Genomic DNA, 55,435 nt, shown 5'->3' with positions numbered 1-55,435 from the left:
CAGGATCTGCGAGCCGGTACCGATGGTGAGGTAATTGCCGGCACCATCGGAGTCGCTGGTGCGCGGCAGACGCCGGCGCTCCAGGAAGACGTCGAACTGATCGCGAAAGTCCTGGTGCGGGCGGCCATCGTCGAGCAGCACGAAAACGCCATGCTCGACTCGAGCGATCTCTTCCAGCGCGCTGTGGGTCGTCCAGTTGCGGCTCTCGCTCTTCTGCAGCCCCAGCAAGTCGCGCATGGTATCGGCCAGGTGCACCCGTACCGTGGTCAGGGTTTCCGGCGTCGGATGCCCCTTCACCAGCGCCACGTGGTGCGCGTTCTGGATGCGGTCGTGGAAGACATGCAGGGTCAACTTGCCCACCGCCGTGTCGACCAGGGTGGACTCCACCGGCTCCACGGTCTGTTCATTGTGTATACGGTAGTGGATCAGATCGGCAATGGTGCCCATCTTGATGCCGTGCTCGGCGGCGAAGCGCTCCAGTTCCGGACGCCGCGCCATGCTGCCGTCGTCGTTCATGATCTCGCAGATCACGCCGCTGGGATCGCAGCCGGCCAGGGCGGCGAGGTCGCAGGCCGCTTCGGTATGACCGGCACGGCGCAGCACGCCACCGGGCTCGGCCATCAGCGGGAAGATGTGGCCGGGCTGCACGATATCCTCGGCACGGGCATTGCGCGCGGCGGCCACTTGCACGGTGCGCGCGCGGTCGGCAGCGGAGATACCGGTGGTGACGCCTTCCGCGGCCTCGATGGAGAGCGTGAACTTGGTACCGAAACCGGAGCCGTTGTCGCTCACCATCAGCGGCAGCTTGAGCCGCTCGCAGCGTTCACGGGTCATAGGCATGCAGATCAGGCCGCGCGCATGGCGCGCCATGAAGTTGATATGCTCGGCCTCGACCTTCTCCGCGGCCATGATGATATCGCCTTCATTCTCGCGATCCTCATCATCCATGAGGATCACCATCTTGCCCTGACGAATGTCCTCGATCAGGTCTTCGATGGGAGCCAGGCCCGTATGGGAAGATTGCACGCTGGAATCTCCGAATGTTCGAACGACTTCATGGGCGATACTGCACCGCAACAGAACATTGCCGTCAAATCGCACCACGTTGAATGGGCGTCAGAGTACATTGGCGCGGCTTCGGGCGCCAGTAGTGAGCACATTGGCGCGGCTCTGGGCGCCAGTAGTGAGCACATTGGCGCGGCTTCGGGCGCCAGTAGTGAGCACATTGGCGCCCCCCACATGTGGACAGCTCCGGGACGAGGCCGCCGGGGAGGCGCTGTGAATCCTTCCCTGGACGCTATTTTTTCCATCCATGGAAAAAAACCTCCCCTGCGCCCTGCCCCGAAGCTGATGATGCAGAAGCTGCTCCTCAGTCTTGCCTGCGCTCCGGCCGCGCAGTGATCCGCCAATCGCGGCCCACAGCGCGCATGTCGAGAATCTCCAGCGGACGCTGCTGGGCCATGCGCGTCAATCCCGGCAAAGCGAACAGCGGACGCGCCTCGCCGCCCAGCAGGGTCGGCGCGACGAACAGCTGCATCTCGTCGACCAGGCCGGCATCGAGCATGGCGCCGGCGAGCGTGGCTCCGGTTTCCAACAGCAGCTCGTTGACCAGCTCCTGCTCGGACAGGTAGCGCAGCAACGCAGCCAGATCGACACGACCGTCGTCACCGGTAGGCAACACCAGCACTTCGGCGCCGGCCGCCTCGAGCCGCGAGCGGCGCTCGGGATCATATCCCGATACGGTAGCCACCAGGGTGCGTCCCGGCTCACGCAGGCAGGCGGCTGCCTGGGGCAGCCGCAGTTGGGTATCGACCACCACGCGCAGTGGCTGACGTTCGGCGATGACCTCGGCATCGTCGAGGCCGAGCTGCGCCGCCCGCACCGTGAGCCGCGAATTGTCGAAGATGATCGAGTCGACGCCGGTCATGATCGCGCTGGCGCTGGCCCGCAGCCGCTGCACTTCAGCTCGCGCGTGGGGGCCGGTGATCCACTGGGACTCTCCCGACTGCATGGCGGTGCGGCCATCCAGGCTCATGGCCATCTTCAGACGCACGAAGGGCCGCCGACGGGTCATGCGTGAGATGAAGCCGGGGTTGAGCGCTTGCGCTTCCGCTTCGAGCAGACCCACCGTCACCTCGATGCCCGCCTCGCGCAGCATGGCGATACCCCGCCCCGCCACTTCGGGATTGGGGTCCTGCATGGCCACCACCACCCGCTTGACGCCGGCCTCGGTCAGTGCCACGGCACAGGGGCCGGTTCGGCCATGATGGGAGCAAGGTTCCAGAGTCACGTAGGCGGTGGCACCGCGAGCGGCCGCCTGTGCCATGTTCAGCGCATGCACCTCGGCATGAGGTTCCCCGGCACGCTCGTGCCAGCCCTCACCGACCATCTTCCTGTTCTTGACCAGAACGCAGCCCACCCGCGGGTTGGGGTGGGTGGTGTAGCGTCCGCGGCGGGCGAGTTGCAGCGCTCGTGCCATCCATGCGGCATCGGTCGGCTTGGCCATGCTCTCCTCGTTCAACTGGGCAGGTTGGCTATGCTCGGCGGCAGGCAGCTTGGAGATAAAGCCTATTCTTCGGCGGTACCCGGCGGAAACCCCGGCTCCTGGGCCAGCCGATCGATCTCGGCCCGAAATTCGTCGATATCCTGGAAGCGACGGTAGACCGAGGCGAAACGAATGTAGGCGACCTGATCGAGGCGCTTGAGCGCCTGCATTACGGCCTCGCCGATGTCGCGGGCCTGGATCTCGCGCTCGCCGCTCGCCCTCAGCCGATGGCGTATGCGCTCGACGGCGGCCTCGATGGCCTCGGCGCTGACGGGGCGCTTCTCCAGCGCACGCAGCATGCCGGCGCGCAGCTTGTGCTCGTCGAAGGTCTCGCGGGAACCGTCGGATTTCACCACCCGAGGCATGACCAGCTCAGCGGTCTCATAGGTGGTGAAGCGCTCACCACAGTCGGTGCACTGGCGGCGACGGCGCACCTGGTCGCCGTCCGCCACCAGGCGGGAGTCGGTCACGCGGGTATCATGGGCGCCGCAGAAAGGGCAATGCATGGTATCGATCCGAACGTGAAGCGGGGCGACACGAGGTCGCGCGTGAGTCACAAATGTGAGCCAATTGACCCGATATTGTACCCACTCCCCCGCTGATCGCCCAGCACACAGGTCAAGCCGGCATGCCGGGCGCTCGATTCGGCGTCAGTGACGGTGCCCTTCTCCATGATCATGATCATGGTCGTGGTCATGGTCGTGGTCGTGGTCGTGGTCGTGAGCATCACCATGGCCGTGATGCCCCTCAGCACTCACCTCGATACGCTTGACGGGCGCCGTGATCTGCTGGGACTCACCCGTGTCGAAGCGCAGCTCGATCTCGACGGGCTCCCCCTCCACCAGCGGAGCAGTCAGCCCGATCAGCATCAGGTGCAAGCCACCGGGTGCCAGCGCGACCGACTCGCCTGCAGGCACGACGATCTCGGTGACCTTGCGCATCTGCATCACACCATCGACGTCTTCGTGGTTGTGCAGTTCCATGACCTCGGCAGCGGGCGAGTCTGCCTCGACCAGGGTCACGTCCTGCTCCCCTGGGTTACGCAGCGTCATGAAGGCAGCCGAGGCCTGCGAGCCGGGGGGCACGGCGCGTACCTGGGCCTCTTCGACGAGCAGCGACTCGGCAAGGGCCGTCAATGACACCAGCGACAGGCCGGCAGTGAGCAAGAGTGAACGGACCAGCACCATAATGAAACTCCTTGTTGTATCGTTGGCGTGCGCCAGGGAATCAGGCAAACAGCTTACTACGATGTCGTGCGTCAGGAGACCGGATGCGTCAACCCGACACGCTCGGCTTCCCAGCGGCAAGATGAACCTGCGCTCGTTGCGGGAGTCCATCGCAGAGACGCTTCATCCGAAGTAAATCCACCCAAGGAACCCCACATGGCACTTCGCTTCACGCTGCTCATGGCCACCCTGGCCCCCCTGGCTGTCGTCTCGGCGGTGCATGCCGACGAATGGCCTGGCCCGGTTCAGGCCTTGGTCGAGGAAGGACTCGAGATTCACGGCGAATTCGAGGCGCCCGGCGGACTAGCCGGCTATGCCGCCAGCCATCAGGGTCGCGAGATGACCGTATACGTCACGGCCGATGGCCAACATGCCATCGTCGGTACCATGATCGATGCCGAGGGCAACGATCTCTCCGAGGCTCCCCTAGACGAGCTGGTCAGAGCCCCTCAGGAGGGCCAGGTCTGGCAGCAGCTGGAGCAGAGCCACTGGATTCAGGACGGTCAGGAAGACGCGCCTCGCGTGCTGTACACCTTCACCGACCCCAACTGTCCCTACTGCCGACAGTTCTGGGAGCAGGCCCGCCCCTGGGTCGAGGCCGGTGAGGTTCAGCTGCGCCACGTCATGGTGGGTATCATGCAACCGGACAGCCCGGCCAAGGCTTCCGCCCTGCTGGGCGCCGAGGATCCCGAGGCCGCCTTGCACGACCACAGCGGCGGCGACAGCGTGGCTCCCTCGGCCCAGCCCCGCCATATCGAGGATAAGGTGTATCGCAACAATCAGCTGTTCGACGAGCTCGGGCTTTATGCCACCCCGACCACGGTCTATCGCCACGAGGGGCGGCTGCAGCGTGTAGACGGCATGCCGAATGAGGCGAGGTTGCACGAGATGATGGGCGGCGAGGCCCCCTGAACCATTGCGACGACAGGACGACCCCGCTGACGCAGCGCGGGGTCGCCACTTGAATCACCCTCGAGCGGGTAGCGCCCGGGCCAGGAACCAGCCCGCTACCATGGCCACGAGCATGGCGAACAGCGGCGCGGTGAGCCCGGCAATGGCGGCGATGGCCGGTCCGGGGCAGTAGCCGGAAAGCCCCCAGCCGACGCCGAACAGGGCGGCACCACCGATCAGCCGTGTGTCCAGGTCCTGGCGGGTCGGCAACTGGAAGGTCTCGCCGAGCATCGGCCGCTCCCGGCGAAATACCAGCCGGTAACCAACGAAGGTCGTCACCACGGCGCCCCCCAGCACGAACATCAGCGTGGGGTCCCAGGCACCGAAGATATCGAGAAAGCCGAGCACGCGGGCGGGATCGGTCATGCCGGCAAGTGCCAGGCCCAGGCCGAACATCAGCCCGGCGATATAACCCATGAGCGTCTTCATGCGCCACCTCCGAGCACGTGCCGTACGACATAGACGGTGACGATGGCGCAGATCAGGAAGGTCAGCGTGGCCACCAGCGAGCGCGGCGACAGCCGAGCCAGGCCACAAACACCGTGACCGCTGGTGCAGCCACTGCCCAGACCGGTGCCCACGCCCACCAGCAGCCCCGCCACCAGCATCAGCCCCACCCCACCGGCGGGCGGACCGACCACTTCTCCGGGCGCACCGGCCACATTGCCCAGCCCACCGCCCGACAGCATGAGCAGCAGCGGGCCGCTGACCAGGCCTAGCATGAAGGCCACGCGCCAGGCGCTATCCCCCTTAGGCAGCGTCGTCACCAGGCTCCCGACGATGCCGCTGATGCCGGCGATGCGGCCCAGCGTTGCCATCAGCCATACGGCCGATAGGCCGATCAGCACACCCCCTGCCAGCCCCTGCAGACCTGCCGTCCAATCCATCTCTAGCTCCTTCGTGTGTCGTCGTTGATCAATGGCTTGGGTTGTCCTGCGCTCACCGGACCGACGCTGCCACAGGAGAGCCCCGGCACAGCGTCTTCACCACGCAGCGAGCGCCAGGCGTCAAAAGTGCTCAGGTAAACCTGACCGGTCAGCTCACGACAGAAGCGGGTATGCTGCAGTCGATCCATCACCGGCCCCTTCACCTCCGCCAGATGCAGCCTGACCTCGGCATCGCGCAGGCGGGCATTGATCACCTCGAGACTTTCCAGGGCCGAGGCGTCGATGACGTTCACTGCCTGACAGGTCAGCACGATATGCCGCAGCCCAGGCTGACGTGCAGCCAGCGCCATGACCGTGTCCTCGAGGTAGCGCGAGTTGGCGAAATAGAGACTCTCGTCGACCCGCAGAATGGCCAACTCAGCGTCGGTTTCGACCTGATGCCGTTCCACGTTGCGGAAGTGCTCGGTACCCGGAACGCGTCCTACCACGGCACTGTGAGGACGGCTCGTATAGTAGAGATGCAGCGCCAGCGAGAGCCCCACGCCTGCCAGGATGCCTGTCTCGACCCCCACACCGAGCGTCAAGCCGATGGTGACGAGCATGGCCATGGCATCGCAGCGGGAATACTCCCAGTTCCTGCGAATGGCGGCAACATCCACCAGAGACAGCACTGCCACGATGATGGTAGCCGCCAGGGTCGCAATCGGCAGATGAGCGATCAGCGGCGTCAACAGCAATGCCGCCGCGGCGATGCCTAACGCCGTGAAAGCGCCTGCCGCGGGCGTCTGGGCGCCGGCGTCGAAATTCACGACCGAACGGGCGAAGCCGCCGGTAACAGGCATACCGCCGGTGAAGGAAGCGGCGATGTTCGAGGTTCCCAACCCGATGAGCTCCTGGTCGGGGTCGATACGCTGCCGCCGCTTGGCGGCAAGGGTCTGACCCACCGATACCGACTCGACGAAGCCGATGATGCTGATCAACAGCGCCGCCACCCACAACTGACTCCACAGACCGCTATCGAAAGCCGGCAGGGTCAGCGGCGGCAGGCCCGCAGGTACCGTGCCCACCACGGCAACGCCCTTGGCATTCAGCCCCAGCCACCAGCTCGCCAGTGTCGTTACCGCCACGGCGATGATTGGCGCGGCCTTGGTCAACGTCTCCGCCGGTCGCGGCGGCATGCCTGCACGCTCGAGGCCCGGCTTGAGCCAACGCCTGGCGGCATATAGGAATACCAGCACGGAAAAGCCGACTGTCAGCGTTGGCAGGTGTAGGTCGCCGAGACCAACGGCCAGGCTGTTCAGCCAGTCGAGCAGATTGTGTCCTTTGGCCGCCACGCCCAGCACGTGCCCCAGCTGACTGGCCGCAATGAGCAGACCGGTGGCGGTGATGAACCCCGAGATCACAGGGTGGCTCAAGAAGTTGGCCAGAAAGCCTAACCTGGCCACGCCCATCAGGGTCAGGACGAGCCCCGACATCAGTGCCAGCACCAGAGCAGCACCGAGATACTCCGGCGTGCCCTGGGGGGCCACCTGCCCCACCGCCGCTGCCGTCATCAGCGACACCACCGCTACCGGCCCCACCGCCAGGGTGCGGCTGGTGCCGAAGACGGCGTAGATCACCAGCGGCGCGATGCTGGCATAGAGCCCCACCTCCGGCGGCAGTCCGGCCAGCATGGCGTAGGCCAGCGACTGCGGGATCAACATGACGGTGACGATCACCGCCGCCAGCAGGTCGCTGCCCAAGGTCGCCCGACCGTAGCCGGGCAACCACTGCAGGATGGGAAGGTAGCGCTTGGGATTCACGCGACGCGCCTCAGAACTTGTCGATCGGCACCTTGAGATAGACCTGGCCGTTGTCCTCCGGGGGCGGCATGTGACCGGCACGCATGTTGACCTGAACCGAGGGTAGGATCAGGCGCGGCATGTCGAGGGTGGCGTCACGCTCGGTGCGCATGTGGACGAACGCTTCCTCGCTGATCCCCTCACGCACGTGAACGTTATGCGCACGCTGCTCGGCCACCGTGGTCTCGTGCTGATACTGCTCGCGATCCGGCGTCTTGTAGTCATGGCAGAGAAAGAGGCGCGTTTCGTCCGGCAGCGCCAGCACCTTCTGGATCGAGCGATAAAGGGTGCGGGCATCGCCACCGGGAAAGTCACAGCGGGCGGTGCCATAGTCGGGCATGAACAGGGTGTCGCCGACGAAGGCGGCATCGCCGATCACATAGGTGAGGCAAGCCGGCGTATGGCCCGGCGTATGCAGCACCCGTCCTTCCATATTGCCGATGGCGAAGGTATCACCTTCCTCGAAGAGGCAGTCGAACTGACTGCCGTCGCGGGCGAACTCGGTGCCGGCGTTGAAGACCTTGCCGAAGACCTCCTGCACCACGGTGATCCTGGCACCGATACCGGTCCTGCCGCCCAGTTTCTCGTGCAGGTAGGGAGCGGCAGAGAGGTGATCGGCGTGGACGTGGGTCTCGAGGATCCATTCCACGTTCAGCCCTTCCCGGCAGATGAATGCAATGATGGCATCCGCCGAGCGGGTGTCGGTGCGTCCCGCGGCGTAATCGAAGTCGAGCACCGAATCGATGATGGCACAGGCGCTGCTGCCTGGCTCCCTCACCACATAGCTGAAAGTGTTGGTGGGCTCGTCGAAGAAGTGGGTCACGATCGGCTTGGACATGGGGCCATTCCTCCGCTGTACGTCATTGCCGGGTATGATGACAGCATACATCAAATCTAGTTATATTATTAGGCTTTTTTGTTATATAAAGCCTGCGACACAAAATCCATGACGATCAGCGATGCAGACACCCAAGCGAGGCCAAACGCTGACGCGATGGACCTCGCCATGAGCGTGTCGATGGCGTCACTTCTTCAGCTTGCAGGTATTGATGCCAAGCAGTTGGTAGGCCGGGCAGAAATTGAACAACCCGGTTGCCAACGGCACCACGCCAATCCAACCCCAGGCGCCGATGCTCCCGGTCAAGGCCAGACCGATCAGCACCGCACCGACGACGATGCGCGCCACCTTGTCGATACCGCCAACGTTGCTCTTCATGTCTTCACCTCACTGTCATGGTTCAGAAGCTGAATACCGGAATACTCAAGTCACGCATCATTTCGGCAATGCGGCCTGGAGCCGCCACGCCGATGCCTTCGCGCAGGTCGCTTTGGGCATAGTCGCTGTTGGGCAGGTAGATGGCGCATACATCGACCTGGGCCCCCTGATTGACCAGCATTTGCAGAATCCCCTCCGGGGTCACCTGTCCCGCCGGGTTCTCTGGTGGGGTATTGATCGGCGCGGAGCTGGCGTAGCTCCTGGCCGCAAGGTCGCCGGCAGCATCGCAGAGCAGAAGCGACAACTCGGTGCCTTGCTGCTGCATGGCATTGGCAAGAATCATTGCCATGCCTTGGGTTTGCAGGGACTCGCTGGTAAGGATCACCAAGGCTCGATCGGCGGCAGCACCATGCTCAGCGTCAGCCCCGCTGGAACCGTCGGCCGACACTGCACCAGACAACCCGATCAAGGCTCCTGCGGCCAGGAAGAAGCTCGTTCTGATCATCGCTCGCCTCAAATTTTTAATAACAAAATGGAATATTTTAATAACCAAGATTCAATCAAAGCGTAGCCTAAATAGCTTCATCTCTTAAGAGGAAAGAGAGGGATAATTGACCCATATCAATTTTTTACTGACTCCCGGCCTTGCCATGCCGTACTGACAGCGCCTTCAGCAGAACGAAAAAAGGCCGCACGCAGCGGCCTGGTAATGGAAATATGCAGTGAACTGGGAAAGCGCTTTCCTAGAGCTGAATACGGTCGCCGTAGCCCGGCACTTGCGCTTCGATACCGCTCTCCTCCAAGGCGTGCTTGAGCACCTGCTGGGTTTCAGGCTCGCCATGCACCAGGTAGAAACGTGGCTTGTCGCGGAAGGCACCGGCCCAGCCGATCAGTTGGCTCTGCCCAGCATGGGCGGAGAAGCCGCCAATGGTGTGCACCTTCGCCTTCACCGCAAGCTCCTGCCCGAGAACACGCACCTTCTCGGCTCCGTCTACGAGCTGGCGCCCCAGCGTGCCGGCCGCCTGGAAGCCGACGATCACCAGGCGGGTGTTGGGTTTTTCGAGGTTGTAGCGGAAATGATGAACGATACGTCCACCGGTGCACATGCCCGCCCCGGCAATGATGATCGCCCCGCCGTGAATGCGGTTGATCGCCATGGACTCCTCCACCGTGCGCGTCATGCGTAGGATCGGCAGGTAACGGCCAGTATCGCCGCTGGCTGCGATGTTGAGCACCTTGAGGTCTTCGGCATCAAGACTCTTGCGGGCACGGTGGTAGAGTTCGGTGACCTTGATCGCCATGGGGCTATCGAGGAACACCATCTGCTGACGCAATCGGCCCGCGTGGTAGAGCACACTGAGGTGATAGAGGATCTCCTGGGTTCGGCCCACGGCGAAAGCGGGAATGAGTACGTTACCTCCGCTGGCGTGGGCCTCCTCCAGCACTTGGGCAAACTCTTCGAGCGTCTCTTCCAGGGGGCGGTGGTCGCGATCGCCGTAGGTGCTCTCCATCAGCACCACATCGGCTTCGAAGAGCTTTTCCGGCTCCTTCATGAGTACCGAGCTCGGGTTTCCCAGGTCGCCGGAAAAGACGATCCGCTTGGTCTGCCCGCCGGATGGCACCGCCAGCTCGACGATCGCCGAACCGAGGATATGACCGGCATCGCGAAATATCAGCGTCGCTCCACCCGGCAACGGGATGGGCTGGCCATACCCATGAGACTTGCACTGCTGCAGTGTGCGCTCCACGTCCGCCAACTCGTACAGCGGCTCGAGCAGCGGCTTGTCGTTGCGCTTACGCCACTTGTTTTCCCACTCGACGTCCTTGGCCATGATGAAGGCGGCATCCTCGAGCATGATCTCGAGCAGGTCCCGCGTACCGCGTGTGCAGTGAATAGGGCCGCTGTAGCCTTCCCGCACCAGTTTGGGCAGCAGCCCAGCATGATCCAGATGGCCGTGGGACAGGACCACGGCATCGAGCTGCCTCGCCAGGCTGCCGAATGGCTTGGCATTGGCCTCGTCGGCACTCTTGCCGCCCTGGTGCAGCCCACACTCCAGCAACACACGATAGGAACGGTCGGTCCCTTCCATCTCGATGAGATACCGGGAACCGGTGACTTCACCGACAGCCCCTTGAAACGTCAACGTCGACATAAGCGTATGGTCCACCAAAGTTCATTGCTTGCTTCAAGCATAACGGAAGGCGAGCCCGCCGGCTGAGCCGAAACACCGGCACGGGTCAAGATTAGCGCAGCCAGCGCAGCACAAACGCAGAGCCCCGCGCCGTCTTGGACGGCGCGGGGCTCTACTATCCGAAAAGGTCGTTCAGCGTATCAGCGATAGACCGGGAAGCGCGCGCAGACGGCCTCCACCTTGCCCTTCACCTCGCCTTCGATGGCGGCAGTATCCTCACCCTTGGCCATGACGTCGAGGATGTCGCAGATCCAGCCGGCCAGCTCGCGGCATTCACCTTCACCGAAGCCGCGGGTGGTCACGGCCGGGGTGCCGATGCGCAGACCGGAGGTCACGAACGGGCTCTGCGGATCGCCAGGCACCGCATTCTTGTTGACGGTGATGTGGGCGCGGCCCAGGGCAGCGTCAGCATCCTTGCCGGTCAGGCCCTGCTTGATAAGCGAGAGCAGGAACAGGTGATCCTCGGTGCCACCGGAAACGATGTCGTAGCCGCGCTCGATAAACACACCGGCCATGGTCTGGGCGTTCTTGACCACCTGCTGCTGATAGCTCTTGAAGCCGGGCTCCATGGCCTCCTTGAAACACACCGCCTTGGCGGCGATGACGTGCTCCAGCGGGCCACCCTGACCGCCGGGGAACACGGCCGACTGCAGCTTCTTCTCGATCTCTTCGTTGCCTTCGGCGGAAAGGATCAGGCCACCGCGCGGGCCGCGCAGGGTCTTGTGGGTGGTGGTAGTGACCACATGGGCGTGGGGCAGCGGGCTCGGATAGACCCCGGCCGCCACCAGGCCGGCGATGTGGGCCATGTCGACCAGAAGGAAGGCGCCCACTTCATCGGCAATCTCGCGGAACTTGGCCCAGTCGATGATCTGGGAGTAGGCGGAGAAGCCGGCGATGATCATCTTGGGCTGGTGCTCACGGGCCAGACGCGCCACTTCCTCGTAATCGATGCGGCCGCTGCCGTCGATGCCGTACTGCACGGCGTTGTAGTGCTTGCCGGAGAAATTCGGCTTGGCGCCGTGGGTCAGGTGACCGCCGGCATCGAGGCTCATGCCCAGTACGGTGTCGCCCGGCTTGACCAGCGCCTGGAACACGGCGCTGTTGGCTTGGGAGCCGGAGTGGGGCTGAACGTTGGCGTAGCTGGCAGCGAACAGCTGCTTGGCGTAGTCGATGGCCAGTTGCTCGACGATGTCGACGTACTCGCAGCCGCCGTAGTAGCGCTTGCCGGGGTAGCCTTCCGCGTACTTGTTGGTCAGCTGGCTGCCCTGGGCTTCCAGAACGCGCGGGCTGGCGTAGTTCTCGGAGGCGATCAGCTCGATGTGTGCTTCCTGGCGTGCGACCTCCTTCTGCATCGCATCGAACAGGGCATCATCGAAACCGGCAATCGTCATGTCACGGCTGAACATCGGCGGCAAACCTCGCATGGGGAAATCGGGATGCGCCATGATACCCCAGCCCATGGCGGCTTTCACTTGAAAGGCCGTCATGAGCTGGTGCAGAAATTCTCATGCTTCCTTTAGCTCTAGTAAGGGAACGCTAGTCAAATCGACGAGCGAGATGAAGCGTAAGGCGCACGGAGCACAGTACCGAGCGAAGCGACAAACAGCCGAAGGCTGGCCCCGAAGGGGCGAGAAGCCGAAGGCTGCGAGTCGACCGGAGCCTATGGGGTATAGGTGAGGATTTCGACGGTCCGACGCTTCGGCACCGCGCAACGCAGCGATTCGCTCGCGCAGGCATTTGTTAGCGTTTCCTCAGCGAGTTTCGACCTTAACACTGAGCTTCCCCGGCACCCCCAACGGGTCGCTCATATAGCTGGTCACGGTGCTTTGTGCCGGCAGGGTCACACGCACGTCGAGGTGCTGCGCACTGCCCTCCAGCAGGTCGACCAATCCCACCAGGATGGCCTGGATCTCGGGGCCGAACATCATGCCGAAGCCCTGGGCCTGGGTGCGCACCTGCTCGACGTACAGCGCCTCGGTCACGCCCTCCATGGCCGCCCCCAGCGTGGCCAGGCGCGAGAACAGGCCCTGGTTGGCCAGGCTCAGGTGAATGTTACCGCCCAGCAGGGTGGCGTCTTCGAGCCACTCCATGTTGCTGAAGGCATCGCTGGGTGTCACCTCGTGCGGTAGCAGCAGCGGCAGATTGATGTCGAGCAGCAGGCTCAAGGCATCGTGTATGTCGATCTGGCTGTCGCTGATCAGCACGCTGTGTTCATCCTTCTCCTGCCAGCTGCCAAGCAAGGCGGCATCGAGGCGCAGCTCGCCGCTGCCGCCGGTCAGTACGTTGCTGACCATGCGCAGTTGGGTGCGCTCATCCTCGGGAGCGAGCTCGATCATGCGCGCCAGATCCATGTGCAACCCCTCGAGACGCACTCCACCCTTGCCGTCGTCGAAGTTGCCGTCGAGATCGAACAGGGCCAGACGAGCGACCAGCTCGGGAGACTCCACGGCCAGATCACGCAGCACCAGCGAGGCCAATTTCTCCTCGCCCTCTTTATCGATCCCGGTCAGCCCCTCCAGGCGCAGCGAACGCAGCGTGAACGACCCGGAGCCGAGCTCTTCCAGTTCATCGAAAACGCCAGCCATGCCGGAGATCTCCAGCATGCCGATCGCCTCATGGGAGAGCGACTCGCCGCGCAGCTTGTCGATGGTCATGCGACCATGGCCGCTGCTGAGCGGCGTGTCGAAGAAGATCTCCTCGGCAAGCTCCGAGGCAAGCTCGATCACGATGCCGTCGATGGCAAGGCTACCCAGGCGCACCTGCTCGGGCGTCAGCGCATCATCATGCAGCGGAAACACCGCCTGCGACGGCTCACCGAGCACGATGCGCTCGACACTCATCAGGGTCAGTTCGGTGAGGCTGTCCTCGATACGCAGGCCTTCGAGCGTGACATCGGTGGGGGCGTCGTAGTCCCCACTGACGATATAACGGTCGATCAGCAGCCGCTCGCCCTCCTCGGCCTCGAACACGATATCCTCGGCGGTGAGCCGTGAACGCAGCATGGCGCTCGAGACATCGCCGATGGAAAGCGTTCCGCCTTCGCTGAACAGCGCGCGCAGGTCGGCTTCGAAGCGCTCTGCGTCCGCCATCGCGACACCATGGGCGCCGAAGAGCGCAACGAAGACAAGGGCCTGCTTCAGGCCGATCGATCGGGGTCGGTAAAGCTTCATCGATGCCACCTCCTGTGCACTGCATCGGTCGGATAGGAAGGTGGCAAGGCACGCCGCACCACATTCGCGTTTACATAGTGTAACCGCATTCATGCAGTGCAGCGCTCAAACATCGCCGCGGGCGTTTCAACGTCGCGGCGGAGGCATCAGGCCTCTCCCAGCGGCCCCAGGCTTGCCGCCGGGGCCTGCTTGCGCAGGCCCCGCGACAGGACATGCCCGATGGCACCGATCAGCGCCGCGCCACCCAAGGGCAGCACGATCCAAAGCCATAGGTGAAGGCGCGGTGCCAGATCGAACCAGGCGATATAGATGCCGGCAGTAGCCAGCTCGGCCAGCAGCGCGCCCATCAGCCCGCTGGCCAAGCCGAGAATGGCGAACTCGGCTCCCTGCACACGGGAAATCAGGCTCTGGCCGGCGCCGAACACCCGCAGCAGGCCGCTTTCGTGAGCCCGCGCCGGACGACTGGCCGTCAAGGAGGCGTAGAGCACGCTCACCCCGGCCAGCAGCACGAAGGCCAGCACCAGCTCCACCGCCCGGGTCACCTGGGCAACGACGTCACGCACCTGGGCCAGGATGGCGTCGATGTTGAGCAGCGACACTCCGGGGAAGCGCTGCACCAGTTGGCGCAGCGTCTCGCCCTGCCCCGCCTCCAGATGGAATGCGGTGATGAAGCTGTGGCCGAAGCGCTCCAGCACCCCGGGTGGGAAGATGACGAAGAAGTTGGGCCGGAAGCTGTCCCAGTCCAGGTTGCGCAGGCTCGCCACCTCACCGACGATCTCCTCGCCGCCGATGGTGAAGGTCAGGCGATCGCCCAGCGACAGGCCCAGGCGCTCGGCCAGCCCATCCTCCAGCGAGATCGGCACCACGCTCTGCGCCGGCTCGGCATCCACCTCGCCCAGCCAGCCGTTGGGTGAGGCCTCCGCAAGCGTATCGAACCACTGGCCGGCTACCATCCGGTTGCCCTCGGGCAGCTCGGCCTGCCAGGTGAGATTGAGTTCACGACGCAGCGAGCCGTCACCGCGGGACTCCACCGGCACGGCGTCACGGGCCGACTCACCGTTGATCTCGGTAAGCCGCCCACGCACCATCGGGTAGAGCGCGGTGCGGTCGTCGGCGTTGGCCTCAAGGGCCTCGATGAATGCCTCGCGCTCGGCGGGCTGGATGTTGATGGCGAAGTAGTTGGGTGCATCCTCGGGCAACTGGTCCTGCCAGGTGGTGAGCAGGTCGCCCCGCACCATGGCGATCATGGCCATGGCGAAGAAGGTCACCGAGAAGGCGAGCAGTTGCCCCAGGCTGGCGGAACGCCGCCGCGCCAGCTGGCGCCCGCCCAGGCGCAGGGCCTGGCTCAACTCCGCTCCCTTGCCGCCCCCCTGGGGCAGACGTGCGGCAACGCGCAGTACCAGGCCGAGCAACAGACCGCCCAGACTCCACAGCACCACCAGCATGACCAGCCCGCCGACCAGCAGCGAAGCCGCCAGGCCGAAGTCGCCGGAGTAGAGCCACAGCAGACCGCCGAACACCAGGCTGGCCACCAGCACCACCAGCCAGGCTGCGGCCGGCAGCGGGTCGAGCTCGCGGCGCAGCACCTTGAGCGCGCTGACCCGTTTCAAGCGCAGCAGCGTGGGGCCGGCAAAGCCGACCAGCACCGCCAGCGCCGTCAGCACACCGAGCCACAGCGGCAGCCAGCCCGGCGGCGGCAGAGTCAGCGGCAGGAAGGCCGTGAGCAGCGCCAGCAGCGCGGCCTGACCGACCAGGCCCAGCAGCGCCCCGAGCAGCGATGCCGCCAGCGCCAGCCACAGCAGCTGCAGGGCGAAGAGCCAGGTGAGATCGCGCTGAGTGGCCCCGAAGCAGCGCAGCAGCGCCGCGGTATCCAGATGCCGCTCCACATAGCGGCGCGTGGCCATGGCCACCGCCACCCCGGCCAGCAGCACCGCGGCAAGACCGGCCAGGCTCAGGTAGCGCTCGGCACGCTCCAGGGCGTTGCCGAGGCCCGGTCGGTCGCGGCGCACGTCGCGCACCTCGACGCCGTCACGACGCAGGCGCTCGAGCAGCGGCGCCAGTTGATCCAGCGCCTGGGGCAGGCCGGCGGCAAGCAGCTCGAATTCCACCCGCGCTCCCGGCTGCACCAGGTTGGTGGCCTCGAGGTCGTCGAGATGGACCATCAACCGCGGGTTGAAGTTGCCGAAGCCGGCGGACTGGTCCGGCTCGCGCTCGACCAGTCCGGTCAACGTCAGCTCGCCCTCGCCCACTTGAATGCGGTCGCCCAGCTCCGCCTCCAGCAGCAGCGCCAGGCGCGGCGCCACCCAGGCTTCCCCCGGAGCGGGGCCGTGGCCGACCGTCTCGAGACCCTCGCCGCGGTCGACGTAGACCTCGCCGTAGTGGGGGTAGATGCTGTCCACGGCCTTGAGACTGGCCGGCTGGAAGGCGTCGCCGAAGCTGACCATGGTCACCATGTCGACCTGGTCGCTCAGCGTCATGCCGGCCTCTTCCAGGGTCTGGCGCAGCTCCTGGCTGAAGGGGCGGCCCTGCTCGAGTACCAGATCGCCGCCCAGCAGCTGACCGGCCTGACGGGTCAAACCACGGTCGAGGCGGTCGAGAAAGAAGCCGATCATGGTCGAGGCGGCCACCGCCAGCGCCAGAGCGACGAACAGCGCACGCACGTCGCTGGCGCGCAGATCGCGCAGCAGGCCGCGGGCGGAGAGGCGCAGCAGGTTGGCGCCCTCGGCCTGGGTAGAGGCTCGGCTCATGCGCCCACCTCTTCATCGCGCAATAGTTCGATCAGCTGCCCCTCCTCCAGACGCAGGCTACGATCGCAGCGCGCCGCCAGCGCATGGTCGTGAGTCACCAGTACCAGGGTGGTGCCGGCTTCGCGGTTGAGCTGGAACAGCAGGTCGATGATGCGCGCCCCGGTGGCTTGATCCAGGTTGCCCGTGGGTTCGTCGGCGAACACCAGCTCGGCGCCGGTGACAAAGGCCCGGGCCAGCGCAACCCGCTGCTGTTCGCCGCCGGAAAGCTGCTTGGGCAGATGCTCCATGCGCTCACCCAGACCGACGCGGGTGAGCCAATCGCGGGCCCGGGCCCCGGCGTCGGGAAGCGGCGAGAGCTCCAATGGCAGCAGCACGTTCTCCAGCGCCGTCAAGGTCGGCAGCAGCTGGAAGTTCTGGAACACGAAGCCGACCCGGCCGGCACGCAGCCGGGCGCGGCCATCTTCATCGAGCTTGCCGAGCGTCTCGCCGAATAGTTCGAGCTCGCCGCCGCTCGGCTCGTCCAACCCCGCCAGCAGGCCAAGCAGGGTCGACTTGCCTGCGCCACTCTGGCCGAGGATCGCCACGCTCTCGCCGGGGAACACTTCGAGCTCCAGACCACTCAGAATGGTGAGCCGCCGTTCGCCACTCGTCACCTGCTTGCTCAGCTGACGAGCATGTAGAATCGGTTTGGCGTCACGCCCGGAAGCGGCGGCAAGCGAAACAGCATCTCGAGTCAAGGAGTCGGTCATGGTGAAAGTCTTTCCCTTTGGTCTGGTAGGCGTCTGGCTGGCGCGCTGGCGTTCCTGCGGCGCTGGCCTTGCCGGTAGCGCGCTGTTCGCCCTGGCACTGGTCACTGCTCCGGCCCTGGCAGCCGAGCGTCCGGTCCTGCTGGTAATAGGTGACAGCCTGAGCACAGCCTATGGCTTCGAGCAGGAGGCCGGCTGGGTCACCCTGCTCGAGGAGCGGCTCGACGGCAGCGCGCGGGTCGTCAATGCCAGCATCAGCGGAGAGACCAGCGGCGGCGGTGCCAGCCGGCTCCCCGAGCTACTCGGACAGCACGACCCGGACATCGTTCTGCTCGAGCTGGGCGGCAACGACGGTCTGCGCGGCCTGCCGCCGACCCAGATGGAGGCCAATCTGGCCGGCATGATCGAGGCCAGCCAGGCCGCCGGCGCCGAAGTGCTGCTGCTCGGCATCGACATTCCGCCCAACTACGGGCAGGCCTACCGCCGCGCCTTCACCGACGTCTTCAGCCGTCTGGCCGATACCTACGATACCCCACTGGTGCCTTTCCTGCTGGAAGGCGTGGCGCTGGAAGATGGCCTGATGCAGAGCGACGGCATCCACCCCACCGCCGAGGCCCAACCCATCATACTCGACAACGTCTGGCCCGCCCTCGAACCGATGCTGGAAAACAACGGCGTGCAGCTGGCCGAAGTGGCAGCGGAATGAGCGACTAGCCGGCGGTCCATTTGCGGACTATTCTTGGACCACCATCATGTTATCAGGAGTGCACTCATGCGCACCGAGACCATCAGCTACCTCAAGCAGAATGCGGCCACACTCGACGTGGAGGAGCCCTTGGTCATCACGCAAAAGGGCAAGCCTACCTACGTGGTGGAGTCCTACGCCGCCCACGAGCGCCGCGAGCAGGCTATTGCCTTGCTCAAGCTGCTGAGCCTGGGCGAGAAGAGCCGTGAGGAAGGCAAGACCATGAGCGCCGAGGAGTTCATGGCGCGGCTCGAGACCAGGCACGAGGCACGCCGTGGCGAATCATTATGACAACGCCGCTGCGAGTGGTCTTCGAAGCCACGGCAGAACTCAGCCTGGAAACCTGCGAGAACTTCCTGCTCGACAAACTCGAGCTCCCGTTGCCGCGTGTCGAGACAATTTCACGAAACCTCGTCACGACCTGTCTCGAACGGCTCTCGACCCATCCCCATACCTATCCTGTCTGCTGCCTGGCCCTGGAGCTGGGCATCGGCCACTACCGTGAGCTGCTGATCGACGGCTACCGGGTCATCTATCGCTTCTGGCCCGAGCAGGAGCAGGTGTCAGTCTATCTCTTCGCCCATCAGCGCCAGGACTTCAAGCAACTGCTGTTCGAATATCAGCTGCTCTCCTGAGCCGCTGCCCGCGGTGCCTTCTGCCATTGCTGTAACCCCAGGCCACCAAGGATCAGCACCAGCCCGACCAGAGTGGAGAGCAGGATCGGCTCGCCCACCACCAAATAGAGCAGCAGCAGAGAGACCGGCGGCGACAGGAAGATCAGGTTGGAGACCCGCGCCGTACGCGACACCCGATGCATGGCCAGCTGCCACAGCACGAAGGCGATGCCCATCTCGAACAGGCCGACGTAGACCCCGGCGCCCAGCGCCGCCCAGCCGTGCCAGGTGAAGCCGGGCCCCAGCAGCATCAGCAGCGTGAGCACCGGCAGGCCGACGCTGAAGTTCTGCCACTGGGCCACCAGCGGTGGGCGGGCGTCGCGCACGTTGAGCAGCCAGTAAAGCGCCCACAACAGCGTCGAGCCCAGCGCCAGCCCCACGCCCAGCGGATCGGCAAAGGCCACGTCGAGCACCTGCCCTCGCGTGGCGATCACCCACACCCCAGCATAGGCTATCAGCCCTGCCGCCACGTCGGTGCGGGTCAGCCGCTGGCCGAGGATGGGTACGGCGAGAAAGGCCATGGCCAACGCCCAGGTGTAGTTGAGCGCCATGGCCTCCTGGCCCGGCAGGCGGGCATAGGCACCGAACAGCACCAGATAGTAGGCCACCGGGTTCATCAACCCGGCCCAGGCGGCGGTGCGCCAGCCGCGGCGCAGGGCCTGGCCGAGCAGCCCCTGACGCATCACCAGCACGCCCATCAGCAACCACGACACTGCAGATGCCAGCCACATCAGCTCCAGCGGCGACATGTAGCCCAGCGCCACCTTGAAGGCGGTGGCCACCGTCGACCACAGCGCCACGGCGCCCAGGCCGAACAGAATCGCCTGGCGGTCCTGATTCGGCATTGCCGCACTGGCCATGGTTTTCATCTATCGATATGCCCCAGGTCCCGCCCGGGGTCGAGTCTGTCGCGTACCCGCTGCTTGAGCTGCTTGCTGTCGGGGAAGCCGCCGTCGCGCTTGCGCTCCCAAAGCGACTCGTCATCAAAGAAGATCTCGAAATAGCCCCCGTGGGAGGGCACAAGGGCGACCTCTTCCAGCTCCTCGCCAAAGGTGGAGAGCAGCTCCTGGGCCAGCCAGGCGCTGCGCAGCAGCCACTGACACTGGGTGCAGTAATGGATGCGGATGCGTGACATGCGGACCACCCTGTCGCAACAATGGAACCGGAATGATAGCAGCCGAGGAGCCGGAATGAGCGAGCGCGAGATCAGCCAGTCGCGACTGTACGAGTGGTTGACGGGCGATGAAGACAGCCGCATGTGCAAGGACATCGCCGACGAGGCCTGCGACGAGCAGCCACGCAATTTTTTCCTGCACCTGTTCGCCTCCTTGGGCAACAAGCTGGCAGACGAACTCTCCAGCGCCCGCCTGGTGCTACCCTGGCTGCTCGGCGTGATCGGCGCCCCGCTGTGGATGGTCGGGCTGCTGGTGCCGATCCGCGAAGCGGGGGCCCTGCTGCCGCAGCTGTTCGTCGCCGGCTTCATTCGTCTCAAGCCGCAGCGCAAGTGGGCCTGGGTCGTCGGCGGCTGCCTCCAGGCCTTGGCGGCGGTGACACTCGCGCTGCTCGCCCTGTTCGGCCAGGGCGGGCTCGGCGGCGCCCTGGTACTGATCACGCTGGTGGCACTTTCGCTGGCCCGCGGGCTCTCGTCCATCGCCACCAAGGACGTGCTGGGCAAGACCATCGCCAAGCAGCGCCGCGGCAACCTGCTGGGCTGGAGCGGCAGCGTGGCCGGGGCCGTCACCCTGGCTGCCGGCGGCGTGTTGATGCTGTTCGAAGATCGCCCCGGCGAACTGGCCCTGGCGGCACTGCTAGGCGTCGCCGCGCTGGGCTGGGCCGTCAATGCCCTGTGCGCGGCCCGCATCGCCGAGGTGCCGGGCGCCGTGGAGGGCGGCGAGAACGCCTGGAGCAGCATCAAACTGGGGCTGCATCTGATGCGTGAGGACCGCAACTTCCTGCACTTCAATATCTCACGTGCGCTGCTGCTGGCCAGCGCCCTGGCACTGCCCTATGTAGCGTTGCTCGGTCAGCAGCAGAGCGGCGCCGAGCTTGGCGGGCTGGGCCTGCTGATCGTGGTCTCGGGCCTCGCCGGCATGCTGGCAAGCCCGGTGTGGGGCAAGCGCTCCGACACCTCCAGTCGCAGCGTGCTGCGCGACACCGGCCTGGGCGCTGCGGCCTGCTGTCTGCTCGGCGCCGGCATCGCCTGGCTGCCGGGAGAGTGGACCACCCAGGTATGGCCCTATGCCCTGGTTTATGCTCTGCTTGTCGTCGTCCACGCCGGGGTGCGCCTGGGCCGCAAGACCTACCTGGTCGACATGGCAGGCCAGGACAAACGGGCACTCTACGTCGCGCTTTCCAATACCATCACCGGTGTGCTGATGCTTTTTGTCGGTGGCATGACGGGTGTGCTGGCCCAGTGGCTGGGTACCGACTGGCTGCTGGTGGTACTGGCCGTGATGGCGCTGGGAGCCGCCACCTCCGCTGCACGCCTGCCGGATGTCGAGTAAAGTTCAGTAGACGTTGTCAATCTGGCGCCGGCTGGCCATGGTGTAGCATAGTGACATTTGGTAATAGACACGATCGGTAACCGCCAAGCCCGAGACAGGAATGCCTGGAATGAAACGAACCCCATTGATCAGCCCCGAACTGCTCGAGCGAATCGTCGACGCCTCCGAGGACGGCATCGTGGTCGCCGAACAGGAAGGTGACGAGAACATTCTCATTTACGTCAACAAGGGCTTCGAGCGGCTCACCGGCTACAGCGCGGACGAGATCCTGTACCAGGACTGCCGCTTCCTGCAGAACGACGACCGCGACCAGCCGGCGCTGGACAACATCCGCAAAGCGCTGGCCGAGGGCCGGCCGTGCCGGGAGGTGCTGCGCAACTACCGCAAGGACGGCACCCTGTTCTGGAACGAGCTGTCGATCACCCCCGTCTACGATGCCGACGACAACCTGACCTACTACATCGGTGTACAGAAGGACGTCACGGAGCGCGTCGAGGCGCAGCGGGAGTTGGAACGAATCAAGGCCGAGCACGGCCTCTCGTAACCTGCAGGCGCAAAGAAAAAAATCGCGATTAAGCTTGCTCTCGGCTCCTTCCGGATATATATAGCCGTCAGGTGCCGATCTTTGGCACCGATGGCGCTTCAGGTCCGTCGCTTCGGACGCGAAGCGGATGTGCGATACGTCGATCGCAGCGCGGTCGACACTGGGCCATGGGAGGACTTCGCATGAGCCATGAACCCCTTGTCAACGACACTCACGACGACGACGACTTCCTCGAAGCGGTGAACGACGACGACTATGTGCGTCCTCGCGCCTCCAGCCGTGCCGATACCCTGCGTGCCCGACGCCGCGTCGAGGCCCTGTTGGAAGAGCGCCGCCTCAAGCGCGTCATCGAAGACGACTGGATGCTGCTCGACGAGGAAGAAGAAGAGTAGACACCCCCATCGCAGCGACACTGGCCTTTGCCCTGCCCGACCACTATCATCGTGGCCACTGAACCCCTCAACTCCAGTGGAATTCCATGGCGCAATACGTCTTCACCATGAATCGGGTGGGCAAGGTCGTTCCGCCCAAGAAGCAGATCCTCAAGGACATCTCCCTATCCTTCTTCCCGGGCGCCAAGATCGGCGTGCTGGGCCTGAACGGTGCCGGCAAATCGACCCTGCTGCGCATCATGGCCGGAGTAGACAAGGAGCATGAAGGCGAAGCGCGCCCCATGCCCGGCATCAACATCGGCTATCTGCCCCAGGAGCCCCAGCTCGACGACGACAAGAGCGTGCGCGAGACCGTGGAGGAGGCGCTGGGCGAGATCAAGGAGGCGCAGACCAAGCTGGACGCCGTTTACGCCGCCTACGCCGAGCCGGATGCCGACTTCGATGCCCTGGCCGCCGAGCAGGCGCGCCTGGAGAACATCATCGAGGCCGCCGACGCGCACAACCTCGAGCGCAAGCTGGAAGTCGCCGCCGAGGCGCTGCGCCTGCCGCCCTGGGACGCCCGTGTCGGCCACCTCTCTGGTGGTGAGCGCCGTCGCGTGGCCCTGTGCCGGTTGCTACTCTCCAGCCCCGACATGCTGCTGCTCGACGAGCCCACCAACCACCTGGACGCCGAATCGGTCGCCTGGCTCGAGCGCTTCCTGCACGATTACCCCGGTACCGTGGTAGCCATCACCCACGACCGCTACTTCCTCGACAACGTGGCCGGCTGGATTCTCGAGCTCGACCGCGGCCACGGCATCCCCTTCGAGGGCAACTACTCCCAGTGGCTGGAATCGAAGGAGAAGCGACTGGAGCAGGAGGCCAAGCAGGAAGCCTCACGCCAGAAGGCGATCAAGCACGAGCTGGAGTGGGTGCGCAGCAACGCCAAGGGGCGTCAGGCCAAGAGCAAGGCGCGCCTCAACCGCTTCGAGGAGATGCAGTCGGGCGACTTCCAGAAGCGCAACGAGACCAATGAGATCTACATTCCGCCCGGCCCGCGCCTGGGCGACAAGGTGATCGAGTTCCACGGCGTGTCCAAGCGCTTCGAGGACAAGCTGCTCTACGAGGATCTCACCTTCACCGTACCCAAGGGGGCCATCGTCGGCATCATCGGCGGCAACGGCGCCGGCAAATCGACCCTGTTCAAGCTGATTACCGGCAAGGAGCAGCCCGATAGCGGCGAGGTGGTGATCGGCGAGACCGTCGACATCGCCTACGTGGAACAGCTGCGCGACGCCCTCGAAGACAAGCAGACGGTGTGGGAAGCGGTCTCCGACGGCCAGGACATCCTCAACATCAATGGCTACGAGGTCTCCTCACGCGCCTATGTTGGCCGCTTCAACTTCAAGGGCAACGACCAGCAGAAGTTCCTGAAGGACCTCTCCGGCGGTGAACGCGGCCGTCTGCAGCTGGCCCAGACCCTGAAGCAGGGCGCCAACGTACTGCTGCTCGACGAACCGTCCAACGATCTCGACATCGAGACCCTGCGCGCACTGGAAGAGGCGCTGCTCGCCTTCCCCGGCTGCGCTCTGGTGATCTCCCACGATCGCTGGTTCCTCGACCGCATCGCCACCCACATTCTGGCGTTCGAGGGCGACTCCCACGTGGAGTTCTTCGAGGGCAACTACACCGACTACGAAGCGGATCACCGCAAGCGGGTCGGTAACGACACCCCGCACAGGATGAAGTACAAGCGCATCGACGCCTGATCTCGCCGGATGCCACAAACGCAACGAGGCCCCGCCATGCGGGGCCTCGTTGCGTTTGCCAAGATGGCAAGGCTACGGTTTTCGCCCGGTGATCAGCGAGACGATGAACAACACGATGAACAGGAAGAACAGGATCTGAGCGATGGTCGTCGCCGCACCGGCGATGCCGGTGAAACCCAGCACCCCCGCAATGATGGCGATGATCAGAAACAGCATGGCATTGCCGAGCATATGGACCTCCTTGACTCGTTTAGCGCCAATTTCCTTCGGCGCAGTTTCCCTATCAGGTGCCTTTAAGCCTTGCGTGAACTCACCGAAGCGTCAAGTTACCACCGGTGACGCCTTGTTATGGTTCTGCTACATCACCGTACGAAACTGCCGCTTGTCGGCTCGTGCCTGCCGGGCTCAGTAGAGCTCCGGCTCGCCCTCCGGGCGCGTCTTGAAACGCCGATGCAGCCACATGTACTGCTCCGGGTGCTTGCCGATCGCCCGCTCGATGAAGGCGTTGACCTGCCTGGCATCACGCACTTCATCGCCACTGGGGAAATCCTCCAGCGCCGGGTGGCACTCGATGGTATAGGTGCGATCATCCGGGTTGCGGTGAAACATTAGCGGCACCACCGGCGCTCCGGTCATTCGCGCGATCTTGGCGGTCAGGCGAATGGTTGCCGCTTCGATGCCGAAAAGCGGAGCGAACACGCTGACGTCGCGGCCGAAATCCTGGTCCGGCGAATACCACACGATGTGCCCGGCCTTGATGCGCCGTACTACCCCGCGCAGGTCATGGCGATCGATGGCTTCGCCGAAGATGCGACTGCGCGCGCGGGTCATGAAACGATCGAACAGCGGGTTGTTGTGCGGCCGGTAGACCACGTCGGAAGGGAAGTAGAGCGAGTGCAGCGCACCGCCCAGGTCCAGCGTCGAGAAGTGGATGCCCACCACCAGCACGCCCTTGCCCTTGGCGTAGGCCGCATCCAGATGATGGCGGCCCTTGTAGGTCACACGATGGCGCAGATGCTTGGGGTCGCGACACCAGCCCGTTGCAGTCTCGAGAATGCCGATGCCATTGGCCTCGAAGGTCTCACGCACCAGCTTGGCACGCTCGGCATCGCCAAGCTCGGGGAAACAGAGCTTCAGGTTGGTGTCGACGATATGGCGACGGCGCGGCACTGCGGCCCAGGCCAATAGACCGAGCGCCCTGCCGATGGCGAGCTTGAGCCGCCATGGCAGCCAGGCCCCCACCCGCATGGCACCGATGGCCAGCCATGCAGGCCAGAAGCGGGGATGGGCGTAGGAGTCGGGCCAGTTGCGTTTGGACATGCAGGATTCCGTTCAGTCGAGCCGCGAATAGCGCCGGGGAACTCGCGGCAGAATACCGGTCAACAGCGTATAGCTGATGGTATCGCAATAGCGAGCCACCTCATCGACGCCGAGCACCGCACCATGACGGGAGCGCCCCCACAGTACCACCTCGGTGCCGATGTCGGCCTCGGGGATGTCGGTCACGTCCACCGTCAGCATGTCCATCGACACCTTGCCGGCAATCGTCGTGCGCTGTCCGGCCACCAGCACCGGCGTACCGTCGACCGCATGCCGATCGTAACCGTCGCCATAGCCGCAGGCCACCACCGCGATGCGTGATGGTCGCGGCGCCCGCCATCGCCCGGCGTAGCCCACCGGCTCCCCCACTGCCAGGTCGCGCACGGCAATGATCTCGGAGCGCAGCGTCATCACCGGCTGCAGCTGGCGGCTGGCCTCGCTGGGTCGTTCCAGCGGATCGCTGCCGTACAGCATGACCCCGGGACGAACCCAACTGCCATGGGACTGCGGCCAGGCCAGGGTGGCCGGGGAGTTGGCCAGACACAGCGGTGCCTCCAGGCGCTGCGCCAGGTCTCGCATGCGTTCCAGTTGGGTCTCGAAGTAGCCGGCATCGATGGCGTCGGCGGTGGCGAAATGGCTCATCAGCTGCAGGCCGGTGGCGCACTCGGGGGCTGCCGCCAGGCGCTGCCACACCGACTCCACCTGCCCGGGGGCAAAGCCCAACCGGTGCATGCCGGAGTCGACCTTGACCCAGACCGGGATCGGCCGGGCCGGACGATGCTCCAGCAAGGTCTGGAGCTGCCATTCGCTGTGCACCGCCATCCACAGGCCGAGCGCCTCGACGCGGGCCAGCTCCGCCGCCTCGAAAATACCTTCGAGCAGCACGATGGGCGACTCGATGCCACCCAGGCGCAAGGCCTCGGCCTCCTCTAGGCAGGCCACGGCAAAGGCGGGCGGACGCTTGCCTTCGGGCAGCGACTCGAGCGCGCGGGCACATGCCACGGCGCCATGGCCGTAGGCATCGGCCTTGATCACCGCCAGAGCCCGGCTCTCACCGGCCAGTTCACGAGCCAGGGCATAATTGTGACGCAGGGCGTCAAGATCGATGTCTGCGACCAGGGGCCTGGCCATGGCAACCTCCGCTGATAGGGAACAGCGCAGTATTATCTTTCATAACTCAAGCCGCTTCACGAAAGAAACCACCGATTACTCGGTGGTTCTCGGTGATTATCTACGTTTTTTGGCGGCAATTTCGAGATTTTTCACGAAGGCGCCTGAGGCCGCTCACCGATGTTCATGACCGGATTGTCGTTGGCCTCATCCGGCAGCTCCAGCGAGACGCGCTCCTCCTCGGACAGCCAGGCGTTGACTGCCTGGATAGAATCCGCCCCGAGGATGCCTGCCTGCAGCTGCAGTTGGAGCAGCCCCAGCACATAGTCGTAGCGCGCCTCGGCGTGCTCGGCGATGGCGTTGAACAGGTTCTGCTCGGCGTTGAGCACGTCGACGATGTTGCGCGTACCCACCTCGTAGCCCGAACGCGTCGCTTCCAGAGCGCTCTGATTGGAGATGATCGCCTGCCGGCGCGCCTCGACGGTCTCGACGTCGTTGTTCACCCGGGTGAACAGGGAGCGGACCTGCTGGATGGTGTCGCGTCGCTGCGCCTCGAAGTCGTACTGCGTGGCCTCGAGCAGGAAGCCGCTCTGACGAATCTGCGCCTGGGTCGAACCGCCGGTGTAGAGCGGCAGGCTGGCACGCAGCCCGACCTGGCTCTCCGACTGATGCGCCGTACCGCTGCGGTCGGTATCCGCCCAACCGTAGTTGGCGAATGCCGACACCACCGGACGCTGGCCGGCACGGGAGACCTCGAGAGTGCTTCTGGCCACCTCGATACCCGCTTCGGCCATCAACACCATGGGGCTGTTGGCCATGGCCAGCGCCACCCACTCCTCGCGGTCGGCCGGCTGTGGCGAGGCAATGGGCACCTCTTCGTCGAGGGCATCGATGCTGTCATAGCGGTGGCCGGTCAGCCGCTCCAGCGCCTCGAAGCTGACCTGCATGGCCCCTTCCGCGGCGATGCGCTGAGCCCGCGCCAGGTCAAAGCGAGCCTGGGCCTCATGCACGTCGGTAATGGCGATCAAGCCGACTTCGAAGCGCTCCCGAGCCTGCTCGAGCTGGCGGCTGATGGCGGTTTCCTGAGCGCGGCGGGCGCTGAGGATATCGTGCGCTCGCAGTATCTCGAAGTAGGCGTTGGCCACGTTGTAGAGCAGCTGCTGCTGGGTCGCTTCCAGCCCCAGAGCGTCACGATCGATCTCTCTCTCGGCACGCTGCAGTTGGGCACGGCGGGTCGGGTCGTAGAGCGCCTGCTCGGCATCGAGGCTGATCCCTACACTGTTCACCGTATCGTCCTGGTCGAAGGCGGCAGCACCGGCCCCCAGCTCCTCGGCGCCCTCCTGTACCCTGCCGGCCGCCCCTTGTGCGGGGCTCGAATAGGTACGTGTGTGACTGACGCTGCCGCCGAGGCCGATCTGCGGTAGCAAGGTGCCGCGCTGTACGTCCCGCGCCGCCTCGGTGGCCTGAAAACCGGAGCGGGTCGAAGCCAGCTCGGCATCGTTGGCCAGCGCATCCTGGGCAATGGTCCACAGATCGGCAGCATGCACGTTGCCTGCCATGGCGAGACCGACGATTGCCGCAAGACCACGGCGCTGAAATCGCCTAGTGAATGGTGAGCGATGCATTGATCGTTTCCTTGTTCATCCCTGCATGATGAGGGTGCTAATGATAGCGCATCAGCATGCAGAAAATATGCAGCCGACCCGAAGGTCGGCTGTTTCTGCTCTATCTGCCGTTACTCGTTGAAGATGTTGTCCATCGAGAGGCCCTGCTTCTCGAGTACGCGACGCAGCTTCTTGAGCGCTTCGACCTGGATCTGGCGTACCCGCTCGCGGGTCAGGCCGATTTCGTCGCCGACCTCCTCCAGGGTCGCCGCCTCGTGGCCTCGCAGGCCGAAACGGCGGATGACCACTTCCATCTGCTTCTCGGTCAGCTCTGCAAGCCACTCATCGACATGTTGCTTGACGTCGATGTCGACCAGCGAAGACTCGGGACCCTGCTCGTTGTCGTCGGCCAGAGTCTCGATCAGCGGCTTGTCGCTCTCGCCGCCCATGGGGTAGTCCACCGAGGAGACACGCTCGTTGAGCCCCATCATCTTTTTCACCGACTCGACCGGCTTGTCGAGATAGTCGGCGATCTCCTCCGGTGTGGCTTCGTGATCCAGCTTCTGGGTCAGCTCACGGGCCGCACGCAGGTAGATATTGAGTTCCTTGACGACGTGGATCGGCAGACGAATGGTGCGGGTCTGATTCATCAGCGCCCGCTCGATGGTCTGGCGAATCCACCAGGTAGCGTAGGTGGAGAAGCGGAAGCCGCGCTCGGGATCGAACTTCTCCACCGCCCGAATCAGCCCGAGGTTGCCCTCCTCGATCAGGTCGAGCAGCGTCAGGCCGCGATTGAGATAGCGGCGGGCAATCTTGACCACCAGCCGCAGGTTGGACTCGATCATTCTCGCCCGCCCCGCCGGGTCGCCCTTCTGGGCCAGGCGGCCGTAATAGACCTCCTCCTCCGGTGTCAGCAGGGGCGAGAAGCCGATCTCGTTGAGATAGATCTGGGTGGCGTCGAGACTATGGTGATAGTGCTTGTCTTCGCGACTCAGCGCCTTCTCGAAGGCGGTATCCTCGTCGCTGTCGCTAGCCGAGCTGTCCGACTCCGTACTGAGCTCTTCATCAGACTCGGTGACGTCGTCGAGATCAACATCCTGAAGGTCCCGTTCAAGCATGCTCATCGGTTGCTACCCCGTGGTTTCGTCCTGAAATGTCGTTATCTCTTGCATGATCCGCATGCAGAGCTCTTTTGTTATTGACTCCTCATGGCACCGGTGGGTACCTATGACCACCTTGCCACCCCAGCGACAGCCACTACCAACTGACTACTGACTCGACTATCGCTGCGGCAGGTACTTAAGAGGGTCCTGAGGCTGGCCATCCTTGCGCACCTCGAAATGCAGCCTGACGTTTTCAGCATCGCTGTCGCCCATGGTGGCGATGACCTGACCGGCCTCGACCACATCGTTCTCCGTCACTCGGAGGCTGTCGTTGTGGGCGTAGGCGCTCAGGTACTGGTCGTTATGCTTGAGCAGGATGAGGTTACCGTAGCCCCGCACCCCGCTGCCGGCATAGACCACGATACCGGGACCGGCTGCTCTGACAGGTTGCCCCTTTTGTCCGGCAATATCAATGCCGGCCGTTATGCTTCCACCTTCACCGAAACGACCGACCAGCTCACCGTCCGCAGGCCACTGCCAGGGCACCTCATCTACCGGTGTATAGGTACGACCAGCACTTGCGGGCTGACGTTCCGGCTCACCCGCCACTTGCGTGCCGGCATCCGGTTCGGGCTGTGCCGCCGGCTGGGGTTCGGGCTGGGGTTCCGGCTGCTGCTGGGGTTCCGGTTGCTGCTGGGGTTCCGGTTGCTGTTGCGCGGCAACGGCCGCTTCGGCATCCACGCGGGCTTCGGCCGTGCGCTCCGGCTCCGCGGTGGGAGCCGGCTCGGCGACCCGCTCCGCACTGGCCAGCGCCGTCTCGCTGGGGGCGCTCGTCTCACCGTCGAGAGGTTCGACGGTGAGGCGCCGGTTACGCTCGATGCGCTCTTCGTCAGGCATCAGCCAATCGCTGTCGCCGGCCTGGGCGGTGGTGCCGCCGCCCAGTGCGGTAGCCGTTGCCACCTGGGAGTCGCCCAGCTCACGCGAGGGCTCCTGGCGCGCCGGCGCGCCGGCGCCATCGCTCAGGCGCAGCTGTTGGCCGGGCTGGATGCGATATGGCGGCCCGATCTGGTTGAGTCGCGCCAGGTCGCGATAATCCATGTCATGCCGCCAGGCGATGCCGTACAGGGTATCGCCCTGCTCGACCGTGTAATGGCTTGCCGGAGCACGCTCGCGACTCACCGAGAGATCGCGAACCTGAGGAGTGCCATAATCCTGCTGTGCGGCACAGCCGGCCACGGCCAGAGCGATGGCCGAGACGAGAAAAACCTTACGCATTGGAGCCCTCCTTGTCAGGCGAATTGTGAGAGCCGTTTGCCGCCCGGCCGGGCGCGCTGCCGCCCGAGCCGCGAGCCACCCCGAGCACCAGTGCCGCCCCGAACAACATGGCAATCACCACGGGCAGCATCAGGCCGGATTCTCCGGTCAAAATGGCGTAATCGCCCGGTGTCAGATAGCGGTAGTCGAGCGGAATCATCTGCCCCTCGGGACCGAGCTGATAGCGAACCAGCTCGCGCCAGGGCCAGAGCACGGGCAGCGAGCCGACGATGAAACCGATCAACAGCTGCAGTGTGGCCGTATGATAGCGGCGAAGCAGCCAGGAGAGCAGCCGTGAAAAGCCGAACAGGCCGATCAGGCAGCCTACCGCGAAAGTCGAGAGCAGTGCCAGATCGAAGCTGCGTATGCCCTGCATCACGGTGCCGTAGAGCCCCATGGTCAACAGCAGGAAGCTGCCTGAGACGCCGGGCAGCAGCAGTGCGCTGATGGCGATGGCACCGCCCACGATCAACACCAGCGAGGGAACGCCCAGTTGGGTGACCAGCGGCATCAGCGACGGCAGCCCATGCGCCAGCAGCAGACCGACGATCAACGGCACGAGATGCCACAGCTTCCAATCGGCAGGATGCCGGCTGACCACGATGGCGGACGCCGCCACCAGGCCGAAGAAGAAGCCGTTGAGCAGCAGCGGATGATCGTCCATGAGCCACACCACCAGGTGCGCCACGCTGACCAGACTGACGCCGATGCCCAGCAGCAGCGGCAAGGCGAAGGCCAGGTTGAGATGATGATAGAGCCCGGCCAGCCCGCCGCGACGCCATGCCGGGTAGGCGCTGGGGCCGAACTGCTTGATGGTGTGGATGAGTTCCTCGTAGATGCCGGTGACGAAGGCAATGGTGCCGCCGGAAACCCCGGGCACGGCATCGGCCGCTCCCATGCCGGCCCCCTTGAGGAAGACACTGAGATGTCGCTTCAACGAATCACTCCTTGCAGCAACGGCACGAAGCGAACGCGCTCGAGCCGCTGTACTTCTGTTTGATGGCCCACGCGGCGTACCCGAGTCAGCCACTGGTCGCCGCCCGGATCGGCCAAGGGCAGTATTATCACGCCGCCTTCGGCGAGCTGGTCGATCAGCACCTGAGGCAGCTCATGGGCGCAGGCGGTGAGCAATACCACGTCGAACGGCGCCGCCTCCTGCCAGCCGTGGCCGCCATCCGCCAGACGCAGGCGAACGTTGTGCGCCCGCAGCAGGCGCAGCCGCTTCGCTGCCCGGTGATGCAAGGCATTGATCCGCTCCACCGACCAGAGTTCCGGCACCAGACGCGAGAGAATCAACGTTTGATAACCGGAACCGGTGCCGATCTCCAGCACGCGCTGGGGCGCCTCCTGCATCACCAGCTCGGTCATGCGCGCGACCATCCATGGCTGCGACAGGGTCTGGCCGTGGCCGATGGGCAGCGAGGTATCCTCATAGGCACGATGGGCCAAGGCCTCGTCGAGGAAGAGGTGGCGTGGCTCTTCGGCCATCACCCGCAGCACCCGCTCATCGACGATGCCCTGTGCGGCCAGACGTGCCGCCATGCGGTCTCGGGTACGCTGCGACGTCATGCCGACGCCGCGCAGCAGTTCCGGCAATCGTTCAGGTGAATGCATCCAACCAGCCTTGCACATCGTCGAGCGCTGCATGCCGGGTGAGATCGGTCTGCAGCGGTGTTATCGATACGTATCCCGCCTCGATGGCGGCAAAATCGGTGTCATCGCCATCATCGGCGCTCTGCCCCACGGCCGCAATCCAGTAGCGTAAACGGCCCCGGGGATCACGCACCTCCATTGGCCGCTCCGCCGGCCCACGATAGCCCATGCGGGTCACTCGGAAGCCCTGGATCTCTTCCCAGGGCAGGTCCGGCACGTTGACGTTGAGCAGGCTGCGGGGCGGCAGCGAAAGCTGATCGGCGGCACCGACCAGGGTTGCCGCCACCCGACCGGCGGTGTCGAAGTGGCGCGAGCCCACCAGCGACATGGCAATGGCCGGCATGCCAAGGTTACGCCCCTCCATGGCCGCGGCCACGGTGCCCGAATAGAGTACGTCGTCACCCAGGTTGCCGCCGTGGTTGATGCCGGATATCACCAGATCGGGGCGCTCGTCCCAGATGCCGTTCACGCCCAGGTAGACGCAGTCGGCGGGCGTGCCGTCGACACAGTGAAAGCCGTTGTCCAGCGCCGTCAAGGCCAGGGGACGATTGAGGGTCAACGAGTTGCTGGCGCCACTGCGGTCGCGGTCGGGGGCCACCACGCGCAGCCGGGCATGGAGCTCCAGGGCGTCGTAGAGGGCACGCAGGCCCGGCGCATGCACACCGTCGTCGTTGGATAGCAGCAGTCTGCGCATTCGATAAAGCCTCCAGGTTCAGCCGGGCTCATGCCCAGGCGCCGTGCGTTCGGCGAAAGAGGTCAAGGTGGGATGGTCGAGCAGTTCGCGCAGCACCGCCGTGGCAAAGCCACCGCGCGGCAGATGAAAGTCGAGCCGCGCCACGTCCGCCGACACCTCGAGTCGAGGCTGGTCCAGGCGCATGCGCAGGGCGCGGCGCGCCACGCGCACGCCGGCACGCTCCAGCCCCTGGCACAGGGTGGCATGGCGCTCGCTCAGAGCCTGCTCGTAGCGCACCGCCTCGCCCTCGGCGAGGGAATTGCCCACTCCCCACAGCACCCCGCTAGGGTGCAGGTCGAGCCGCTCGGCGCGCTCTGCCAGTTCGCCGTCGAGGGCTTCCACGACGAACTGGCTGGCGCTGCCGTCGAGTATCGCCACGTCGCCCGTCAGCAGCCGCTGCCAGCTGCCGTCGTCCAGACGCATGGCGAGCTGCTCGTTGAACAGGTAGCTGCGCGCGGCGGAGAGCAGCATGCCCTCCTTGTCGTCGCGCTTGCGCCAGCCGCGGGCCAGTAGCGCCCGGGCACGCGCCAGGTTGCGTCCCTCGGGTCCGAAGCGCTGCGGGCCGAACAGGTTGGGTACGCCATGATGACAGAGCCAGGCCCAGCGCGCCTCGAGCTGCGCATTCACCGCCGCCCCGGTGATGCGCAGCGTAAAGCGATTGGCCCGGTGCACCCCACGCTTGAGCTTGCGCGGATGGCGCGCCTGCTCGAGCACTCTCACGCCACAGGCCGCCAGCCGCACGACCAGATCGTCCGGCGCCGGCTGCCCCGGCAGCTGCACGGAGAGCCACTGCCGGGTCACGGCAATTCTGTCCTTCATGCCGGAGTAGCCCACCGCCCGCGGCGACACCTGGCAGGCCCGCGCCAGATGCCGCACCGCATCCAGCGTGGTGAGGCCGCGCTTCTCGATCCACAGCCAGAGGTGTTCGCCGTGCCCCTCGGGGGCAAAGCCGAGCACCTCCTCGACCACGAAGTCCTCCGGCGCGGCGCGGTAGTCGCCGGCCTGCGGCGGGCCGAATTCGGCGTCGGTGGTGCGGGGCCAGTCGCCCTGCCGTCGCGTCTCAGACACTCGTCGCTCCCTCGCGGGTCAGCAGCACCACGGCCTCGGCGGCAATGCCTTCACCGCGACCGGTGAAGCCCAAGCGCTCGCTGGTGGTGGCCTTGACGTTCACCGCATCCAGGGCGAGCTCGAGATCCTCGGCGACATGCGTGCACATGGCGGCGATATGTGGCGCCAGCTTGGGCGCCTGGGCGATCACCGTGGCATCCACGTTGCCGACCCGGTAGCCGGCCTCGCGCACCAGGCCATATACGTGGCGCAGCAGGGCACGGCTGTCGGCGCCGGCCCAGGCCGCATCGGTATCGGGAAAATGACGGCCGATGTCGCCCAGCGCACAGGCCCCCAGCAGCGCATCGCTGATGGCGTGCAGCAGCACATCGCCATCGGAATAAGCGACGAAGCCGTGATCGAAAGGAATGGCGACGCCACCGATCATGAGATGGTCGCCTTCGCCGAAGCGGTGGACGTCGAAGCCATGGCCGATCCGTAGCATTCAGTCAGTCTCCTTTGAAGCATGATTGGCATGCCCAGCGCACCCCTGCCCGGCGTGGAGCGCGCGCCCTTCCCGCTGGGCGGCCAGCACATGGGCGGCCAGGGCCAGATCCTCCGGATGGGTGATCTTGAGGTTGTCGCGCCGGCCGGGCACCAGCCGCGGCGAGAGCCCCAGCGCCTCCACCGCCGAGGCCTCGTCGGTGACCCCGACGTCGCCGGCCGCGGCCTGCTCCAGCGCCCGACGCAGCAGGCCGTAGCGGAAGCCCTGGGGGGTCTGGGCCTGCCACAGGCCGTCTCTGGGCTCGGTGCTGGCGATGCGGCCCTGGCCGTCATCGCGCTTGATGGTGTCGGCCACCGGCGTGGCGAGCAGCGCCCCCACGGGGTCTTCACGCAGCGCGCTCAGCAATGTCATGAGATCGGCCACGGTGACGCAGGGTCGCGCCACGTCGTGCACCAGCACCAGATCGTCGTCGCCGGCCTCGTCGGCCAGCGCTGCCAGGGCCTGGCGCACCGAGTCGGCCCGCTCGGCCCCACCGGGGCTGCGCCGCCATTGGGCAAAGGGCACCCAGGCCGGATCGAAGCGGTCGTCGTCGGGGTCGAGGCACAGGCACAGCTGCGCCTGTGGAAAGGCCTGGTGCAGTCGCTCCAGCGTATGCGCCAGCACCGGACGCCCTTCCAGGGGCAGGTACTGCTTGGGCCGATCGGCGCCCATGCGCCGCCCGCGACCCGCGGCGGGAACCACAAGCCAGAGCCGCCCGGATGCACCGTCCTCACTCACCGGTCGCTCCCGCCCGTGGGCTGCCCGCCGTCGGCTCCGGGTTGCCGACAGGACCGACGCTCGCCTCGATCACCACGCCAGGTACCCAGTAGAACTGCTCGTCGGTACGCACCATGCCGATGTCGCTGCGGGCCCGCTCCTCGATGGCATCAAGGCCGGTCTGGAGATCGATGACCTCGGCGGCGAGGCGCTGGTTGCGGTCGCGCAGCGGCTTGTTGTCGGCGTCGAACATGGCCACGCGCTCGCGAATCTCGCGCAATTCATGAATACCGCCGTCACCGAGCCACAGGCGATACTGCAGCAACGCCAGCAACAGCAGCAAAGCGATGGCGAGCCACTTGAGCATCGGTAGTTGACCTCATGGTTCTGAATGGCCGGCATTATGCCACCAACGACCGCCCGGCTCACGCCCTGAAAAGCTCACTCCTTGAAGGGCAGTGCCTCAACGGCGGCACGACAGTAGGCCTCGACGTGTCGACGCTCCTCGTCGCAGAAGCGCGCCACGGCGGCACGCAGCCCGGGGTCGGCGAGATGATGCAGCGAACGCAGCCGCCTGGGAGCGAACCCCCTCACCAGCTTGTGCTCGCCCTGAGTACCGGGGTCGAAGCAGGTCAGTCCGTTGGCCAGGCAGTGTTCGATACCCTGGTAATAGCACGCCTCGAAGTGCAGACAGTCGGCCAGCACCTCGCTGCCCCAATAGCGGCCGTATAGCGTGCGACTACCCTGCAGGCAGAGCGCAGCAGCCACCGGTTGCTCGTCGAGACGCGCCTGAATGAGCAGCAGAGCCTCTGGCATGGTACGCCGCAGCCGGCGGAAGAAATCGAGATTGAGATAGCCGTGGCGACCGCGTTCGAGATAGGTGATCTCGTAACAGCGGAAGAAGTGCTCGAGCTCGCACTCGCCGATCGCCTCGCCGCTGAGTCGATGCAGGCTGAGTCCCTGCTCGCTGACGCGGCGTCGTTCGCGACGAATCGTCTTGCGCCGCTTCGCCGTCATGGCCGCCAGATAGCCTTCGAAGTCGCCGTAGCTCTGGTCGCGCCACTGGAACTGCACTCCGTGGCGCACCAGCAGCTCGGGCCTGGCCTCGAGCCAGGCGTCGACCTCCTCGTCGACGGCAAACAGCAGATGCCAGCTCGACAGCCCGCCCTCCTCCCAGACTCCGGCCACTAGGTCCCGCGCCGCGAGCGGGTCGACATCGGCCGCCAAGGCCAGCCGCGGCCCCGGCACAGGAGAAAAGGGAATCGCCGTGAGTCCCTTGGGATAGTAGCGCCCGCCGGCACGCTCCCAGGCATCGGCCCAGCTCCAGTCGAACACGTACTCACCGTAGGAGTGGAACTTGCGATAGTGGGGCATCACGCCCACCAGAGACTCGCCGCGCCACAGCGTGAGGTGATCCGGCACCCAGCCAGTGGAGCGGCTGGCCGCACCGCTCGCTTCCAACGCGTAAAGAAACTCATGGCGCAGAAAGGGGTGATCGTCGCCGATCAGTGCATTCCATTGCGTCGCTGCCACCGCCTCGATGGCGGACAGTTGCTTGAGGATCAGCTCGGACATGGGGTTCCTGCCAGGGGAAGTGGCCGATGCGCCGGCTGACAACGGGCCGACGCCCGCCTACATTGTGCGCAGACCCTTCGACCTTTTCCATCGCTGTAATAAAACTACATACTTTTGGCCAAGCACCTTCAATTCTGCCAAGCGATAGGCGACAATTGTGTAAATTTACATTCCTCTAACGACGCGAGGTGCTTCCATGGCTCGCCCCACCGCATTGAATTCCACCGTCGAGCAGGTGACCGAGCGCATTCGCGAGCGTTCACGCGGGCGCCGCAAGCTCTATGAAGCGCACATGGCCGCACAGCACCAGCAGGGCGTGCACCGCGGCGAGCTCTCCTGCGGCAACCTGGCTCACGGCTTCGCCGGCTGCGACCATGCCGGCGACAAGGACCGGCTCAAGTTGACCAATAGCGCCAACCTGGCCATCGTTTCGTCATATAACGACATGCTCTCGGCCCACCGGCCCTTCGAGGACTACCCCGAGATCATCAAGCAGGCCGCCCGCGGCATGGGCAGCACCGCCCAGTTCGCCGGCGGCGTACCGGCGATGTGTGACGGGGTCACCCAGGGCATGCCGGGCATGGAGCTGTCGCTGTTCTCCCGCGACGTGATTGCCATGGCCACTGCCGTGGCACTCTCTCACAACATGTTCGATGCCGCCCTCTACCTGGGCATCTGCGACAAGATCGTGCCGGGGCTGTTCATCGGCGCGGCGCGCTTCGGCCATCTGCCGGCGATGTTCGTGCCCGGCGGGCCCATGCCCAGCGGCCTGCCCAACGACGAGAAGGCCCGTATCCGTCAGCTCTTTGCCGAGGGCAAGGTGGGCCGCGAAGAGCTGCTCGAGGCGGAGTCGCGCTCCTACCACAGCCCCGGCACCTGCACCTTCTACGGCACCGCCAACTCCAACCAGCTGATGATGGAGATGATGGGCCTGCACCTGCCGGGCGCCTCCTTCGTCAATCCCGGCACGCCGCTGCGCGAGGCGCTGACCCGCTACGCCGCCGAGCAGGCCATTCGCAACACCGAGCAGAGCGGCAACTACCGGCCCTTCTACCGCCAGATCGACGAGCGCGCCATCGTCAACGCCATGGTCGGCCTGCTAGCCTCGGGTGGCTCCACCAACCATACCCTGCACCTAGTGGCGATGGCCGCCGCCGCCGGCATCACCATCGACTGGAACGACTTCAACGACCTCTCGGCGGCGGTACCGAGCCTGACCCGGATCTACCCCAACGGCAGCGCCGACGTGAACCACTTCCAGGCCGCCGGCGGCATGAGCCTGCTGATCCGCGAGCTGCTCGATGCCGGCCTGATCCACGGTGACATTCCCACCGTGTTCGGCACCGACCTGACCGCCTACTCCCAGGAGCCGTTCCTCGAGGACGGCAAGCTCACCTGGCGCGAGGGTCCCACGGAGAGCCTCGACAGCGACGTGCTGCGCCCGGTCTCCAACCCCTTTGCCGCCACCGGCGGCCTGGTGGTGATGGAAGGCAACCTCGGCCGCGGCGTGATCAAGATCTCGGCGGTCAAGCAGGCCAACCGCGTGGTGGAGGCGCCGGTGCGCATCTTCGACGACCAGAACCAGGTCAAGGCCGCCTTCGAGTCGGGTGAGCTCGACCGCGACGTGGTGGTGGTGGTGCGCTTCCAGGGGCCCAAGGCCAACGGCATGCCCGAGCTGCACAAGCTCACCCCCTTCCTCGGCGTGCTGCAGGACCGCGGCTACAAGGTGGCACTGGTCACCGACGGCCGCATGTCCGGCGCCTCGGGCAAGGTGCCCGCGGCCATTCACGTCACCCCGGAAGCGGTGGACCGCGGCCCCCTGGCGCGCCTGCGCGACGGCGACGTGGTGCGGGTCGACGCCGAACGCGGTGAGCTGACCGCGCTGGTCGACGCCGCCGAGTTCGCCAGCCGCGGCATCGTCGAACCCAATCTGGAGCGTTATCACTTCGGCTTGGGACGCGAGCTGTTCGGTGGCTTCCGCCACTTGGCCGCCGGTGCCGAGCAGGGCGCCGGAGTGTTCGGCGGCTTCGAGGAGGAAGTGCTCTCCCGCGAGCTCGAGAAGATATCCCAGGAGGACCAATGACGCGGCCGGCCCTGATCGGCGACATTGGCGGCACCAACGCCCGCTTCGCCCTGGTCACGCCGGGCGAGCACGCCCCCCGTGAGAGCATCGCCCTGCCCTGCGCCGATTATCCCGGCGTGGTGGAGGCGGTGCGCGACTACCTGGCCAGGGTCGGCCTGGCCGCCGACGACGCCCCGAGGGAAGCCTGCCTGGCCTTCGCCTGCCCTATCGACGGCGACCGGGTGGTCATGACCAACAATCACTGGTCGTTCTCCCGCCGCGAGGCGCAAACCGCCCTCGGCCTGGAACGGCTCAAGGTGATCAACGACTTCACCGCCCAGGCCCTGGGCGTGCCGCACCTGGCGCCGGACGAGCTGGTCGAGGTGCAACCGGGCGTGGCGCGTGAGCACGCCACCTGTCTGGTCATCGGCCCCGGCACCGGGCTCGGCGTGGCCGGCATCTTTCCCGGCCAGCATGCCTGGATTCCGCTGCCCACCGAAGGGGGGCACGTCACCTATGCCCCCACCGACGAGCGCGAGCAGAACCTGCTGCGGCATTTCCGCAACCGCTATGGCCGGGTCTCGGTGGAGCGCATCCTGTGCGGCCAGGGGCTGCTCGATCTCTACCTGTCCCACTGCTCGCTGAAAGGCGCCAACCCCAACTGCCAGACCCCGCCCGAAGTGACGGCTGCCGCCGCAGGCGGTGACGCCATTGCTCGTGATACCCTGCTGCGGTTTCTCAAGATCCTCGGCGACGTCTGCGGCGATGCCGCCCTGACCATGGGCGCCCGCGGCGGGGTCTATCTGTGCGGCGGCATTCTGCCGCGGCTGCTGGACTGGCTGCCCCAGAGCCGCTTCATCGAAGCCTTTACCGCCAAGGGCCGCATGAGCGATTACAACCGCGCCATCCCGGTGCGAGTGGTCACCGCGCCCTGGCCGGGACTGCTGGGCGCCGCCGAGGCCCTGCACAACGAAGAAGTGGAATGACGTGAAGGAGCGCGAATGATCCCGCAAAGCCTGCGAGCCCTGCTCGATGAGACCGACGGCCGGCGTGAGTGCGAGTGGGCCGACCGCCGCGTGTGGTTGGCTCGTGAAGCCTGGGGCGAACTGGCGGTGTGTTTGCAGGGCGCCCAGGTGCTTCACTTTTTACCGGCGTCCGAAGCCACGCCAGCTGAAGGCTCGCTACCTTACGCGCCCACCCCCGCGCGAGCTGAAGGCTCGCTCTCTACCAACGCGCCCGACGACGCGCGTACAGACCTTCCCGTGTCCGAAGCTATGCGTAATGCGCCCGACGCCGCGCGTGCTCCAGAGGCCATGGGCGAGGAAGAAGAGGCGCTGGTGCCCGGCGGCTGGCTGTGGGTCACGCCCACGCCCCAGGCGCTGCCCGGCGCCATTCGCGGCGGCATTCCGCTGTGCTGGCCCTGGTTTGCCGACGAGCGCGGTGCCGACGAAAGCCCGGACCGCTCCGGCCCCATGCATGGCCCGGCGCGTCTGGCCCAGTGGTGCCTCGACGCCGTGGACGAGCACGAGGGCGGCGTCGAACTGCACCTCTCCCCCACCGAACGCCTGCACAGCCAACTGGTGCCGCGCGCGGTGATCCAGGCCAATGCCCGGCGCCTGCACGTGGAGCTGATCACCGAGCACGTCGGCGAGACCCCGGTCAAGCTCAGCGGCGCCCTGCACAGCTACCTGGCCGTGGCCGACAGCTTCGCCTGTCGCCTCACGGGACTGGCCGGCGCCCGCTACCTGGACAAGCTGGCCGGCTTCGCCGAGCGCGAACAGCAGGGTGAGCTCGCCGTACGCAGCGGACTCGACCGCATCTACCACAGCAACGCCGAAGTGGTGCTCGACGACGGTAGCCGACGCCTGCGCGTCGCCCGCCAGGGCAGCGACTCGGCGGTGGTGTGGCACCCTGCAGAGGCACCGCCCGACGATACGTCGCCCGCCGCCGCGCGACGCTTCCTCTGCGTGGAGTCGGCCAATACCCGCCTCGACCCGGTGTGGCTGGTACCCGGCGCCCAGCACCTGCTGGGTACCACCCTGTCGTGCGAGGCAGACTCGTGAAACACGCTACCGGCGCGCTGGAGACGCCATTTCTGCTGGGCATGATGCGCCTGCACGAGGTGACCGATCTGCACCCGCCGGCACGCCTGGCCGACTGGATCGAAGCCCGCCTCGACGAAGGGCTCGAATGGTTCGATCATGCCGATATCTACGGCGACACCCAGGGCGAGGCCCTGTTCGGTGCCGCTCTGCGCGCTCGCCCCGGGTTAGCGGCACGTGTCAGGGTCGTGACCAAGGCCAGCATCGTCACGCCGGAGCGCGATGCCTCACCGTTTCGCGTCAAGCACTACGACAGCTCGCCGGAATACCTGAGAGGCGCCATCGACGACTCGCTGGCTCGTCTCGGCGTCGAGCGTCTCGACCATTTCCTGCTGCATCGACCCAGTCCGCTGATGGATGCCGAAGCCACCGGCCGGGCGCTGGACGAGGCCATCGATGCCGGCAAGGTCGGCGCCGTCGGGGTCTCGAACTTCCTGCCTGATCAATGGCGCCGCCTGCAGGCGGCAATGCACCACGAGCTGGCCACGCATCAGCTGCAGCTCTCGCTGGACCACACCCAGCCACTCTTCGATGGCACCTACGATGCGCTGGTCGGCGACGGCCAGATACCGTTGGTGTGGTCGCCCCTGGGCGGCGGCCGGGTCTTCCAGGGGCCAGCCGAACGGCTGCTGATCCGGCTCGCCGAGGAGCACGGCATCACGCCGGCCGGACTGGCCTTGGCCTGGCTGCGCGCCTTGCCGGGCCGCCCGCGACCGGTGATCGGCAGCCTGCGTGAAGAGCGCATCGCGGCCCTGCATGCCGATGCCCAAACGCCGATGGATCGCCCCACCTGGTATGCCCTGCTGGAGTCCGCTCGGGGTCACGAGGTGGCCTGAGATTCGCCACTCACAAGGACAACACGAGGAATTCACATGCTACCCGTCATCGCCTTCGGCGAAGCCCTGGTCGACATGCTCTCCAGCCGCCTCGGCGACCTCGCCGGCGACGCTCCGGAAACCTTCACACCCTACGCTGGCGGTGCCCCGGCCAACGTGGCAGTGGCCTGCGCGCGCCTGGGCATACCCAGCCGCTTCCTCGGCATGCTGGGAGAGGATCACTTCGGTGACTTCCTGGCCGCGGAACTGGCCGCCCACGGCGTCGAGATCAGCGGCGTGGTGCGCACCCGCGAGGCGCGCACGGCGCTGGCCTTCGTCTCCCGCGACGCCCATGGCGAGCGCACCTTCGACTTCTATCGCCCGCCGGCCGCGGATCTGCTCTATCGGCTGGAGCACCTGCCGCCCGGCGTGTTCGCCGAACCGGCCATCGTGCACTTCTGCAGCAACAGCCTGACCGAGCCGGCGATCGCCGACACCACCCTGGCCATGGCCGACATGGCCAGCCGCGCCGGCTGCCTGGTCAGCGTCGATGCCAACCTGCGCCACAACCTCTGGGCCGGCGGCAGCGCCGACATCGCTTTGGTCACTCAGTTGATCGATCGCGCCGGCCTGGTCAAGCTCTCGAAGGATGAACTCGACTACCTGCGCGCCGATCATCCCGCCGAGGCCTGGCTGGCCGAGCGGCTTGCCGCCGGCGTCCGGCTGCTGGTGATCACCGACGGCCCCGGTGAAGTGCGCGCCCTCGGCGTGGGCAGGGAGCTGCGCCATGCACCGCCCAAGGTCGAGGCCGTGGACACCACCGCCGGCGGCGATGCCTTCATCGGCGGACTGCTGGCCGAACTGGCCGACTATCTGGACAGGACGGAACTCGCGTCAGACTGGCACCAGGACGAGGCGTTTCTGCATCGTGCCCTGCGCACCGCCGCCAACTGCGGCGCCCATGCGGTGACCCGCCCCGGCGCCTATGCCGCCCTGCCCGATCGTGACGACCTGGCCCGACTGCGGGGCGAGAGCTGAGCGATACCAGCCATGCCGCCCGGCCGTGTCATAGCGGCACTCGCGCCGGCAGGCGCCAGCGCAGCGTTCGCGCCACCACCTGCTGCCCCGGGCGATAATCGCCCCGGGCGGCAGCCAGCGCGGCGGCAAGGGCAGCGTCGGCGATACGTTCGTGATCCTGCACCGCCGAATTGACCGGCAGCGGCAGGAAGTCGAGCAGGCGGTTGTCGCCGAAAGTGGCCAGGCGCAGCGTCTGCGGCAGCCCACCCTGCTCCAGCAGCACGTCGAAGACCCCGTCGAGCAGCGTGTAGGAAGCCGTGACCAGAGCATCGGGCAGGCCATGCTCGTCAAGCAGCTCGCGCATCAGGCGCGCTCCCTCGTCTCGCTCGTAGCGCTCGGCCCCGTACATGAGCACCGTGGCGTCACTGCCGGCCAGAGCCTGCCGGAACCCGCTGCGCCGCTCGTGGCTGATGGAGAGCCCCGGCACGGCATCCAGCCAGGCCACGCTTTTCACACCTTCGCCCAGCACCGAGCGCGTCAGCCGCTCGGCGGCTTCCCTGTCGTTGCTCACCACGCAGGCGAAGTGCCCGGGATCGAAGCCGCGGTCCACCGCGATCACCGGCAGGCCATCGGCCATCAGCTCGGCATAGAAAGGGTCATCCAGGGGCAAGCAGCTGGCGGTGATCAGCACCTCGCAGCGCTGGGCGCGCAGGGCCAGGGCCAGCTCACGCTCGCTCTCCGGCCGGTCGTCGGAGCCAACGATCAGCAGCTGGTAGCCCTGCTCTCGCGCGCCCCGCTCGAGCCGCTTCGCCAGCCGCGCATAGCTGGCATTCTCCAGGTCCGGCACGATCAGCCCGAGAATGCGACTCGAGCCCCGCCGCAGCGCGGCGGCCTGTGCATCCACCCGATAGCGGTGCTCGCGCACCACGGCCATGACCTTGTCGACAGTGTCCTGACTGATGCGCCGCTCGGTGGCCTGTCCATTGATCACGTAGCTGGCCGTGGTGCGCGAGACACCGGCCAGGCGTGCGATTTCAGCAAGTGTCATCGCTCTCCCCCGTTAACGGCCTGTCATTCTACGCCAGTGGCTGAGCACCTACCCCTGCCAAAGTCTAAGATCCTTGACTTGCGAAAGTAGATGAATCGATCCAGCATGAAGAATAGACAAGGTGACACGATTCAGCAAAACACAATCGACAAACCTGAACTTGATCCAGCTGTGTCGATCGGGGTCGCCGCCAACAGGAGATTGCCCATGCTCACGCTACGCCCCGAGGACGTCCGCCTCGACTGTCAGGCGCCTGACTGGCGCGATGCGCTGGAGCAGGCCGCCGAATCGCTGCACCGGGCGGGGCTGACCGCCCCCGCCTACCGCGACGGCCTGTTCCAGCGCGAGGCACAGTCCTCCACCTACCTCGGCAACGCCATCGCCATCCCCCACGGCACCCCGGAGAGCCGCGAGCACGTTCTCGCCACCGGCGTACGCGTGCTGCAGTTTCCCGCCGGGGTCGAGTGGCACGACGGCCAGCGCATCCACGTGCTGGTCGCCATTGCCGCCCAGAGCGACGAACACCTGGACATCCTGCGCCAGCTCACCCACGTACTTGACGACGACCGTGTCGGCGAGCGGCTGGCCGGTGCCGGTTCGGCGGCGGCCGTGGCCGCCCTGCTGTCGAAGGCGCAAGTGGAGGCACGTCTGGACACTGATACCCTGTGCCTCGGCTTTCCTGCCCGCGACGCCCGCGAACTGGCCCTGGCCGGCGCCGCCCGGCTGCGTCAGCTCGGCTGCGTGGGCAGCGATTTCGTCGCCGAGGTCGCCGAACGCGAGCTGGCGCCGCTGGGCCAGGGACTGTGGCTCAGCCTCGGCGAGCGCAGCGTCGCGGTGCCGGCGCTGGCACTGGCCACCCCGGATGAACGCCTGGAGAGCGGCGGCGAAGCGGTGAAGGGGGTGTTCTGCCTGGCTGCCCAGGGCGACGCCCACCGCAGCCTGCTGGAGCGCGTTCTGACCCTGCTCGACAGCGGTGCCGCCGCCGAGCTGCCCAGTGCCGATGCCACCACCGTGCTGGCACGCCTGGCCGGCGAATCCGCTGCGGCCCATACCCGGCTGGCCCGGGTGCTCAACGCCCACGGGCTGCATGCCCGCCCGGCCAAGCAGCTGGTGCAGGTGGCCCGGGAACAGGGCCTGCCGATCCAGGTACGGCTGGCCGAAGGCGGTGGCGCCGCGGTGTCCGCTTCCAGCTTGACCAAGGTGATCAACCTCGGTGCCCGCCGCGGCCAGCAACTGGTCTTCTCCGCCGAAGGCGCGGGAGCCCAGCAGGCCCTCGAGGCCGTGTGCCGAGCCATGGCGGACGGCCTCGGCGAGCACGTGCTGCCCTTCGACGAGAGTCGTGAGCGCAGCATGCCGCAGGCGGATGCCGCCCCCGTCGAGCCGCTGCCCGACGACATGCCGCACCCGGGGGTGGCAGCCTCGCCGGGGCTGGCCATCGCGCCGGTCTTCGTGCTGCAGACACCGCGCTTCGACTATCCCGAGCGCGCCGCCGACCCAGCCGAGCAGCAGCGGCGTCTGCGCCAGGCCCTCGTCGAGGGAGCGGCCCAGCTCGAGGCACTGGTGCAGCAGGCCCGCGGCGGCGAAGTGGCGCAGATTCTCTCCATGCACGAGGAGATGCTCACCGATCCTGAGCTGTTCGAGGCCGCCCGCGAAGGCATTCAGGAGGGCCGCTCGGCCGAGTCCGCCTGGTGGGAAGCCATCGAGACCGCCGCCCACGCCCAGGAGATGCTCGCCGACCGCCTGCTGGCCGAGCGCGCCGCCGACCTGCGCGACGTCGGTCGCCGCGTGCTTGGCGTGCTGTGCGAGGTGAAGCTGCCCGAGCCGCCGGAGACGCCCTACATCCTGGTGACCGATGACATCGGCCCTTCCGACGTGGCGCGGCTCGATACTCAGCGGGTGCGCGGCCTGCTCACCGCCCGCGGCGGTGCCACCGCGCACAGCGCGATTCTCGCCCGCGCCCTGGGCATTCCTGCCGTGGTAGGCGCTGGTGAACGGGTACTGACGCTGGCAGGCGGTCAGGAGCTGATTCTCGATGGCGAACGCGGCCGGGTGATTCCGGCACCCTCCGCCGAACGTCGCGCCAGCGCCGAGCAGCGTCTGGCCGAACGCGAGCGGCGCGAGGCCGAGGCGTGGCAGGCGCGCTTCGAGCCGGCCCAAACCCGTGACGGACATCGCGTGGAGGTGGCCGCCAACCTGGGCAACACCGCCCACGCCGCCGACGCCGTGGAGCGTGGCGCCGAGGGCATCGGCCTGCTGCGCACCGAGTTCCTGTTCATGGCCCACGCCCGGGAGCCGGATCTCGCCACGCAGATCGAGGAGTACCGCGAGGCCCTGGACGCCCTGGAGGGCCGCCCGCTGGTGGCCCGCACCCTCGACGTGGGCGGCGACAAGCCGCTGCCCTACTGGCCGGTGCCCAAGGAGGACAACCCCTTCCTCGGGCTGCGCGGTATCCGCCTCAGCCTGACCCGGCCCGAGGTGCTCGAGACCCAACTGCGGGCGCTGTTGATGGCGGCGGCCCCCGCCAGCGAGGCGGCGGACAAGCCACGGCCGCTGCGCATCATGCTGCCGATGGTCAAGGACGTGGGCGAATTCCGCGCCGCACGCGCCATCTTCGAGCGCCTGCTCGACGAGATTCCCGCCGCCGAGCGCGCCACCGACGTGCAGTTGGGGGTGATGATCGAGGTGCCTTCGGCGGCCCTGCTGGCACCTGTCTTGGCCGCCGAGGTCGACTTCTTCTCGGTAGGCACCAACGACCTGACCCAGTACACCCTGGCCATCGACCGCGACCACCCCGAGCTCTCGGCCCAAGCCGACGGCCTGCACCCGGCGGTGCTGCGCCTGATCGAGATGACCGTAGCGGCGGCTCATGCCCACGGCAAGTGGGTCGGGGTATGCGGCGAGCTGGCCAGCGACACCCTGGCGGTGCCGGTGCTGGTCGGGCTCGGCGTCGATGAGCTCTCGGTGAGCGCGCGCCAGGTACCGCTGGTCAAGGCCAGACTGCGCGAATTCGATCTCACCGAGGCCCGTGGCCAGGCCCAACTGGCATTGGCTCAGGCCACCAGCGAGGCGGTACGCGACGCCCTGGAGGTGCGCTGATGGCCCGCCTGCTCACTCTCACCCTGAATCCGGCGCTGGACCTCTCCGTCAGCCTGGAGCGGCTGGAGCCGGGCACGGTCAACCGCACCCATGAGACCCACCTGACGGCGGCCGGCAAGGGCGTCAACGTGGCCCGGGTGCTGGCCCAGTTGGGTCACGACGTGACGGTGTCGGGCTTTCTCGGCACCGACAACGACGGCCCCTTCCTGCGCGCCTTCGAAGCCATGGGCGTGGAAGACGCCTTCCTCCGCGTACCCGGCGAGACCCGCATCAATGCCAAGCTCGCCGAGGCCGACGGTCGCATCACCGACATCAACGGCCCCGGCGCGGCCATCGACGAAGCGGCCTGGCAGCGCTTGCTCGACGGTCTCGACACGCGCATCGGCGACCCGCGACGGCGCCCCGACGCTGTGGTGATCGCCGGCAGCCTGCCACCCGGCGTGACACCGGCCAATCTGGCCGAGCTGGTCACCCGGCTGCGCGAGGCGGGCCTGCCGGTGTGGGTCGATACCAGCGGCGCCGCCCTGGATCAAGCCATTGCGGCTCGCCCCACCGCGGTCAAGCCCAACGAGCTCGAGCTGGCCACCTGGGCCGGCAACACCCTCGACACGGCGGAAGCACGCCTGACCGCGGCACTACGCCTATACGCCGCCGGCATCGAGGAGGCTGTGGTCTCGGCCGGGGCTGCCGGGGTGCTGTGGGTCAGCCGTCGCGGCGCCTGGCAGGCCATGCCGCCCCGGGTCGGCGTCGCCAGCACCGTAGGCGCCGGCGATACCCTGCTGGCCGCCCTGCTGCATGGGGTGGTGTGCGGCCATCCGCCCGACCAGGCCCTGCGCCTGGCCACCGCACTCTCCGCTGAATCGGTTCGTCATCTGGGCGTGGGCAACCTCCACGCCGACGACTTCCCGCAACTCCAACAACAGACCCGCGTGCGTCGCCTCAACGACGTAGACGCAGGGGGAGCCCTCGCATGAACGTGATCATCGTCACCGCCTGCCCCAGCGGCATGGCCACCACCTTCCTCGCCGCCCGTCGCCTGGAGCAGGCCGCCCGTCGCCTGGGTTGGCAAGCCAGCGTCGAGATGCACAGCCAGCTCGAGGCCGTCGAGCCCGTCTCGGCCGACGCCATTGCCGCAGCCGAACTGGTCGTGGTCGCCGCCGACCAGATTCCCGCCGCCGAGCGCTTTGCCGGCAAGCGGCTGTTCCGCGCCGCCATCGGCGAAGCCCTGCCCGATCCCGAGGCGTTCCTGCAGCGCGCCCGGCGCGAGGCCGAGAGCTTCACTCCGCCCGCCCAGAGCGCGGTGGGTACTCAACATAAAGCGCCCGGCGGCAGCAAAATCGTCGCCGTGACCGCCTGCCCCACCGGCGTGGCCCACACCTTCATGGCCGCCGAGGCGCTGAGCGAGGCGGGCAAGAGCCTGGGCCATGCGATTCGCGTCGAGACCCAGGGCTCGGTGGGGGCGCAGAACAAGCTCACCGACGAGGAGATCGACGCGGCGGACGTGGTGATCCTGGCCTGCGACATCGAGGTCGATCCGACCCGCTTCGCCGGCAAGCGCATCTACCGCACCTCCACCGGTAACGCGCTGAAGAAGCCGCGCCCCACCATCGAGGCGGCCCTCGATCAGGCCGAGGTGGAAGAGACCGGCACCGCTCGCCGCAGCGATGCGAGCCGCAGCATCAAGGAGAAAGGGGTCTACAAACACCTGCTTACCGGGGTCTCCTTCATGCTGCCGATGGTGGTGGCCGGCGGCCTGCTGATCGCGCTCTCCTTCGTCTTCGGCATCGAGGCCTTCCAGGAAGAGGGCACCCTGGCCGCGGCACTGATGCAGATCGGCGGCGGCAGCGCCTTCGCCCTGATGATCCCGGTGCTGGCCGGCTATATCGCCTACTCCATCGCCGACCGGCCAGGCATCGCGCCGGGCATGATCGGCGGCATGCTGGCAGCCAACATCGAGGCCGGCTTCATCGGCGGCATCATCGCCGGCTTCCTGGCCGGCTACGTGGCGCTGGCGGTGACCCGCCACGTCAAGCTGCCGGCCAGCGTCGAGTCGCTCAAGCCGATCCTGATCATCCCGCTGGTGTCGAGCCTGGTCACCGGCCTGACCATGATCTACATCATCGGCGAGCCGGTGGCGGCGATACTCGCCGGCCTGACCAGCTTCCTTGCCGGCATGGACGCCACCAACGCGGTGCTGCTGGGTATCCTGCTCGGCGCCATGATGTGCTTCGACCTGGGTGGGCCGGTGAACAAGGCCGCCTACACCTTCGGCGTAGGCCTGCTGGCCTCGCAGACCTACGCGCCGATGGCGGCGATCATGGCCGCCGGTATGGTGCCGGCCATCGGCATGGGCATCGCCAGCTTCGTCGCCCGGCACAAGTTCTCCGAACCGGAGCGCGAGGCGGGCAAGGCGTCGTTCGTGCTGGGGCTGTGCTTCATCAGCGAAGGCGCCATTCCCTTCGCCGCCAAGGATCCGCTGCGCGTGATCCCCGCCTGCATCGCCGGTGGCGCGGTGACCGGCGCCCTCTCGATGCTGGTCGGCGCCCAACTGATGGCACCCCACGGCGGTATCTTCGTGCTGCTGATTCCCAACGCCATCACCCCGGTGCTGCTCTACCTCGGCGCCATCGTCATCGGTTCGCTGGTCACCGGCCTGGGCTACGCCGCGATCAAGCGCGGCGCCGCCCCGGTAGCCGTCGCCGCCAACGCCTGAGTGCGTTCATCAAACCAAAAAAAAGCCCGGCCACATGGCCGGGCAAATGACAGCACCTGGCTGCCGAGAGAGCACGAGAAAGGGGCGGAGCAGCCGCTCAGTGGTGGAAACGCTGGGCGGCTTCCTTGGCGAGCTGGCGAATGCCGTTCCAGTCCTCGGCCTCGACCAGGGACTTCGGCGTCAGCCACGAGCCGCCTACGCACATCACGTTCTTCAGCGCCAGGTAGTCTTCGGCGTTTTCCAGGGTGATGCCGCCGGTGGGACAGAAACGCGCCTCGGGGATAGGACCGGCGAAAGCCTTCAGCGCCTTGACGCCACCGCTGGCCTCGGCGGGGAAGAACTTGAAGCGACGATAGCCGTACTGCCAGCCGGTCATCAGCTCGGACACCGTGGCCACGCCGGGCAGCATCGGCACCGGACTGGTGACGCCATAGCGATAGAGCGCTTCGGTAGTGCCGGGGGTGACCACGAAGTCGGCGCCCACCTGCTCGCTCTGGCGATACTGAGCCGGTGTGAGCACCGTTCCCACGCCGATGCTGGCCTGGGGCAGCGCCTGCTTGAGGCGCTTCACCGCTTCCAGGGCGCAGTCGGTACGCAAGGTCACTTCCAGTACGGTGAGTCCGCCTTCGACCAGGGCGCGGCCGAGCGGCACGGCGTCCTCGATGCGCTCGATGGCCAGCACCGGAATGACCTCTGCCTTGAGGCAGATGCTGTCGAGCTCGGTGGTCCGCGTGGACGGCAGCTGTTTGTCGATGGTCATGAGCAAGACTCCAGGTCAGGGGGCCCAGTAGACGGCCAGCGGGCAGGAAAGAAAGGCACGGATCGGCAGTTCGCGCGAGTCGTCGCCGGACATGGCCCGGGCCAGTACGCTGCGTTTGTCGTCACCGGTGATGTACAAGACGTGGCGCCGCGCCTGATGCAGGCGGTCGGCGCTCAGAGTGATGCGCGGCTGGGGCTGGCTGGGGGTGCGTGCGGCCAGCACTGGAGCATCGGTGGTCAGGCCAAGCTCCAGCTCACGGCTGTCGGGGAAAAGCGAGGCGGTGTGACCGTCGCCGCCCATGCCCAGTACCACCAGGCTGGCGGGCCAGGTCAGCGCCTCGATGCGCCGGGTAACGGCCTCGACGCCCTGCTCGGGCGTCTCGTCGTCGGTGGTCAGCGCAACGAAGCTGGCCGCGGCGGCCTTGCCCTGCAGCAGATGGCGACGCACCAGGCGCGCATTGCTCGCTTCGTCGCTCTCGCTCACCCAGCGCTCGTCGGCCAGGGTCACCTCGACCCGCTCCCAAGGCAGCGCCTGTTTGGCCAGGGCCTGGAAGAACGGTACCGGCGTCGAGCCGCCGGAGAGCACCAGCAGCGCACGTTCCTGCTGCGCCAGGTCCTGACGCAGCGCCTCGGCGACGGCTTCGGCGAGCTGCTCGGCAAGCTGCTCGCGGGGTGTGGCGTTCGTCATGTCAGTAGTCCTCGTACCAGCTGCGCCCGTCCTGGGTGATCATGGCGATGGAGGCCACCGGCCCCCAGGAGCCGGCCGGATAGCGCCGCGGCGGCTCGCCCATCTCCTCCCAGGCGGCAATCAGACTGTCGCACCAGTGCCAGGCGTGCTCCACCTCGTCACGGCGCACGAACAGGTATTGGCGCCCCTTCATCACCTCGAGCAGCAGACGCTCGTAGGCATCGGGAATGCGCTCCTGAGGGAAGGCGCTGCCGAAATCCAGATGCAGCGGCCCGCGACGGAGGCGCATGCCGCGGTCCAGGCCGCTGTCCTTGGTCAGCACCTCCAGGGCGATGCCTTCGTCCGGCTGCAGGCGGATGATCAGCTTGTTAGCGGCCAGATTGCGCTGATCGGGGTCGAAGATGTAGTGCGCCTGCTGGCGGAAGTGAATCACGATCTGCGACAGCTTCTCGGGCATGCGCTTGCCGGTGCGCAGGTAGAACGGCACCCCGGCCCAGCGCCAGTTGGAGACGCCGGTCTTCATCGCGACGAAGGTCTCGGTGCCGCTCTCGCGGTTGGCGCCCTCCTCCTCGAGGTAGCCGGGCACGCCCTTGCCTTTGATGGTGCCGGCAATGTATTGGCCGCGCACCACGTCACGATTGAGCTTGGCCTCGCTGAAGGGCTGCAGCGCCTTGAGCACCTTGACCTTCTCGTCGCGGATGGCGTCGGCATCCAGGTTGGCCGGCGGGTCCATGGCGATCAGACAGACCAGCTGCAGCAGGTGATTCTGCACCATGTCGCGCAGCTGGCCGGCACGGTCGAAGTAGCCCCAGCGCCCCTCGATGCCGACCTGCTCGGCCACGGTGATCTCCACGTGGGAGATGTGGTTCTGATTCCACTGGGTGCCGAACAGGGGATTGGCGAAGCGCAGCGCGATCAGGTTCTGGACGGTCTCCTTGCCGAGATAGTGATCGATGCGGTAGACCCGGGACTCCGGGAACACCTCGCCGATGGCATCGTTGATCTCGCAGGAGGATTCGAAGTCGTAGCCGATCGGTTTCTCGACCACCACCCGGGAAAGCTCGTCGAGACATTCACCGGCCTGAAGATTGCGGCAGATATCGCCATACAGGCTGGCCGGCACGGCCAGATAGACGACCAGGGGGCAGACCACGGTGTCGTGACGCACGGCCTTGCGCCACTCGGCGATGGCGCGATAGCCCTCGGCAGTGCCGAAGTCGAGCTGCAGGAAATCGAGACGCGCGGTGAAACGCTTGACGGTCTCGCGGTCCAGCTCGGCAGGCTTGACGTAGGTCTGCAGGGTTTCGGCCACGCGCTTGCGGAAGGCATCGGTCTGCATCTCCTGGCGCGCCAACCCGAGGATGCGCGTGTCGTCGTGCAGCAGCCCCTCGCGGTCGAGATGGTACAGCGCGGGATAGAGCTTGCGCAGCGACAGGTCGCCCAGGGCGCCGAACAGCGCCAGATCGATGACCGGCCGATCCTCGTCCTCAGACCGCCTGGTTGCCTTCATGTTTGCCCCCAATCTGGTTAACTTACATAAAAAATACGTCAGCACCACTTACCGCGCAATGTTTGTTTTGTAATATTACACTAATTTCCTAACAATGAGCTTGCCTCATTCGCGGCCGGGACGACACCGCGATAGGATAGCCCATCATTTTGTTGTTAAATCACTACATCATCTGTTTCAGAGAGTCGCAACCGCCATGGCCCATGATCTGCTGCAACGCATTCGACAACGCCTCGATGAGCTCAACCGCTCAGAGCGCAAGGTAGCAGACGTCATCCTGGCCGACCCGGCGCGGGCCACCGGCCTGAGCATAGCCAGCCTGGCCCAGGCCGCCTCGGTCAGCGAGCCCACCGTCAACCGTTTCTGCCGCAGCTTCGATGCCAAGGGCTATCCCGACTTCAAGATCAAGCTGGCCCAGAGCCTGGCCGGCGGCACGCCCTATGTCAGCCAGTCGGTGGAGCCCGGCGATGCGGCGGCGGACTACACGGGCAAGATCTTCGGCGCCACCATCGCCGCCCTCGACGAAGCCAGCCGCACGCTGGACCCGGCCCGCATCGAGCGGGTGGTGGACTACCTCATTCAGGCCAAGCAGATCCACTTCTTCGGCCTGGGTGCCTCCGGCGCGGTGGCACAGGATGCCCAGCACAAGTTCTTCCGCTTCAACCTGCCGGTCACGGCCTATGTCGACGTGCTGATGCAGCGCATGGTGGCATCGGCCTGCCATACCGGCGACGTGGTAGTGGTCATCTCCTGGACCGGGCGCACCCGCGAGCTGGTCGACATCGCCCGCCTGGCGCGGGAGAGCGGCGCCGTGGTGCTGGGCATCACAGCACCCGACTCGCCGCTGGCCACGGAGTGCACCGAAACCCTGGAGGTCGCCACCCCTGAGGACACCGACGTCTACATGCCGATGACCTCACGCATGATCCAGCTCACCCTGATCGACGTGCTGGCCACCGGGGTGACCCTGCGTCGCGGCGAGGACTTCCTGCCGCACCTGAAGAAGATCAAGGACAGCCTGCAGGAGACCCGCTACCCGGCGACGCGCCAGGATTGAGTCCAGCGGCCGAAGGGTTGTCAGGGCGCCGTGACGGCACAACAATAACGGCTCCCTTCCTTCTCACTTCGAGGCCCTCGATGCAACGGATCGCACGTTCTGCCATTTCTCTCTCCGCCCTCGCCTTCGCCCTGTTGGCGCAGGGTGCCGCCGCCGAGACCTTCCGCTTCACCGCCATCCCCGACGAGGATCAGGCGCGTCTGGTCGAGCGCTTCGGCAAGGTGGCCGACTACCTCGAGGAGCGCCTCGGGGTCGAGGTGGAGTACGTACCGGTGAAGTCCTACAGCGCCGCGGTCACCGCTTTCCGCAACGATCAGGTCCAGTTGGCCTGGTTCGGCGGCCTCTCCGGCGTGCAGGCGCGGCGCCTGGTCCCGGGCTCCCAGGCACTGGCCCAGGGCAGCGAGGACGATGCCTTCATGAGCTACTTCATCGCTCACGAGTCCACCGGCCTCGAGCGTGCCGACGAGCTGCCCGACGAGCTGGAAGGCATGAGCCTCACCTTCGGCTCGCGCACCTCCACCTCCGGGCGCCTGATGCCGGAACACTTCTTCCGTGAGCGCTTCGACGACGTCGACCCGGAGCGCTTCTTCTCCCGCGTCGGCTACTCCGGCGATCACTCGCGCACCATTGCTCTGGTCGAAGCCGGCACCTACGACATCGGCGCGGTCAACTATACGGTGTGGGAAGCCGCCGTCGAGAATGGCCGGGTCAATACCGACCAGGTCCGGGTGATCTGGGCCACGCCGCCCTACCCGGACTACAACTGGACCCTGCGCGGCGACGCCGACGAACGCTTCGGCGAAGGCTTCACCGAGAAGGTGCGGGCCGCCTTCCTCGAGATGGACGACCCGGAGCTGCTCGCCTCCTTCCCCCGTGAGGCGTTCATTCCCGCCGACAACGACCTTTATGCCCCCATCGAGGAGGTGGCCGAAGAGCTCGGCCTGCTGCGCTGATGGAGAGCGAGCAACGGCGCCTGCTGGTTCGCTTCGAGGGCGAGGATCTCGGTCACGGCGCGCATGTGGTGCTGCCGCGCCTGAGCCTTGCCCTGCACCAGGGCGAGCGGGTCGCCCTGCTCGGCCAGAGCGGCGCCGGCAAGTCGACGCTGCTCGCTGAGCTGCGCCGCCGGCTGGGGGGAGAGGCGGCCTGGTGCCCTCAGCATCACGGCCTGGTGCCGCAGCTTGCCGTCTATCACAACGTCTTCATGGGGCGCCTGCCGGAGCATTCGGCGCTGGCCAATCTGTGGAACCTGGTGCGCCCACTGCGCGGGCCATGGCGGGAAGTGGCCGCACTGTGCGACGAACTGGGCCTGAACGGCCTGATCCGCCGCCCGGTGGGCGAGCTTTCCGGCGGCCAGCGCCAGCGGGTGGCCATCGCCCGCGCCCTGTATCAGGCCCGCCCGCTGTTCCTGGGTGACGAACCGGTGGCCAGCGTCGATCCTCACCAGGCGCTGCGGCTGCTGGACCTGATCGACTCCCGCCACACCACCTCGGTAGTGGCGCTGCACCAGCGCGAGCTGGCGCTCTCCCACTTCGACCGGGTGTGGGGGTTGCGCGACGGCCGCCTGGCGATCGATGCCCGCGCCGACGAGCTCAGCCTGGCCGAACTCGATGCGCTCTATCCCGACGCCGCGGAACCGGCCGGCAGCCCACCGCCCGGCAACGACGACGTGCCGCTGCCCAGCCCCGAGGCGCTGCCCTGCGCCCGAGGGCGGCCATGAGCG

Annotated in this window: 55 protein-coding genes (2 of these 55 cut by a window edge); 20 read left to right on the top strand and 35 right to left on the bottom strand. The window is 66.4% G+C overall.

What is annotated here, in order from left to right; translation table 11 throughout:
* From ribBA to HOP59_RS09115, 4 genes are all read right to left on the bottom strand, one after another.
* Positions 1-1,026, bottom strand: partial view of a bifunctional 3,4-dihydroxy-2-butanone-4-phosphate synthase/GTP cyclohydrolase II gene (gene ribBA / locus HOP59_RS09130; protein ID WP_010627171.1) — the 5' portion only. 129 nt of this gene lie to the left of the window's left edge; the window shows 1,026 of its 1,155 coding nt (coding positions 1-1,026); its start codon is at positions 1,024-1,026; the stop codon falls past the left edge of the window.
* Between the two features lie 343 nt (positions 1,027-1,369).
* The gene (gene ribD, locus HOP59_RS09125) at positions 1,370-2,506 is read right to left on the bottom strand and encodes a bifunctional diaminohydroxyphosphoribosylaminopyrimidine deaminase/5-amino-6-(5-phosphoribosylamino)uracil reductase RibD (RefSeq protein WP_010627170.1); all 1,137 of its coding nucleotides are present in this window, start codon (positions 2,504-2,506) and stop codon (positions 1,370-1,372) included.
* Positions 2,507-2,568: 62 nt separating this feature from the next.
* Entirely contained in the window at positions 2,569-3,051 is a 483-nt protein-coding gene (gene nrdR / locus HOP59_RS09120) for a transcriptional regulator NrdR (RefSeq protein ID WP_010627169.1), read from the bottom strand.
* Between the two features lie 144 nt (positions 3,052-3,195).
* Positions 3,196-3,732, bottom strand: a complete 537-nt coding sequence (locus tag HOP59_RS09115) for a copper chaperone PCu(A)C (RefSeq protein WP_234253651.1) — start codon at positions 3,730-3,732, stop codon at positions 3,196-3,198.
* Between the two features lie 195 nt (positions 3,733-3,927).
* On the opposite strand from HOP59_RS09115, the gene dsbG reads away from it, so the two are divergent.
* Complete coding sequence (gene dsbG / locus HOP59_RS09110) at positions 3,928-4,683, top strand: thiol:disulfide interchange protein DsbG (RefSeq protein WP_010627167.1); 756 nt, start codon at positions 3,928-3,930, stop codon at positions 4,681-4,683.
* A gap of 54 nt (positions 4,684-4,737) precedes the next feature.
* Here the strand turns inward: dsbG and HOP59_RS09105 are convergent, their stop codons facing one another.
* From HOP59_RS09105 to HOP59_RS09055, 11 genes are all read right to left on the bottom strand, one after another.
* Positions 4,738-5,151 carry a DUF6691 family protein gene (locus HOP59_RS09105; protein ID WP_010627166.1) on the bottom strand — a complete coding sequence of 138 codons (414 nt, stop codon included), beginning with the start codon at positions 5,149-5,151 and terminating at the stop codon, positions 4,738-4,740.
* Positions 5,148-5,642, bottom strand: a complete 495-nt coding sequence (locus HOP59_RS09100; protein WP_234253927.1) for a YeeE/YedE family protein — start codon at positions 5,640-5,642, stop codon at positions 5,148-5,150. The genes HOP59_RS09105 and HOP59_RS09100 overlap by 4 nt, the downstream gene beginning before the upstream one ends.
* On the bottom strand, positions 5,612-7,411 hold the full coding sequence (locus tag HOP59_RS09095) for a SulP family inorganic anion transporter (RefSeq protein WP_010627164.1): 1,800 nt from the start codon (positions 7,409-7,411) through the stop codon (positions 5,612-5,614). The genes HOP59_RS09100 and HOP59_RS09095 overlap by 31 nt, the downstream gene beginning before the upstream one ends.
* Positions 7,412-7,421: 10 nt before the next feature.
* Positions 7,422-8,288 carry an MBL fold metallo-hydrolase gene (locus tag HOP59_RS09090; RefSeq protein WP_010627163.1) on the bottom strand — a complete coding sequence of 289 codons (867 nt, stop codon included), beginning with the start codon at positions 8,286-8,288 and terminating at the stop codon, positions 7,422-7,424.
* Positions 8,289-8,474: 186 nt separating this feature from the next.
* A complete protein-coding gene (locus tag HOP59_RS09085; RefSeq protein WP_010627162.1) occupies positions 8,475-8,666 on the bottom strand; it encodes a YgaP family membrane protein in 192 nt (63 codons plus the stop codon).
* Between the two features lie 22 nt (positions 8,667-8,688).
* Positions 8,689-9,171 (bottom strand): DsrE family protein, encoded by a 483-nt coding sequence (locus tag HOP59_RS09080; protein ID WP_234253649.1) that lies wholly within the window; start codon positions 9,169-9,171, stop codon positions 8,689-8,691.
* Between the two features lie 238 nt (positions 9,172-9,409).
* Positions 9,410-10,819: an MBL fold metallo-hydrolase RNA specificity domain-containing protein gene (locus tag HOP59_RS09075; RefSeq protein WP_010627160.1), complete on the bottom strand. Its 1,410-nt coding sequence runs from the start codon at positions 10,817-10,819 to the stop codon at positions 9,410-9,412.
* 179 nt (positions 10,820-10,998) lie between these two features.
* Entirely contained in the window at positions 10,999-12,264 is a 1,266-nt protein-coding gene (glyA, locus tag HOP59_RS09070) for a serine hydroxymethyltransferase (RefSeq protein ID WP_010627159.1), read from the bottom strand.
* A 345-nt stretch (positions 12,265-12,609) separates the two neighbouring features.
* Positions 12,610-14,028, bottom strand: a complete 1,419-nt coding sequence (locus HOP59_RS09065) for a hypothetical protein (protein ID WP_010627158.1) — start codon at positions 14,026-14,028, stop codon at positions 12,610-12,612.
* Positions 14,029-14,174: 146 nt separating this feature from the next.
* Complete coding sequence (locus HOP59_RS09060) at positions 14,175-16,775, bottom strand: ABC transporter permease (RefSeq protein ID WP_234253647.1); 2,601 nt, start codon at positions 16,773-16,775, stop codon at positions 14,175-14,177.
* Positions 16,772-17,524 carry an ABC transporter ATP-binding protein gene (locus tag HOP59_RS09055; protein WP_010627155.1) on the bottom strand — a complete coding sequence of 251 codons (753 nt, stop codon included), beginning with the start codon at positions 17,522-17,524 and terminating at the stop codon, positions 16,772-16,774. The genes HOP59_RS09060 and HOP59_RS09055 overlap by 4 nt, the downstream gene beginning before the upstream one ends.
* Between HOP59_RS09055 and HOP59_RS09050 the strand changes: the two genes are divergently transcribed.
* From HOP59_RS09050 to HOP59_RS09040, 3 genes are all read left to right on the top strand, one after another.
* Complete coding sequence (locus HOP59_RS09050; RefSeq protein WP_010627154.1) at positions 17,523-18,227, top strand: arylesterase; 705 nt, start codon at positions 17,523-17,525, stop codon at positions 18,225-18,227. The two genes, HOP59_RS09055 and HOP59_RS09050, sit on opposite strands and share 2 nt — an antisense overlap.
* Positions 18,228-18,293: 66 nt before the next feature.
* On the top strand, positions 18,294-18,557 hold the full coding sequence (locus HOP59_RS09045) for a type II toxin-antitoxin system Phd/YefM family antitoxin (protein ID WP_010627153.1): 264 nt from the start codon (positions 18,294-18,296) through the stop codon (positions 18,555-18,557).
* Positions 18,554-18,901, top strand: a complete 348-nt coding sequence (locus tag HOP59_RS09040; RefSeq protein WP_010627152.1) for a type II toxin-antitoxin system RelE/ParE family toxin — start codon at positions 18,554-18,556, stop codon at positions 18,899-18,901. Before HOP59_RS09045 ends, HOP59_RS09040 begins: the two co-directional genes overlap by 4 nt.
* Here HOP59_RS09040 and HOP59_RS09035 read toward each other — a convergent pair.
* Positions 18,886-19,800, bottom strand: coding sequence for a DMT family transporter (locus tag HOP59_RS09035; protein WP_010627151.1), 915 nt, complete (start codon positions 19,798-19,800; stop codon positions 18,886-18,888). The two genes, HOP59_RS09040 and HOP59_RS09035, sit on opposite strands and share 16 nt — an antisense overlap.
* Positions 19,801-19,805: 5 nt before the next feature.
* A complete protein-coding gene (locus HOP59_RS09030) occupies positions 19,806-20,075 on the bottom strand; it encodes an Rdx family protein (protein WP_010627150.1) in 270 nt (89 codons plus the stop codon).
* 55 nt (positions 20,076-20,130) lie between these two features.
* Between HOP59_RS09030 and HOP59_RS09025 the strand changes: the two genes are divergently transcribed.
* The 4 genes from HOP59_RS09025 to ettA all read left to right on the top strand — a co-directional run bounded on the left by HOP59_RS09025 (position 20,131) and on the right by ettA (position 24,128).
* Positions 20,131-21,444: an MFS transporter gene (locus tag HOP59_RS09025; protein ID WP_010627149.1), complete on the top strand. Its 1,314-nt coding sequence runs from the start codon at positions 20,131-20,133 to the stop codon at positions 21,442-21,444.
* A gap of 109 nt (positions 21,445-21,553) precedes the next feature.
* Positions 21,554-21,988, top strand: coding sequence for a PAS domain S-box protein (locus HOP59_RS09020; protein WP_010627148.1), 435 nt, complete (start codon positions 21,554-21,556; stop codon positions 21,986-21,988).
* 182 nt (positions 21,989-22,170) lie between these two features.
* Positions 22,171-22,380, top strand: a complete 210-nt coding sequence (locus HOP59_RS09015; RefSeq protein ID WP_010627147.1) for a PA3496 family putative envelope integrity protein — start codon at positions 22,171-22,173, stop codon at positions 22,378-22,380.
* Between the two features lie 86 nt (positions 22,381-22,466).
* The gene (ettA, locus tag HOP59_RS09010) at positions 22,467-24,128 is read left to right on the top strand and encodes an energy-dependent translational throttle protein EttA (RefSeq protein ID WP_010627146.1); all 1,662 of its coding nucleotides are present in this window, start codon (positions 22,467-22,469) and stop codon (positions 24,126-24,128) included.
* A 72-nt stretch (positions 24,129-24,200) separates the two neighbouring features.
* On the opposite strand, the gene HOP59_RS09005 is transcribed toward ettA, so the two are convergent.
* The 14 genes from HOP59_RS09005 to HOP59_RS08940 form a co-directional block, all read right to left on the bottom strand.
* A complete protein-coding gene (locus tag HOP59_RS09005) occupies positions 24,201-24,359 on the bottom strand; it encodes a DUF1328 domain-containing protein (RefSeq protein ID WP_010627145.1) in 159 nt (52 codons plus the stop codon).
* A 174-nt stretch (positions 24,360-24,533) separates the two neighbouring features.
* Complete coding sequence (lpxL, locus tag HOP59_RS09000; RefSeq protein WP_010627144.1) at positions 24,534-25,448, bottom strand: LpxL/LpxP family Kdo(2)-lipid IV(A) lauroyl/palmitoleoyl acyltransferase; 915 nt, start codon at positions 25,446-25,448, stop codon at positions 24,534-24,536.
* A gap of 12 nt (positions 25,449-25,460) precedes the next feature.
* Positions 25,461-26,579, bottom strand: coding sequence for an alanine racemase (alr, locus tag HOP59_RS08995; RefSeq protein ID WP_010627143.1), 1,119 nt, complete (start codon positions 26,577-26,579; stop codon positions 25,461-25,463).
* A 131-nt stretch (positions 26,580-26,710) separates the two neighbouring features.
* Positions 26,711-28,183 carry a TolC family outer membrane protein gene (locus HOP59_RS08990; RefSeq protein ID WP_010627142.1) on the bottom strand — a complete coding sequence of 491 codons (1,473 nt, stop codon included), beginning with the start codon at positions 28,181-28,183 and terminating at the stop codon, positions 26,711-26,713.
* Between the two features lie 110 nt (positions 28,184-28,293).
* On the bottom strand, positions 28,294-29,286 hold the full coding sequence (gene rpoS / locus HOP59_RS08985) for an RNA polymerase sigma factor RpoS (protein ID WP_234253645.1): 993 nt from the start codon (positions 29,284-29,286) through the stop codon (positions 28,294-28,296).
* A 156-nt stretch (positions 29,287-29,442) separates the two neighbouring features.
* Positions 29,443-30,540: a peptidoglycan DD-metalloendopeptidase family protein gene (locus tag HOP59_RS08980; protein ID WP_234253643.1), complete on the bottom strand. Its 1,098-nt coding sequence runs from the start codon at positions 30,538-30,540 to the stop codon at positions 29,443-29,445.
* Positions 30,533-31,516, bottom strand: coding sequence for a DUF368 domain-containing protein (locus tag HOP59_RS08975; RefSeq protein ID WP_234253642.1), 984 nt, complete (start codon positions 31,514-31,516; stop codon positions 30,533-30,535). Before HOP59_RS08975 ends, HOP59_RS08980 begins: the two co-directional genes overlap by 8 nt.
* Positions 31,513-32,193, bottom strand: a complete 681-nt coding sequence (locus HOP59_RS08970; protein ID WP_234253640.1) for a protein-L-isoaspartate(D-aspartate) O-methyltransferase — start codon at positions 32,191-32,193, stop codon at positions 31,513-31,515. The genes HOP59_RS08975 and HOP59_RS08970 overlap by 4 nt, the downstream gene beginning before the upstream one ends.
* Positions 32,180-32,926, bottom strand: a complete 747-nt coding sequence (gene surE / locus HOP59_RS08965; protein ID WP_010627137.1) for a 5'/3'-nucleotidase SurE — start codon at positions 32,924-32,926, stop codon at positions 32,180-32,182. The genes HOP59_RS08970 and surE overlap by 14 nt, the downstream gene beginning before the upstream one ends.
* A gap of 18 nt (positions 32,927-32,944) precedes the next feature.
* The gene (gene truD, locus HOP59_RS08960) at positions 32,945-34,033 is read right to left on the bottom strand and encodes a tRNA pseudouridine(13) synthase TruD (protein WP_234253639.1); all 1,089 of its coding nucleotides are present in this window, start codon (positions 34,031-34,033) and stop codon (positions 32,945-32,947) included.
* A complete protein-coding gene (gene ispF, locus HOP59_RS08955) occupies positions 34,026-34,517 on the bottom strand; it encodes a 2-C-methyl-D-erythritol 2,4-cyclodiphosphate synthase (RefSeq protein ID WP_234253638.1) in 492 nt (163 codons plus the stop codon). The genes truD and ispF overlap by 8 nt, the downstream gene beginning before the upstream one ends.
* Entirely contained in the window at positions 34,518-35,294 is a 777-nt protein-coding gene (ispD, locus tag HOP59_RS08950) for a 2-C-methyl-D-erythritol 4-phosphate cytidylyltransferase (RefSeq protein ID WP_338073326.1), read from the bottom strand.
* Entirely contained in the window at positions 35,287-35,640 is a 354-nt protein-coding gene (gene ftsB, locus HOP59_RS08945; RefSeq protein ID WP_010627133.1) for a cell division protein FtsB, read from the bottom strand. Before ftsB ends, ispD begins: the two co-directional genes overlap by 8 nt.
* Positions 35,641-35,714: 74 nt before the next feature.
* Positions 35,715-36,848, bottom strand: coding sequence for a GNAT family N-acetyltransferase (locus HOP59_RS08940; RefSeq protein WP_234253637.1), 1,134 nt, complete (start codon positions 36,846-36,848; stop codon positions 35,715-35,717).
* A gap of 196 nt (positions 36,849-37,044) precedes the next feature.
* Here HOP59_RS08940 and edd point away from each other — a divergent pair, with 196 nt between their 5' ends.
* From edd to HOP59_RS08915, 5 genes are read left to right on the top strand one after another with little or no spacing between them, the layout of a single operon-like run.
* On the top strand, positions 37,045-38,931 hold the full coding sequence (gene edd, locus HOP59_RS08935) for a phosphogluconate dehydratase (RefSeq protein ID WP_234253635.1): 1,887 nt from the start codon (positions 37,045-37,047) through the stop codon (positions 38,929-38,931).
* A complete protein-coding gene (glk, locus tag HOP59_RS08930; protein WP_234253633.1) occupies positions 38,928-39,896 on the top strand; it encodes a glucokinase in 969 nt (322 codons plus the stop codon). The genes edd and glk overlap by 4 nt, the downstream gene beginning before the upstream one ends.
* A 15-nt stretch (positions 39,897-39,911) precedes the next feature.
* Positions 39,912-40,973, top strand: coding sequence for an aldose epimerase family protein (locus tag HOP59_RS08925; RefSeq protein WP_234253631.1), 1,062 nt, complete (start codon positions 39,912-39,914; stop codon positions 40,971-40,973).
* Positions 40,974-41,014: 41 nt separating this feature from the next.
* On the top strand, positions 41,015-41,848 hold the full coding sequence (locus HOP59_RS08920; RefSeq protein ID WP_234253925.1) for an aldo/keto reductase: 834 nt from the start codon (positions 41,015-41,017) through the stop codon (positions 41,846-41,848).
* A 36-nt stretch (positions 41,849-41,884) separates the two neighbouring features.
* Positions 41,885-42,865, top strand: a complete 981-nt coding sequence (locus HOP59_RS08915; RefSeq protein WP_234253630.1) for a carbohydrate kinase family protein — start codon at positions 41,885-41,887, stop codon at positions 42,863-42,865.
* 28 nt (positions 42,866-42,893) lie between these two features.
* On the opposite strand, the gene cra is transcribed toward HOP59_RS08915, so the two are convergent.
* The gene (cra, locus tag HOP59_RS08910; RefSeq protein ID WP_234253628.1) at positions 42,894-43,892 is read right to left on the bottom strand and encodes a catabolite repressor/activator; all 999 of its coding nucleotides are present in this window, start codon (positions 43,890-43,892) and stop codon (positions 42,894-42,896) included.
* Between the two features lie 207 nt (positions 43,893-44,099).
* Here cra and ptsP point away from each other — a divergent pair, with 207 nt between their 5' ends.
* The 3 genes from ptsP to HOP59_RS08895 are packed head-to-tail and all read left to right on the top strand — an operon-like array spanning position 44,100 to position 49,701.
* Entirely contained in the window at positions 44,100-46,988 is a 2,889-nt protein-coding gene (ptsP, locus tag HOP59_RS08905) for a phosphoenolpyruvate--protein phosphotransferase (protein WP_234253627.1), read from the top strand.
* Positions 46,988-47,962: a 1-phosphofructokinase gene (gene pfkB, locus HOP59_RS08900; RefSeq protein ID WP_234253626.1), complete on the top strand. Its 975-nt coding sequence runs from the start codon at positions 46,988-46,990 to the stop codon at positions 47,960-47,962. The genes ptsP and pfkB overlap by 1 nt, the downstream gene beginning before the upstream one ends.
* The gene (locus tag HOP59_RS08895; RefSeq protein WP_234253624.1) at positions 47,959-49,701 is read left to right on the top strand and encodes a PTS fructose-like transporter subunit IIB; all 1,743 of its coding nucleotides are present in this window, start codon (positions 47,959-47,961) and stop codon (positions 49,699-49,701) included. The genes pfkB and HOP59_RS08895 overlap by 4 nt, the downstream gene beginning before the upstream one ends.
* A gap of 97 nt (positions 49,702-49,798) precedes the next feature.
* Here HOP59_RS08895 and HOP59_RS08890 read toward each other — a convergent pair whose 3' ends face one another.
* The 3 genes from HOP59_RS08890 to zwf are packed head-to-tail and all read right to left on the bottom strand — an operon-like array spanning position 49,799 to position 52,658.
* Positions 49,799-50,461, bottom strand: a complete 663-nt coding sequence (locus HOP59_RS08890) for a bifunctional 4-hydroxy-2-oxoglutarate aldolase/2-dehydro-3-deoxy-phosphogluconate aldolase (protein ID WP_234253622.1) — start codon at positions 50,459-50,461, stop codon at positions 49,799-49,801.
* Between the two features lie 15 nt (positions 50,462-50,476).
* On the bottom strand, positions 50,477-51,148 hold the full coding sequence (pgl, locus tag HOP59_RS08885; protein WP_234253620.1) for a 6-phosphogluconolactonase: 672 nt from the start codon (positions 51,146-51,148) through the stop codon (positions 50,477-50,479).
* 1 nt (position 51,149) lies between these two features.
* On the bottom strand, positions 51,150-52,658 hold the full coding sequence (gene zwf, locus HOP59_RS08880) for a glucose-6-phosphate dehydrogenase (protein ID WP_234253619.1): 1,509 nt from the start codon (positions 52,656-52,658) through the stop codon (positions 51,150-51,152).
* A 196-nt stretch (positions 52,659-52,854) separates the two neighbouring features.
* On the opposite strand from zwf, the gene HOP59_RS08875 reads away from it, so the two are divergent.
* The 4 genes from HOP59_RS08875 to HOP59_RS08860 all read left to right on the top strand — a co-directional run.
* Positions 52,855-53,715, top strand: coding sequence for a MurR/RpiR family transcriptional regulator (locus tag HOP59_RS08875; protein ID WP_010627119.1), 861 nt, complete (start codon positions 52,855-52,857; stop codon positions 53,713-53,715).
* Between the two features lie 80 nt (positions 53,716-53,795).
* Positions 53,796-54,668 (top strand): putative selenate ABC transporter substrate-binding protein, encoded by an 873-nt coding sequence (locus HOP59_RS08870; protein WP_234253616.1) that lies wholly within the window; start codon positions 53,796-53,798, stop codon positions 54,666-54,668.
* Entirely contained in the window at positions 54,668-55,432 is a 765-nt protein-coding gene (locus HOP59_RS08865; protein WP_234253615.1) for an ATP-binding cassette domain-containing protein, read from the top strand. Before HOP59_RS08870 ends, HOP59_RS08865 begins: the two co-directional genes overlap by 1 nt.
* Positions 55,429-55,435, top strand: partial view of a PhnE/PtxC family ABC transporter permease gene (locus HOP59_RS08860; protein ID WP_234253614.1) — the 5' portion only. 1,517 nt of this gene lie beyond the right edge of the window; the window shows 7 of its 1,524 coding nt (coding positions 1-7); the start codon lies at positions 55,429-55,431; the stop codon falls past the right edge of the window. The genes HOP59_RS08865 and HOP59_RS08860 overlap by 4 nt, the downstream gene beginning before the upstream one ends.

The organism is Billgrantia aerodenitrificans, assembly GCF_021404405.1.
Classification (GTDB): domain Bacteria; phylum Pseudomonadota; class Gammaproteobacteria; order Pseudomonadales; family Halomonadaceae; genus Halomonas; species Halomonas aerodenitrificans.
This window is presented reverse-complemented; position numbering and strand designations above follow the sequence as displayed.

Excerpts from the sequence above, each read along its gene's own strand:
- ribD (WP_010627170.1), bottom strand. The coding sequence starts at position 2,506 with ATGGCCAAGCCGACCGATGCCGCATGGATGGCACGAGCGCTGCAACTC.
- nrdR (WP_010627169.1), bottom strand. The coding sequence starts at position 3,051 with ATGCATTGCCCTTTCTGCGGCGCCCATGATACCCGCGTGACCGACTCC.
- HOP59_RS09115 (WP_234253651.1), bottom strand. The coding sequence starts at position 3,732 with ATGGTGCTGGTCCGTTCACTCTTGCTCACTGCCGGCCTGTCGCTGGTG.
- dsbG (WP_010627167.1), top strand. The coding sequence starts at position 3,928 with ATGGCACTTCGCTTCACGCTGCTCATGGCCACCCTGGCCCCCCTGGCT.
- HOP59_RS09105 (WP_010627166.1), bottom strand. The coding sequence starts at position 5,151 with ATGAAGACGCTCATGGGTTATATCGCCGGGCTGATGTTCGGCCTGGGC.
- HOP59_RS09090 (WP_010627163.1), bottom strand. The coding sequence starts at position 8,288 with ATGTCCAAGCCGATCGTGACCCACTTCTTCGACGAGCCCACCAACACT.
- HOP59_RS09085 (WP_010627162.1), bottom strand. The coding sequence starts at position 8,666 with ATGAAGAGCAACGTTGGCGGTATCGACAAGGTGGCGCGCATCGTCGTC.
- HOP59_RS09080 (WP_234253649.1), bottom strand. The coding sequence starts at position 9,171 with ATGATCAGAACGAGCTTCTTCCTGGCCGCAGGAGCCTTGATCGGGTTG.
- HOP59_RS09075 (WP_010627160.1), bottom strand. The coding sequence starts at position 10,819 with ATGTCGACGTTGACGTTTCAAGGGGCTGTCGGTGAAGTCACCGGTTCC.
- glyA (WP_010627159.1), bottom strand. The coding sequence starts at position 12,264 with ATGTTCAGCCGTGACATGACGATTGCCGGTTTCGATGATGCCCTGTTC.
- HOP59_RS09065 (WP_010627158.1), bottom strand. The coding sequence starts at position 14,028 with ATGAAGCTTTACCGACCCCGATCGATCGGCCTGAAGCAGGCCCTTGTC.
- HOP59_RS09060 (WP_234253647.1), bottom strand. The coding sequence starts at position 16,775 with ATGAGCCGAGCCTCTACCCAGGCCGAGGGCGCCAACCTGCTGCGCCTC.
- HOP59_RS09050 (WP_010627154.1), top strand. The coding sequence starts at position 17,523 with ATGGTGAAAGTCTTTCCCTTTGGTCTGGTAGGCGTCTGGCTGGCGCGC.
- HOP59_RS09055 (WP_010627155.1), bottom strand. The coding sequence starts at position 17,524 with ATGACCGACTCCTTGACTCGAGATGCTGTTTCGCTTGCCGCCGCTTCC.
- HOP59_RS09045 (WP_010627153.1), top strand. The coding sequence starts at position 18,294 with ATGCGCACCGAGACCATCAGCTACCTCAAGCAGAATGCGGCCACACTC.
- HOP59_RS09040 (WP_010627152.1), top strand. The coding sequence starts at position 18,554 with ATGACAACGCCGCTGCGAGTGGTCTTCGAAGCCACGGCAGAACTCAGC.
- HOP59_RS09035 (WP_010627151.1), bottom strand. The coding sequence starts at position 19,800 with ATGGCCAGTGCGGCAATGCCGAATCAGGACCGCCAGGCGATTCTGTTC.
- HOP59_RS09030 (WP_010627150.1), bottom strand. The coding sequence starts at position 20,075 with ATGTCACGCATCCGCATCCATTACTGCACCCAGTGTCAGTGGCTGCTG.
- HOP59_RS09025 (WP_010627149.1), top strand. The coding sequence starts at position 20,131 with ATGAGCGAGCGCGAGATCAGCCAGTCGCGACTGTACGAGTGGTTGACG.
- HOP59_RS09020 (WP_010627148.1), top strand. The coding sequence starts at position 21,554 with ATGAAACGAACCCCATTGATCAGCCCCGAACTGCTCGAGCGAATCGTC.
- HOP59_RS09015 (WP_010627147.1), top strand. The coding sequence starts at position 22,171 with ATGAGCCATGAACCCCTTGTCAACGACACTCACGACGACGACGACTTC.
- ettA (WP_010627146.1), top strand. The coding sequence starts at position 22,467 with ATGGCGCAATACGTCTTCACCATGAATCGGGTGGGCAAGGTCGTTCCG.
- HOP59_RS09005 (WP_010627145.1), bottom strand. The coding sequence starts at position 24,359 with ATGCTCGGCAATGCCATGCTGTTTCTGATCATCGCCATCATTGCGGGG.
- lpxL (WP_010627144.1), bottom strand. The coding sequence starts at position 25,448 with ATGTCCAAACGCAACTGGCCCGACTCCTACGCCCATCCCCGCTTCTGG.
- alr (WP_010627143.1), bottom strand. The coding sequence starts at position 26,579 with ATGGCCAGGCCCCTGGTCGCAGACATCGATCTTGACGCCCTGCGTCAC.
- HOP59_RS08990 (WP_010627142.1), bottom strand. The coding sequence starts at position 28,183 with ATGCATCGCTCACCATTCACTAGGCGATTTCAGCGCCGTGGTCTTGCG.
- rpoS (WP_234253645.1), bottom strand. The coding sequence starts at position 29,286 with ATGAGCATGCTTGAACGGGACCTTCAGGATGTTGATCTCGACGACGTC.
- HOP59_RS08980 (WP_234253643.1), bottom strand. The coding sequence starts at position 30,540 with ATGCGTAAGGTTTTTCTCGTCTCGGCCATCGCTCTGGCCGTGGCCGGC.
- HOP59_RS08970 (WP_234253640.1), bottom strand. The coding sequence starts at position 32,193 with ATGCATTCACCTGAACGATTGCCGGAACTGCTGCGCGGCGTCGGCATG.
- surE (WP_010627137.1), bottom strand. The coding sequence starts at position 32,926 with ATGCGCAGACTGCTGCTATCCAACGACGACGGTGTGCATGCGCCGGGC.
- ispF (WP_234253638.1), bottom strand. The coding sequence starts at position 34,517 with ATGCTACGGATCGGCCATGGCTTCGACGTCCACCGCTTCGGCGAAGGC.
- ftsB (WP_010627133.1), bottom strand. The coding sequence starts at position 35,640 with ATGCTCAAGTGGCTCGCCATCGCTTTGCTGCTGTTGCTGGCGTTGCTG.
- HOP59_RS08940 (WP_234253637.1), bottom strand. The coding sequence starts at position 36,848 with ATGTCCGAGCTGATCCTCAAGCAACTGTCCGCCATCGAGGCGGTGGCA.
- edd (WP_234253635.1), top strand. The coding sequence starts at position 37,045 with ATGGCTCGCCCCACCGCATTGAATTCCACCGTCGAGCAGGTGACCGAG.
- glk (WP_234253633.1), top strand. The coding sequence starts at position 38,928 with ATGACGCGGCCGGCCCTGATCGGCGACATTGGCGGCACCAACGCCCGC.
- HOP59_RS08925 (WP_234253631.1), top strand. The coding sequence starts at position 39,912 with ATGATCCCGCAAAGCCTGCGAGCCCTGCTCGATGAGACCGACGGCCGG.
- HOP59_RS08920 (WP_234253925.1), top strand. The coding sequence starts at position 41,015 with ATGATGCGCCTGCACGAGGTGACCGATCTGCACCCGCCGGCACGCCTG.
- HOP59_RS08915 (WP_234253630.1), top strand. The coding sequence starts at position 41,885 with ATGCTACCCGTCATCGCCTTCGGCGAAGCCCTGGTCGACATGCTCTCC.
- cra (WP_234253628.1), bottom strand. The coding sequence starts at position 43,892 with ATGACACTTGCTGAAATCGCACGCCTGGCCGGTGTCTCGCGCACCACG.
- ptsP (WP_234253627.1), top strand. The coding sequence starts at position 44,100 with ATGCTCACGCTACGCCCCGAGGACGTCCGCCTCGACTGTCAGGCGCCT.
- pfkB (WP_234253626.1), top strand. The coding sequence starts at position 46,988 with ATGGCCCGCCTGCTCACTCTCACCCTGAATCCGGCGCTGGACCTCTCC.
- HOP59_RS08895 (WP_234253624.1), top strand. The coding sequence starts at position 47,959 with ATGAACGTGATCATCGTCACCGCCTGCCCCAGCGGCATGGCCACCACC.
- HOP59_RS08890 (WP_234253622.1), bottom strand. The coding sequence starts at position 50,461 with ATGACCATCGACAAACAGCTGCCGTCCACGCGGACCACCGAGCTCGAC.
- pgl (WP_234253620.1), bottom strand. The coding sequence starts at position 51,148 with ATGACGAACGCCACACCCCGCGAGCAGCTTGCCGAGCAGCTCGCCGAA.
- zwf (WP_234253619.1), bottom strand. The coding sequence starts at position 52,658 with ATGAAGGCAACCAGGCGGTCTGAGGACGAGGATCGGCCGGTCATCGAT.
- HOP59_RS08875 (WP_010627119.1), top strand. The coding sequence starts at position 52,855 with ATGGCCCATGATCTGCTGCAACGCATTCGACAACGCCTCGATGAGCTC.
- HOP59_RS08870 (WP_234253616.1), top strand. The coding sequence starts at position 53,796 with ATGCAACGGATCGCACGTTCTGCCATTTCTCTCTCCGCCCTCGCCTTC.
- HOP59_RS08865 (WP_234253615.1), top strand. The coding sequence starts at position 54,668 with ATGGAGAGCGAGCAACGGCGCCTGCTGGTTCGCTTCGAGGGCGAGGAT.